Origin of the sequence: Vibrio sp. 99K-1 (genome assembly GCF_013114585.1) — a bacterium.
GTDB lineage: Bacteria > Pseudomonadota > Gammaproteobacteria > Enterobacterales > Vibrionaceae > Vibrio > Vibrio chagasii_B.
Map to the genome: position 1 here is coordinate 1 of NZ_VTXF01000037.1, position 44,681 is coordinate 44,681.

At 44.5% G+C, this 44,681-nt stretch carries 36 protein-coding genes and 1 other annotated feature; of the genes, 18 read left to right on the forward strand and 18 right to left on the reverse strand.

Annotated features, from left to right (window positions below):
* Positions 1-426: 426 nt before the first annotated feature.
* The 3 genes from clpB to rluD form a co-directional block, all read right to left on the reverse strand.
* Positions 427-3,000 carry an ATP-dependent chaperone ClpB gene (clpB, locus tag F0228_RS22725; RefSeq protein ID WP_171731846.1) on the reverse strand — a complete coding sequence of 858 codons (2,574 nt, stop codon included), beginning with the start codon at positions 2,998-3,000 and terminating at the stop codon, positions 427-429.
* 142 nt (positions 3,001-3,142) lie between these two features.
* Complete coding sequence (gene pgeF / locus F0228_RS22730) at positions 3,143-3,883, reverse strand: peptidoglycan editing factor PgeF (protein WP_171731847.1); 741 nt, start codon at positions 3,881-3,883, stop codon at positions 3,143-3,145.
* Between the two features lie 2 nt (positions 3,884-3,885).
* Positions 3,886-4,860 carry a 23S rRNA pseudouridine(1911/1915/1917) synthase RluD gene (rluD, locus tag F0228_RS22735; RefSeq protein WP_004739484.1) on the reverse strand — a complete coding sequence of 325 codons (975 nt, stop codon included), beginning with the start codon at positions 4,858-4,860 and terminating at the stop codon, positions 3,886-3,888.
* A gap of 137 nt (positions 4,861-4,997) precedes the next feature.
* Here rluD and F0228_RS22740 point away from each other — a divergent pair, with 137 nt between their 5' ends.
* The 6 genes from F0228_RS22740 to yjjX all read left to right on the forward strand — a co-directional run bounded on the left by F0228_RS22740 (position 4,998) and on the right by yjjX (position 12,636).
* Positions 4,998-5,726: an outer membrane protein assembly factor BamD gene (locus tag F0228_RS22740; RefSeq protein ID WP_008221648.1), complete on the forward strand. Its 729-nt coding sequence runs from the start codon at positions 4,998-5,000 to the stop codon at positions 5,724-5,726.
* Between the two features lie 137 nt (positions 5,727-5,863).
* Positions 5,864-7,288 carry a lytic transglycosylase F gene (locus F0228_RS22745; RefSeq protein ID WP_345775990.1) on the forward strand — a complete coding sequence of 475 codons (1,425 nt, stop codon included), beginning with the start codon at positions 5,864-5,866 and terminating at the stop codon, positions 7,286-7,288.
* A 408-nt stretch (positions 7,289-7,696) separates the two neighbouring features.
* Entirely contained in the window at positions 7,697-8,032 is a 336-nt protein-coding gene (raiA, locus tag F0228_RS22750) for a ribosome-associated translation inhibitor RaiA (protein WP_004735034.1), read from the forward strand.
* 110 nt (positions 8,033-8,142) lie between these two features.
* Positions 8,143-8,264: a sequence feature (Phe leader region), on the forward strand.
* Between the two features lie 12 nt (positions 8,265-8,276).
* A complete protein-coding gene (pheA, locus tag F0228_RS22755) occupies positions 8,277-9,452 on the forward strand; it encodes a prephenate dehydratase (RefSeq protein ID WP_061033321.1) in 1,176 nt (391 codons plus the stop codon).
* Positions 9,453-9,737: 285 nt separating this feature from the next.
* The gene (locus F0228_RS22760) at positions 9,738-12,074 is read left to right on the forward strand and encodes an EAL domain-containing protein (RefSeq protein ID WP_116870045.1); all 2,337 of its coding nucleotides are present in this window, start codon (positions 9,738-9,740) and stop codon (positions 12,072-12,074) included.
* A 40-nt stretch (positions 12,075-12,114) separates the two neighbouring features.
* Complete coding sequence (yjjX, locus tag F0228_RS22765) at positions 12,115-12,636, forward strand: inosine/xanthosine triphosphatase (protein ID WP_171762827.1); 522 nt, start codon at positions 12,115-12,117, stop codon at positions 12,634-12,636.
* Between the two features lie 127 nt (positions 12,637-12,763).
* On the opposite strand, the gene trpR is transcribed toward yjjX, so the two are convergent.
* Together trpR and sltY are read right to left on the reverse strand one after the other, a co-directional pair.
* Positions 12,764-13,057: a trp operon repressor gene (gene trpR, locus F0228_RS22770; protein ID WP_008221633.1), complete on the reverse strand. Its 294-nt coding sequence runs from the start codon at positions 13,055-13,057 to the stop codon at positions 12,764-12,766.
* A 170-nt stretch (positions 13,058-13,227) separates the two neighbouring features.
* Complete coding sequence (gene sltY, locus F0228_RS22775) at positions 13,228-15,177, reverse strand: murein transglycosylase (protein WP_171762828.1); 1,950 nt, start codon at positions 15,175-15,177, stop codon at positions 13,228-13,230.
* A gap of 263 nt (positions 15,178-15,440) precedes the next feature.
* Here sltY and ettA point away from each other — a divergent pair, with 263 nt between their 5' ends.
* The 3 genes from ettA (at position 15,441) to F0228_RS22790 (ending at position 18,648) form a co-directional block, all read left to right on the forward strand.
* Entirely contained in the window at positions 15,441-17,108 is a 1,668-nt protein-coding gene (ettA, locus tag F0228_RS22780) for an energy-dependent translational throttle protein EttA (protein ID WP_171750765.1), read from the forward strand.
* Between the two features lie 90 nt (positions 17,109-17,198).
* Positions 17,199-17,567 (forward strand): PilZ domain-containing protein, encoded by a 369-nt coding sequence (locus F0228_RS22785; RefSeq protein ID WP_116870042.1) that lies wholly within the window; start codon positions 17,199-17,201, stop codon positions 17,565-17,567.
* A gap of 49 nt (positions 17,568-17,616) precedes the next feature.
* The gene (locus tag F0228_RS22790) at positions 17,617-18,648 is read left to right on the forward strand and encodes a M23 family metallopeptidase (protein ID WP_171731849.1); all 1,032 of its coding nucleotides are present in this window, start codon (positions 17,617-17,619) and stop codon (positions 18,646-18,648) included.
* Positions 18,649-18,777: 129 nt separating this feature from the next.
* Here the strand turns inward: F0228_RS22790 and tyrA are convergent, their stop codons facing one another.
* The 4 genes from tyrA to F0228_RS22810 all read right to left on the reverse strand — a co-directional run bounded on the left by tyrA (position 18,778) and on the right by F0228_RS22810 (position 23,176).
* The gene (gene tyrA / locus F0228_RS22795) at positions 18,778-19,905 is read right to left on the reverse strand and encodes a bifunctional chorismate mutase/prephenate dehydrogenase (RefSeq protein ID WP_171731850.1); all 1,128 of its coding nucleotides are present in this window, start codon (positions 19,903-19,905) and stop codon (positions 18,778-18,780) included.
* Positions 19,906-20,006: 101 nt separating this feature from the next.
* Positions 20,007-21,080 (reverse strand): 3-deoxy-7-phosphoheptulonate synthase, encoded by a 1,074-nt coding sequence (locus F0228_RS22800; protein ID WP_171731851.1) that lies wholly within the window; start codon positions 21,078-21,080, stop codon positions 20,007-20,009.
* 246 nt (positions 21,081-21,326) lie between these two features.
* Complete coding sequence (nagZ, locus tag F0228_RS22805; RefSeq protein ID WP_171731852.1) at positions 21,327-22,316, reverse strand: beta-N-acetylhexosaminidase; 990 nt, start codon at positions 22,314-22,316, stop codon at positions 21,327-21,329.
* A gap of 11 nt (positions 22,317-22,327) precedes the next feature.
* Positions 22,328-23,176 (reverse strand): MurR/RpiR family transcriptional regulator, encoded by an 849-nt coding sequence (locus tag F0228_RS22810; protein ID WP_171731853.1) that lies wholly within the window; start codon positions 23,174-23,176, stop codon positions 22,328-22,330.
* A 239-nt stretch (positions 23,177-23,415) separates the two neighbouring features.
* On the opposite strand from F0228_RS22810, the gene F0228_RS22815 reads away from it, so the two are divergent.
* Genes F0228_RS22815 through murQ form a run of 4 tightly spaced genes read left to right on the forward strand, consistent with a single transcriptional unit; the run spans position 23,416 to position 27,955 of the window.
* On the forward strand, positions 23,416-25,014 hold the full coding sequence (locus F0228_RS22815; RefSeq protein ID WP_171731854.1) for a sodium:solute symporter: 1,599 nt from the start codon (positions 23,416-23,418) through the stop codon (positions 25,012-25,014).
* Complete coding sequence (locus F0228_RS22820; protein ID WP_171731855.1) at positions 25,011-25,880, forward strand: BadF/BadG/BcrA/BcrD ATPase family protein; 870 nt, start codon at positions 25,011-25,013, stop codon at positions 25,878-25,880. The genes F0228_RS22815 and F0228_RS22820 overlap by 4 nt, the downstream gene beginning before the upstream one ends.
* 10 nt (positions 25,881-25,890) lie before the next feature.
* Positions 25,891-27,003 carry an anhydro-N-acetylmuramic acid kinase gene (locus F0228_RS22825; protein ID WP_171731856.1) on the forward strand — a complete coding sequence of 371 codons (1,113 nt, stop codon included), beginning with the start codon at positions 25,891-25,893 and terminating at the stop codon, positions 27,001-27,003.
* Between the two features lie 31 nt (positions 27,004-27,034).
* The gene (gene murQ / locus F0228_RS22830; RefSeq protein WP_004739508.1) at positions 27,035-27,955 is read left to right on the forward strand and encodes an N-acetylmuramic acid 6-phosphate etherase; all 921 of its coding nucleotides are present in this window, start codon (positions 27,035-27,037) and stop codon (positions 27,953-27,955) included.
* A gap of 125 nt (positions 27,956-28,080) precedes the next feature.
* On the opposite strand, the gene F0228_RS22835 is transcribed toward murQ, so the two are convergent.
* Positions 28,081-28,431 carry a DUF2799 domain-containing protein gene (locus F0228_RS22835; RefSeq protein ID WP_061033334.1) on the reverse strand — a complete coding sequence of 117 codons (351 nt, stop codon included), beginning with the start codon at positions 28,429-28,431 and terminating at the stop codon, positions 28,081-28,083.
* A 333-nt stretch (positions 28,432-28,764) separates the two neighbouring features.
* Here F0228_RS22835 and F0228_RS22840 point away from each other — a divergent pair, with 333 nt between their 5' ends.
* From F0228_RS22840 to btsR, 3 genes are all read left to right on the forward strand, one after another.
* On the forward strand, positions 28,765-30,252 hold the full coding sequence (locus tag F0228_RS22840) for a carbon starvation protein A (RefSeq protein WP_061033335.1): 1,488 nt from the start codon (positions 28,765-28,767) through the stop codon (positions 30,250-30,252).
* A 264-nt stretch (positions 30,253-30,516) separates the two neighbouring features.
* Positions 30,517-32,187 (forward strand): sensor histidine kinase, encoded by a 1,671-nt coding sequence (locus F0228_RS22845; protein ID WP_171731857.1) that lies wholly within the window; start codon positions 30,517-30,519, stop codon positions 32,185-32,187.
* Between the two features lie 102 nt (positions 32,188-32,289).
* A complete protein-coding gene (gene btsR / locus F0228_RS22850) occupies positions 32,290-33,021 on the forward strand; it encodes a two-component system response regulator BtsR (RefSeq protein WP_116870034.1) in 732 nt (243 codons plus the stop codon).
* Positions 33,022-33,125: 104 nt separating this feature from the next.
* On the opposite strand, the gene ispH is transcribed toward btsR, so the two are convergent.
* From ispH to murJ, 6 genes are all read right to left on the reverse strand, one after another.
* Positions 33,126-34,082 carry a 4-hydroxy-3-methylbut-2-enyl diphosphate reductase gene (gene ispH / locus F0228_RS22855; protein WP_171731860.1) on the reverse strand — a complete coding sequence of 319 codons (957 nt, stop codon included), beginning with the start codon at positions 34,080-34,082 and terminating at the stop codon, positions 33,126-33,128.
* Positions 34,083-34,198: 116 nt separating this feature from the next.
* Positions 34,199-34,630, reverse strand: coding sequence for an FKBP-type peptidyl-prolyl cis-trans isomerase (gene fkpB, locus F0228_RS22860; RefSeq protein ID WP_004739519.1), 432 nt, complete (start codon positions 34,628-34,630; stop codon positions 34,199-34,201).
* A 159-nt stretch (positions 34,631-34,789) separates the two neighbouring features.
* Positions 34,790-35,290 carry a signal peptidase II gene (gene lspA / locus F0228_RS22865; RefSeq protein ID WP_004739521.1) on the reverse strand — a complete coding sequence of 167 codons (501 nt, stop codon included), beginning with the start codon at positions 35,288-35,290 and terminating at the stop codon, positions 34,790-34,792.
* A 160-nt stretch (positions 35,291-35,450) separates the two neighbouring features.
* Positions 35,451-38,291 (reverse strand): isoleucine--tRNA ligase, encoded by a 2,841-nt coding sequence (ileS, locus tag F0228_RS22870; RefSeq protein ID WP_061033338.1) that lies wholly within the window; start codon positions 38,289-38,291, stop codon positions 35,451-35,453.
* Positions 38,292-38,354: 63 nt separating this feature from the next.
* Positions 38,355-39,290, reverse strand: coding sequence for a bifunctional riboflavin kinase/FAD synthetase (gene ribF, locus F0228_RS22875; protein WP_171731858.1), 936 nt, complete (start codon positions 39,288-39,290; stop codon positions 38,355-38,357).
* 70 nt (positions 39,291-39,360) lie between these two features.
* Positions 39,361-40,923 (reverse strand): murein biosynthesis integral membrane protein MurJ, encoded by a 1,563-nt coding sequence (gene murJ / locus F0228_RS22880; RefSeq protein ID WP_061033403.1) that lies wholly within the window; start codon positions 40,921-40,923, stop codon positions 39,361-39,363.
* 251 nt (positions 40,924-41,174) lie between these two features.
* Between murJ and rpsT the strand changes: the two genes are divergently transcribed.
* A complete protein-coding gene (gene rpsT, locus F0228_RS22885) occupies positions 41,175-41,435 on the forward strand; it encodes a 30S ribosomal protein S20 (RefSeq protein WP_004739529.1) in 261 nt (86 codons plus the stop codon).
* A 279-nt stretch (positions 41,436-41,714) separates the two neighbouring features.
* Here rpsT and F0228_RS22890 read toward each other — a convergent pair whose 3' ends face one another.
* Both F0228_RS22890 and nhaR read right to left on the reverse strand, forming a co-directional pair.
* Positions 41,715-42,008 carry a metalloregulator ArsR/SmtB family transcription factor gene (locus F0228_RS22890; RefSeq protein ID WP_004739532.1) on the reverse strand — a complete coding sequence of 98 codons (294 nt, stop codon included), beginning with the start codon at positions 42,006-42,008 and terminating at the stop codon, positions 41,715-41,717.
* Between the two features lie 100 nt (positions 42,009-42,108).
* Entirely contained in the window at positions 42,109-42,999 is an 891-nt protein-coding gene (gene nhaR / locus F0228_RS22895) for a transcriptional activator NhaR (protein WP_004739533.1), read from the reverse strand.
* Between the two features lie 390 nt (positions 43,000-43,389).
* Between nhaR and F0228_RS22900 the strand changes: the two genes are divergently transcribed.
* On the forward strand, positions 43,390-44,535 hold the full coding sequence (locus F0228_RS22900) for a Na/Pi symporter (protein WP_061033341.1): 1,146 nt from the start codon (positions 43,390-43,392) through the stop codon (positions 44,533-44,535).
* The last annotated feature ends 146 nt before the right edge of the window (positions 44,536-44,681 follow it).

Genomic DNA, 44,681 nt, shown 5'->3' on the forward strand with positions numbered 1-44,681 from the left:
ATCATTTTGATTCCGAAGAATCTGTTTTATCTAACGATAAAACGTTTTGATATTCATCAACGAGTGCCCACACAGATTGATAGGTTTAAATTGTTAAAGAGCTTAACTTCTTAAGCGTTCCTTTTAACAAGGAGCCTCTCGAAGTGGACGGCCATTCTAGCGAATTGGGATTCAGTGTCAAACACTTTTTCCTGCTAATTTTTTGAAGCATCTTAAATGCTTATTTGCCGTTTCGCTGCTTAGTTCAAACCGCTTGGTTATCCCTGACAACGGAGGCGCATTATAGAGATAATAATCTTGCGCACAAGGCCAAAAACGAAAAAAAGCCGCCACTAGCGACTGTTCGAATAGTATTTATACAAAGCGTTCGAAATAGGTATGATTTAGACTAAATTTAGCGAATCGTACCTATTGTTTCTGCCCCAATTACTGGTGAGCAATAATTCTGTCGTTATTAACTAATAGCTGTACTTTCTTATCTGGGTTGATTTTTCCAGCAAGTATCGCTTTCGCCAATGGGTTCTCTACACTCTGTTGAATCGCTCTTTTCAACGGTCGTGCACCATATACAGGGTCGAAGCCAACTTGAGAAATTAGCTTCAGCGCTTTTTCTGATACCTCAAGTTCATAACCATTATCTTCCATACGCTTTTTCAGGTGCTCAAGCTGAATAGAAGCAATAGATTGAATGTGCTCTTGCCCTAATGGGTGGAACACAACGCTTTCATCCACTCGGTTCAAAAACTCAGGACGGAAATGTTTACCTACCACTTCCATCACCTCATTCTTTATTCCTTGGTAATCGAGCGTATTGAAGTTTTCTTGAATTCTCGAAGAGCCAAGGTTAGATGTCATGATCACGACCGTATTTCTGAAGTCGACTGTGCGGCCTTGTCCATCAGTCAAGCGTCCATCATCAAGAACCTGAAGTAAAATATTGAAAACATCTGGGTGTGCTTTCTCGATTTCATCTAACAAGATTACTGAATATGGTTTGCGGCGCACTGCTTCAGTTAAATAACCACCCTCTTCGTAACCGACATAGCCCGGAGGCGCGCCAACTAAACGAGCAACAGAGTGTTTCTCCATAAACTCAGACATGTCGATACGTACCATTGCATCGTCACTATCAAACATGAAGTTAGCAAGCGTTTTACAGAGCTCCGTTTTACCTACCCCTGTAGGGCCAAGGAATAGAAAAGAACCAATTGGCTTATTCGGATCAGATAAACCAGCACGGCTACGACGAATCGCATTCGAAACCACTTCTACTGCTTCGCCTTGGCCGATAACGCGCTTATGCAGAACACCCTCCATCTTTAGAAGCTTCTCTTTTTCTGCTTCTAACATCTTGGAAACCGGAATCCCCGTTTGCTTAGATAAGACATCTGCAATTTCTGCGTCAGTAACCTTATTGCGCAGTAAGGTCATCTCTTGCATTTCAGCTTGGGTAGCAAGGTCTAGTTGCTTCTCCAACTCTGGGATACGACCATATTGCAGTTCAGACATTCGATTTAGATCGCCAGCACGTCTTGCAAAGTCCATATCCATGCGAGCTTGTTCTAGCTCTGATTTGATATGTTGCGTGCCAGACAGTGCTGCTTTCTCAGCGTTCCACACTTCTTCAAGTTCAGCAAAGTCACGCTCTTTATCAGAAAGCTCCGCTTGTAAGGTGCGAAGACGCTTTTCACTTGCTTCATCGTTTTCATTAGTTAGCGCTTGCTGCTCGATCTTAAGCTGAATGATCTTACGCTCGAGTTTATCCAGAGATTCAGGTTTTGAATCGATCTGCATACGGATACTCGATGCGGCTTCATCAATCAGATCAATTGCCTTATCTGGCAGTTGACGATCAGAAACATATCGATGAGATAGTGTTGCTGCAGCCACGATCGCTGGGTCGGTAATTTCTACATGATGGTGAAGCTCATAACGCTCTTTCAAGCCACGAAGAATCGCCACCGTGTCTTCAACCGTTGGTTCATCGACCAGCACTTTTTGGAAACGGCGCTCTAACGCTGGGTCTTTCTCTATATATTGACGGTATTCATCAAGAGTCGTCGCGCCAACGCAATGAAGCTCACCACGAGCTAATGCTGGTTTCAGCATGTTACCCGCATCCATAGAGCCTTCACCTTTACCAGCGCCGACCATGGTATGAATTTCATCGATGAAAAGAATGATATTGCCCTCTTCTTTAGACAACTCATTGAGAACTGACTTCAAACGCTCTTCAAACTCACCACGGTATTTAGCACCAGCGACCAAAGCGCCCATGTCTAATGAAAGTACGCGTCGGCCTCTTAACCCTTCTGGCACTTCATTGTTAATAATGCGCTGAGCCAAACCTTCAACGATAGCTGTCTTACCAACACCAGGTTCACCGATAATGACTGGGTTGTTCTTAGTACGACGCTGAAGTACTTGGATGGTACGGCGGATTTCGTCATCTCGACCGATAACAGGGTCGAGCTTACCTTGCTCCGCTCTTTCAGTCAGATCGATGGTGAACTTCTCTAACGCTTGGCGTCGGTCTTCGGCATTTGGGTCATCAACTTTTTGACCGCCACGAACCTGCTCGATAGCTTGAGATAATTTTTGCTCAGTAAGACCTAGCTCTTTAAGCAGGTTACCTAAAGGACCTTTATCTTCAATTGCGGCAAGTAGGAAGACTTCCGAAGAAATGTATGTGTCTTGGCGCTTTTGTGCGACCTTGTCACATAGATTGAACAGAGTACCCATTGTATTCGAAAGCTGAACATCACCACCGATACCACTTACTTTCGGTACACGGTCTAATATTTCGCTTAACTTTGAACGCAACTGAACCACATCAATATTCAACATGGTAAGCAATGGACGAATCGCACTACCATCTTGATTTAATAGCGACACCATTAGGTGTACAGGCTCTATATATTGGTGATCACGACCTAATGCGAGCGACTGAGCATCAGATATCGCAATTTGAAATTTACTAGTGAATCGATCGAGACGCATGCCAACCTTCCTACTCTTAGATATGTTTATCTTATGGTTAGAAGATGGATACGGTAACGCGGATTTTCAAGGGATAGGAATGAAGAATAGAGTTTATATAAAAATATAATTGCGCTGGATAAAAGCGGACACTTACTAAACGTTACTCTAGCCAAATAAAGGTAGCCTGACGGCCAGTAACGCCATCTCGACGATAAGAATAGAAAGCATCAGAATCGGCAAAAGTACAAAGGTTCGAATCCGTTACTTGCGAAACTCCAACTTTAGCAAGTCGCTGTGTTGCAAGTTGAGACATGTTCGCTAACCATTTGCCCGGTTCAGTTTTCGCTTTGAATACAAGCTTCGCTTGAGGATCAAAACTAACGAAAGCTTCTAACACATCATCACCAACCTCAAAGGCCTGTTTGCCAATAGCAGGGCCAAGCCAAGCGATAATCTGGTTATCGGAGCCGAGATTAGAAAACTTTGCGACTGCATTTTCAAGAATACCACCAGCAAGACCACGCCATCCGGCATGAACCGCAGCAACTTGAGTACCTTTGGTATCCGTGAGGATCACTGGCAAACAATCTGCAGTCATCGCTGAACACACAACCCCAGTCGCTGGAGTAAATGCGCCATCCGCGTCGAGAACATTGGTTGTTGGCTCTAAAACCGTAACCACATCTGTAGAATGTGTTTGGTTTAGCCATACCGGTGCAGTTGGCATGTTAGCGTGTTGCGTAAGCCATATGCGGTTACGTTCAACCAATGAAGCATCATCCCCAACATGCATACCAAGGTTTAGCCCATGATATGCATCAGCAGAAAAACCACCAACACGCGTCGAAGCAAAAGCCTTCACGTTACTTGGTGCGTTCCAGTTGGGGATGATCATCGACATAATTAAATGTCTTCTTCTAGGTTATCGCGAGCATCAACACGCAATGCTTCAGCCATTACAACCATGTCATTTGGCACAGGTGCGTGGAACTCAACTTCTTCGCCCGTGATTGGGTGAACAAATTTAAGCATAACCGCGTGTAGTGCTTGGCGATCAAAAGCACGAATCATCTTCGTTAGTTCTTCTGATGCGCCTTTTGGAATACGAGCACGACCGCCGTATGCAATATCACCTAACAGTGGATGCTGAAGGTAAGACATGTGTACACGGATTTGGTGAGTACGACCCGTTTCTAGGCGTAGACGAATACGTGTATGTTCACGGAAGTGCTCAGCAACACGGTAGTGAGTTACCGCTGGCTTACCCGTTTCATTCACAGCCATCAAAGTACGCTTGGTTGCGTGGCGGCTAATGCCTTTTTCTACCATGCCACCAGCGGTCATTTTGCCGATTGCAATCGCTTCATATTCACGAGTAATACGACGCTTAGCCAATGCACGAACAAGGCGAGTCTGTGCTGGTACTGTTTTAGCAACAACCATAAGACCTGTTGTGTCTTTATCGAGACGGTGAACAATACCTGCACGAGGTACTTCAGCGATTTGTGGGTAGTGGTGCAGCAACGCGTTTAGCACGGTTCCATCCGGCGTACCTGCTCCTGGGTGAACAACAAAATCACGTGGCTTGTTGATCACCAGTAGATGTTCATCTTCAAAGACAATGTCTAGAGGAATGTCTTGTGCTTCCCAGCGCTCTTCATCTTCAAGTTCAGCTTGTAAGATGATCTCTTCTCCGCCCATAACCTTAACGCGTGGCTTGGTAATAACTTCGCCATCCACTTGGACTTTGCCGTCAAGAAGCCACTCTTTAATACGAGAGCGAGAAAAATCGGTAAATAGTTCAGCGACAGCTTGGTCTAAACGTTGACCTAACTGGCTGCTTTTTACTGTGTCTGTTAATGTGATCTGCTGAGCCATATCGAACTTTTTTAAAAACCGTGAGACTAATACCCATTAGTATGGATAAAATAGAATAATTGCATCATTGTATCTGTTACTGGTTAGAAAGTAACGGAAGCTTACGAAATATTTAATTCAAGGAATCGACGCCTGACATGAAACACCTTACTTTAGCGGGTCTATTAGCCGTATCACTCTTGGCTGGTTGTTCAAGTACCGAAGAGATAGTGCCAGATGTACCGCCATCGGTTCTCTACTCTGAGGCGCAAGAATCGCTGCAAAGTGGTAGCTGGCTTTCTGCCATTGAAAAGCTAGAAGCCCTAGACTCTCGTTACCCTTTCGGCGCCTATTCTGAACAAGTACAGCTAGACCTGATTTACGCTTACTACAAAAATGATGACCTAGCGCTTGGCCTAGCGACCATTTCACGTTTCTTGCGTTTAAACCCAACTCACGAAAAACAAGACTGGGTTCTTTACATGCGCGGCCTAACGCACATGGCACAAGACAGAAACTTTATGCACGATATTTTTAATATCGACCGTAGCGACCGAGATCCTGAGCCAGTAAAACTCGCTTTTGCTGATTTCAAACGACTACTAGAGCGCTTCCCAGCAAGCCCTTACGCAGAAGATGCACAAAAACGCATGTTCGCACTTAAAAACCGTTTGGCGGATTACGACCTAGCAACGGCAGATTTCTATCTACGTCGTGAAGCTTGGATCGCTGCAATCAATAGAACGCAAGAACTGCAAAAGACTTACCCAGATACTATCGCTGCGCGTAAGTCTCTAAAAATTCAGCTAGAGGCTTACAAACAGCTTGGCCTTGAGGACGCGATCCAAAGAACAGAAGCCTTGATTGAGCTGAACCCACTACCTTAGCCAACCATTCTGTTCCTGACTAAAAAAGCGCGCTAATTTACTAGCGCGCTTTTTTAAACCCATACCACGAACTTGATGAATCGAACAATACACGGTATCTTCAATAAATAACTTTTAACAAAACATCAACATGGAGTGTGGATGTGAGTAGGTTGTTATTATTTATTGGGATCGTGCTATTTAGCCAATTTTCCCACGCGTTAGAACTCTCGCCATTAAGCAATAAGCCTTACATGGGGGATCTCGATGTACTCAAAACCAAAGGAACGGTGAGAGTGCTTGTCTCTGCTGACCTCGGCTTTTACTACATAGAAGATGGCAAGCCCAAAGGCATCGTTGCCGAGATGCTTTACCATTTTGAAAAAAGCCTTCGTAAGAAACACCCTTACCTGAACGTTCAAATTATTCCTGTGCAGCGAGATGACCTGCTCCCTTCTTTACAGTCAGGCTATGGCGATGTTGCTGTTGCAAACCTGACCGTCACCGATAAGCGATTAAAGGTGATCGACTTTTCAGACCCTATGATTAAAGACGGTAAAGAGCTCATTATCACAGGCAAGAATTCAGAAGCGATCACCGAGATCAAGCAACTCAGTGGTAAGGAAGTATGGATTAGGGCAAGTTCTAGCTACTTCGAAAGCGTGCAAAGGGTCAATAAAGAACTCAACGAGCTAGGTTTACCGCCGCTGCATGTCCACTTCATCGAAGAGTCACTGCAAGACTATGAACTGATCGAACTCGTTAACCAAGGCTATATACAAGGTACGATTCTGGACAGTCACAAAGCGAAACTCTGGATCGATGTGATGGAAAACATCCAAGTTCATCACGACTTACCTTTACGCGAAAATGGTCAAATAGCATGGGCATTAAGAAAAGACAGCCCTCAACTAAAGAAAGAGATAAACAAATACGTTAAGACCGCTCGAACAGGCACCCTGCTTGGGAACGTGATCTATAAGAAATACATAGATAATACTCGTTGGTTAGGTCGCGCGCTCAACCCGAACAAAGTTGACCGCGTTGCTAAACTGGCGGATGTTTTTGAAAAGTATTCGAGTAAGTATGAATTCGATCCTTTGATGATGTCTGCACAAGGCTTCCAAGAATCTGGACTTGATCAAAGCAGAGTCTCCCACCGAGGTGCCATCGGAGTGATGCAGGTTCTCCCTAGCACTGCGAGAGACAAAAACGTCAACATCAAGAATATCCATATAGTCGATAACAACATTCATGCTGGCGTGAAGTACATGCGTTTTATTAAGGACAGATACTTTGACGACCCAGCCATTACGCCAGACAACCAGATTTACTTTACCTTGGCGTCCTATAACGCAGGCCCGGCTAAGATCAGAAAGATGAGAAACCTTGCGAAGAAAAAAGGCTACAACCCAAACGTTTGGTTCAAGAACGTAGAGATAATTACACGTAAATACGTCAGTAAAGAACCCGTCACCTATGTCGCCAACATCAACCGCTATTTCGTTATCTATAAACAGTTAGAAGCCATCAATACAATTAGAGAGAACGGCACAGCTAGATTACTGCAAACCAACGATTAATTGGTCATAACCTGAAAAACGACAGGAAAGACTAAAAACACAAAAGCCGCATAAGCAAAGTTATGCGGCTTTTGTTTATCGAATTCTGAAGAAGCTAACCTGATGCTTCATATCGTGTGCTCTATGTCACAAAGTACAATTGGATAAATATCCATCAAGCACTTTCTATAAGCTGTAAGACGCCCCTAAAAACTGATTTAATTTTTAGCGAAGCCTTGCCTCCAAGTTATCGTTTTTCATAAGGATAACAAGCATTTTTCGCCAAAAAGATATCAAGACTTGCGTAAGATCACATTTGATTTTAATGCTCATTCCACCCCATCAAAATAAGATCTAGATCACATTCTAAATTCCCAAAAGTCGTAATCTGAAGTTAACCCATGAGGGATACAACAGAGGAAAACTTCTATGAAAATGAACATCACTGGTAAAAACATCGACATTACCTCTGCAATCCGTGATCACATAGAAAGCAAATTTAAAAAGCTGGATAAATGGCAAGTAGACATCATTGGTTGCCAAGCGAGCTTTAGTGAAGAACCAAACAAGAAGAAGAAATTTGAAGCGGTACTAACCGTACCAAAAGGGCAACTTGTAGCTTCATCAATCCATGACGACCTCTACGTTGCTATCAACGAAGTAGAACAAAAACTAGAGCGTCAACTCAACAAGCTACGCCATAAACCAGAAGCGCGCCGCGCTGAAAAGCCTGAAATCGAAGAGCTAGAAGCTGAAGTAGAATAAGGAAAGATAACAGATTAAAAAATAGCGCCTCAGGGCGCTATTTTTTTGCTTGACGCTCGTAGCTCGCTTGCTTATTGTGTTTAAACATTCATAAAACAATCACTTTTTATGCAAACTCAATCTTTGTTTATTTTTGACTTCTTTTTTCTTCCGTAAATCGGAGGCTAAGTCGTTTTAGAAAAACAAGTCAAAAACGAACAAGAAGCCTCCCACACTAGGGAGGCTTTTTTATAAGGACACATTTATGACTGACCGCTCAATTTCACTGGATGATATCCGCCTTCGTCTCAATGATTTAGATGACGAACTACTGAAGCTACTTTCAGAACGTCGCAAGCTAAGCATCGAAGTTGCTAAAAGCAAGGTAGAAACATCAAAGCCAGTTCGTGACGCAGTAAGAGAACAACAACTGTTGGTTAAACTGATTAACAACGGTAAAGACAAATACGAATTAGATGCTCAGTACATTACCAAGCTGTTCCACACCATCATTGAAGATTCAGTCCTACTGCAACAGTCATACCTACAAAACCTTGCGAACCCGCAAAGCCGTAAACCATTGGCTCGCGTTGCATTCTTAGGCTCTAAAGGGTCCTACTCCCATCTTGCGAGCCGTGAGTATTTCAGCCGTAAGAATATGGAATTGATTGAGTTAAACTGTAATCACTTCAAAGAAGTAGCGTCGACGGTAGAATCGGGACATGCGGATTACGGTGTATTGCCAATTGAAAACACCAGTTCAGGTTCGATTAACGAAGTGTACGACCTACTTCAGCACACCACGCTTTATATCGTTGGTGAGCTATCTCAACCGATTGAACACTGCCTAGTCGCGAAAAGTGATATCCGTTTAGAAGACATCAAAACACTTTACTCGCATCCACAACCACACCAGCAGTGCAGTGAGTTCTTGAGCCGCCTGAAAGATGTAACTCTTGAATCATGTGCTAGCACAGCCGACGCAATGAAAAAGGTCAAAGAACTGGATGGTGATGATGTTGCTGCAATTGGTAATGCATCGAGCGGCAAGCTTTACGGACTTCAGCCTATCCAAGGCAACATTGCGAACCAGACAGAAAACCACACACGTTTCATCGTAGTAGCTCGTAAACCTGTTGAAGTCTCGACTCAGATCCCTGCGAAGACGACACTGATTATGTCAACTTCACAAGAAGCAGGTTCATTGGTAGAGACGCTACTGATTCTGCAGCGCTTAGGTATCAACATGACTAAGCTAGAGTCTCGTCCGATTATGGGTAACCCTTGGGAAGAGATGTTCTATGTAGACTTAGAAGCACACCTAGATTCGGATAGTATGCAGCAAGCGATCACAGAGTTGACGGCCATTACTCGCCACTTAAAAGTCCTTGGTTGCTACCCAAGTGAAAACATCAAAGCGACTCAAGTTAAGTTGTCATAAGTTAGAATAAGTAACCGCTTTTTACTAATAGAAGTATTTGGCCTATAGTAGGCCAAATACTTAAGCCCCCAATTTTTACAATACTCTTAGAGCCCCTAGGCCCTCCCTATCTACTACTGCTTTATGCCTTCCTAATAGAAAACTCATTAGTAGCCTTTTTATCAATAAAGACAAAACCTTACCGCCTTCACAGGAAAGCACCGTACAACGTGTAATTAATAGCGAGCTCACCGCAAGTGACATAAACTTACGCGCTCAAATTTATAAACCATGTTGTGAATAGCCATGAAGCTAAGTACGAAAATATTACTTCTGATTGCCCCCGTAATACTGATCAGTACTGCGGCTTCCAGCTATATCATTTACTCGACTCAAAAAAACAGTTTCATCAAACGCGAAGATAATGCTCTGCAATTGAGTATGGAAAAGCTCGCCGGACACTTTCGTCAATCGCGATCTTTTTTGAACAGCTATTCTTATGCGCTGACTAAAAGTGACATGATTAAACGCTTCTTCTTGGCCGAAGAGAACCCTAGCCAAGAGCTCGCACTCATCGATGATCTACACGAGACGATAAAGTTATTACAAGATGGCGACGATAGCTTTACTGGCCTTGCTCTTCTCGACGGCGATGGTACCGTGAGCTACTACGCCGAAAATAGCCGTGACCCCTTTGCAGAGATGGACCCGAAGGTCTTAGAGTTTGTTGATCGTCAGTATCAAGAAAAACACGTAACCTCACGTACTGACTACATCCAAAACTCGCAGGGCGAAGGGATGCTTGTTCACTATGAAGTACTTGATAAAAAGAGCGTTTCGGCCCCGATAAGCGAACAGATCAATGATGTATTTTTTCTAGTCGTTTCGGTCTCTCTCGATAAGTTTAATTCACTGCGAAAACAGATAGAGTTTGACTACCAAACCAGTCTTTTCTTTACCGATGAACCGATAACTCTTGGGCATGGTTTAACTCAGTCTGTGAAGCTGGGACCTGAACTTTACGCAACCCTCGACCCGGCTCAATTTTTGTTGGACAACAAGCTAAAATCAATCTGGAATGAGCTCAGCTTGTCGTTTGCTCTGTCTGCCTTTGTCAGTGTGGGCTTATTGCTCATGCTTTTATCCCGCTGTGTGATTAATCCAATCACGCGCTTGGATAAGCAGCTGCAACAGGTCGAAAAAAAGCAAAGAAAGAACATTGAGCGCTTAGGTACTAATGATGAATTAGGCCGCTTGTCACAACGTTTTTATGACATGTACCAAGAGCTCGATAATACCTACCAACAGACCAAAGTGTTGGCAGAAAATGACCAGCTAACGCAAATCCCCAATCGACTTCAATTTCAGTCGTTTGTGCAACAATCTCTGCCAGCCCCTGACTCGAAAACCAATACCTGGGTACTCTATCTCGATTTAGACAACTTTAAGTTTGTGAACGACAAATACGGACACCAGATTGGGGATTCAATACTGGTTTCTTTTGCAGAGCGCATCACTGCTTTATGTGACTTTTTTCAACAAAGCGACAGCGCTAACTGCATGCCTGCACGCTTGTCGGGCGATGAATTCGTTGTCTACATCAATGCCCCCACGAACGCCGATAATATTGCGCATCAGTTTTCAGAAAAATTACTGACCCCGCTACAAAAAGGCTTTATCACCGACTCAGGAAGCTTTCCGATTACCGTGAGCATTGGGATCGCGACCTACCCAAGTGATGGGCATACCATAGAGAAACTACTCTCAAACGCTGATACTGCGATGTATCAGGCAAAACATGCTGGCAAGAATCAGTTCGCGGATTACTCGTTAGATTTGGATAAAACTATTCAGCGTCAAGCCAATATTGAGCGTGCCCTCAGAGATAAAAACTTCGATGAAGAGTTTAAACTCGTTTATATGCCTTACATGGATGCCGCAGGGAACCACGTGATTGGGGTTGAGGTTCTATTGCGTTGGGAGTCCGAACAACTTGGTACGGTTGCACCCAATGAATTTATTCCTATTGCCGAGCAAACAGGGCTATTTGAGCTTGTCGACCGCTGGGTTATCGAGAATGCCTTCGCTTCTTTCCATCAGCTTCAGGGTCAATTTGATCACTCGATTCAGCTGTCCATCAACCTATCTTCCGCAGGGATAGAGACTACGCACCTAGCGGATTTCATTGAACAACACGCAAAGATTAATGGCATTCCACCAAGCTTAATTGATTTTGAGATCACCGAGACCTTCTATTCAAATTCACACGGTTTCCCGCTACTCAACGAACTCGCTCGAATGGGCTACCGATTAGCTATCGATGATTTTGGTTCGGGCTACACATCCATCACTCAATTGGTTGAGTACCCAACGCAAAAAATTAAATTAGACAAAGGTTTTTTAGAAGCCTTGATCGAAACAGATAATCAGAACATAGTTAAACCCGTGATCGGACTGTGTCACGCGCAAGGTAAAACCGTGACTGCTGAAGGTATCGAAACCAAAGAGATGCACCAATGGCTACAAGACGCGCATTGCGACATGCTGCAAGGCTTCTACTTTGGCAAGCCAATGCCTCTCAATGAACTAAGCGACTGGTATCACGAACACCAACAGCGATTTAAGCACCAGCAGAACGATTAACACGCACCAACTGAATCAACCGACTAGAAGAATCGAACACATGAAATCTGTCATCATCGCCTCGCTAAATCCCGCTAAGATCAATGCTGTCAAAAGTGCTTTTGTCTCTGCGTTTCCCAACACCGAGTTTGAGTTCACGGGGGCAAGTGTGCCAAGTAGTGTTGCCGATCAGCCGATGAGTAATGATGAAACCTATCAAGGTGCGGTGAACCGTGTACACAATGCGACACAACAGCAACCTAATGCGGATTTCTATGTTGGGTTAGAAGCGGGAATCGAAGGCGGGGTTACCTTTGCTTGGATGGTGATTGAATCAAATGGCCAACGTGGAGAATCTCGCTCGGCAAGCCTGATGTTGCCACCAGCCGTTCTTGAGAAGCTAGAACACGCTAACGAACTCGGGGATGTGATGGATGAAGTATTTGGTACTGACAATATCAAACAAAAAGGTGGAGCGATTGGTTTACTGACACATAACCAGCTTTCACGTAGCTCGGTCTATCACCAAGCGTTAATCTTAGCGCTGATCCCATTTGTGAACCCTGAGCATTTCTCGGCTTAACCAATGAATGCTTCTCAAGCTTTCTAGCAGCTCGATTGCAAGCTCTAGAAACTAAAAAACGCTAACCCTCAGTTAGCGTTTTTTTTCAATTCGCACTCTCGCTATTCAGTGATAGCTTAAGCCATCATTACTTGAGCAGCAGATCGGCAATAATCGCTTTCTCTTGTTCTGATTTTGCCTTGAGCTCATTCGAGCCTCTGGTGATGGTTGCCACACCGACTCCCAGCATTTGGCTTACTTGTCTTTGAGACATTTCACCTTTCATTAGCTCACAAAAAATATTAATTCGAGCAACCAGAGCATCTCGCTCATCGGGCGTCATCATCATGGTCAACAACAGTTCATGCTGATCTTTCTCAACCGCTGTCTTAACTAAATCCATGAGTTGTTGCCAGTTATCATATTCAGGTTGTGATGCCATATCTCTACACTTACTTTTAAATTCAGACTTTAAAGAGTCGCTTATCGATTGAAAGCGTCTACCACTTTATACCGAAATACTGGATGTGATCCAATGTAAAAAGGCAGTAAGCGGAAATGGTTCGCACTCACTGCCTTCAATTGTCACTCAGTTTCAGGCCTTATCGACCACTAGTATTTAGCTTTCACCTCATGGGGAGCCAAAAACTCGCCCTGCTCACCCAAGATGTCTCGATAGTAAGTCTCAAACATTAAGATGTTCTGAACGTAACCGCGTGTCTCTTTGAATGGAATCATCTCAATAAAAGCGAAGGCATCAAGCTTTTCGTCACTGCGAGAACGCCACTGCTTAACACGGCTTGGACCTGCATTGTAGGCAGCAAAAGCAAAGATACGGTTGTTGTCATATTGAGAGAGCAAACCATCTAAGTAGTGGCTGCCAATTTCGATATTCTTGCCGACATCGTAAAGATCATCGCTACCCTTGTACTTAATCTTGTGTTTGTTCGCGGTGTATTGCGCTGTCTTTGGCATAATTTGCATGACACCACGTGCACCAACTGGAGAACGAGCTTCTGAATCCATCGCGCTCTCTTGTCTTGCTAGAGACATCAAGGTGATTGGATCAATATCATGCTTCTCCGCGTAGAAGTTAAACCACCACTTATGAGCAACCGGAAAACGCAGCGCAATGTTATCCCACATTTTCGCTGAAATACTCGCAATCACAGTGAAGTGATTCCAACGCTGTGTCGCAGCGTAAGCGGCAAGCATCTCTTTTTGCTCTTTATCTGCATTGGTCAGTAGCCAGCGCCATTCACTTTTAGCGGCGGCAATTTTATCGCGAGTAATCAGTTCATCGATACGAATCAGCGAAGTACTAAAAGGCTTCACTGTTTCAGCATTATACTTGAGCGTTGATGTAGGGTACTGAATAGGCTTACCTAACTGCTTAGCCGCCGCAACACTGTAGAAATTACGCTTGCCTAAAATATCAGACAGACGTTGGTTGCCCTTTTCGGTATCTCCAGTTGCTATTTCAGCCCTGCCTAACCAGTATTGCCAACGCAATGAAGCTTGGTGCTTGTCGTCTAAGAGGGCAATCCACTCTTTCAATCCAGCCCAATCGGCATGCTGAATAGCCAAACGGGCACGACGTTCCAATAAGACTTGTTTCGACGAACTCGCCAACATCTCGTCTCGCCACTCCATCAACTCTTCAGAATCGGTATTGATTAAACGGAAAGTCAGGTAATCAGCGAGCTCTTGAGATTTCTCTTTAGAAAACTTCTGGGCCTTGATGACATCATCAAATATTTCCTGGGCACTGCTAGCCGATTTTCTTGCGAGCTTCTTAAAAGCAAACTCCGTTTGAGCTTGATAAAACTCATTGGCTGGATACTTCTTCGCGAATGTGAGCACGTTTTCAGGCTTGTTGTATAACGCCTTCATCTGCTTAGCTTGAGCAATTGACTCATCATGATCCAATTGCTTGATCAGATAGTTCATCAGCTTACCGTTACGCCCATCAAACGCTAACAGCATACGCTCTAAAATCAGCTCATCAGTTCTTAAGCCAGCTTGATCCCAACTCTTAAATAGCGGGTCGCAAGCGTCATCAACACCATCGCCGCTCAACCAAAGCTGCTTCGCCCCTTTAAAAGCCAGTTCTTGATTACCTTGCTCATAATTCGCTCGGTAATAAATGCATTGGTACTTTTCGCCCACTGGCTCTTTAGTTTGAAACTCAAGGATGGTTTGCCACTGTTTTCTAGAAGCCAGCATATCTAAATATGGTGCTCGCATACGATTAGAAAATGGCAAGGCTTTGTTCTCTTCAATAAACGCATCCACTTCAGCCGGAGTACGATCACCAAGACCGATAAGAAAAGCACGATAATCGGTGTAAGGCGTGAGAGGGTATGTTTGAATTTTGCTGCGCAGTTCTGAGTAAGCTTTTAGATCACGGTTGTCTAAAACCTCTTGCGCTCTATCATAAACATCACGCTGCATTTCTAGCTCTGAGGCATTGCTAGCCATAGCCACTGGAGCTAGTGAAAATGAAGACAAGATTGCCGATGCAGCCACAGCAACCTTCGTATTACCAATTCGGAAAAACATTCGCTCTTTCCTTAGTGCGTGTATGAATACGTGAAATCTATTTACGCCCGACATCACATAAAATGTAAAGGAATTGAGTGTAAATATTATTAATATTTAACACTTCATCTAAGAAGCATATTAAATATAGTTTTAATAACCAATGTGACAATAGTAAGTAAGGATTCGTTCAAGAATGGCTTTTCTTTCCAAGGAGTAACATCTTTAGGGATATTGGTATAAAATAGCTAACAATTTTGAACAATAATTAGGATCGATCGGCAATGGCTGAATACGTATATACCATGTCTCGGGTGAGCAAAACTGTTCCACCTAAGCGTCAAATTCTTAAAGACATTTCTCTTAGCTTTTTTCCTGGCGCTAAAATCGGTGTTTTGGGTCTAAATGGTTCAGGTAAATCTACCCTACTACGTATCATGGCTGGTATTGATACTGATATCGATGGCGAAGCTCGTGCACAACAAGGCCTGAACGTAGGTTACCTACCTCAAGAGCCGATACTTGACGAATCAAAAACGGTTCGCGAAATCGTAGAAGAAGCGGTTTCTGATGTTGCTGACGCACTGAAACGTATCGACGCAGTTTACGCGGCTTACGCTGAACCAGATGCAGATTTCGATGCACTAGCAAAAGAGCAAGGCGAACTAGAAGCGCTTATCCAAGCAAAAGACGGTCACAACCTAGAAGCTGCTCTAGAGCGCGCTGCAGACGCACTTCGTCTTCCTGAGTGGGACGCTAAGATTGAACACCTTTCTGGTGGTGAGCGTCGTCGTGTTGCTATCTGTCGTCTACTTCTAGAGAAGCCAGACATGCTGCTTCTTGACGAACCAACGAACCACCTGGATGCAGAATCAGTTGCATGGCTTGAGCACTTCCTAGTGGACTACAGCGGTACTGTTGTGGCGATTACCCACGACCGTTACTTCCTAGATAACGCTGCTGGTTGGATTCTAGAGCTTGACCGTGGTGAAGGTATCCCATGGCAAGGTAACTACACGTCTTGGCTAGAGCAAAAAGATGAGCGTCTGAAGCAAGAGAAAGCTGGTGAAAGCGCACGTCAAAAGACCATCGAGAAAGAACTTGAGTGGGTTCGTCAAAACCCTAAAGGTCGTCAAGCTAAGTCTAAAGCTCGTATGGCTCGTTTTGAAGAACTGACGACTGGCCAATACCAGAAGCGTAACGAAACCAACGAACTGTTCATCCCGCCAGGTGAGCGCCTAGGTGACAAAGTTCTTGAAGTTAAGAACCTAACTAAGTCATACGGTGACCGCGTTCTTATCGATGACCTATCGTTCAGCATGCCTAAGGGTGCAATCGTGGGTATCGTAGGTGCCAACGGTGCGGGTAAATCAACACTATTCAAGATGCTAAGCGGCGCAGAGCAACCAGACTCAGGTACGGTTGAACTGGGTGAAACAGTTAAGCTTGCTTCTGTTGATCAGTTCCGTGACAGCATGGACGACACTAAGACAGTATTCCAAGAGATCTCTGAAGGCGCTGATATCATCAAGATCAACAACTTCGAAATCCCAGCACGTGCATACTGCTCTCGTTTCAACTTCAAAGGCAACGACCAACAGAAGATCATCGGTGAGCTTTCTGGTGGTGAACGTAACCGTGTTCACTTAGCTAAGCTACTAAAAGCGGGCGGTAACGTACTGCTACTCGATGAGCCGACCAACGACCTAGACGTTGAAACGCTACGTGCTCTTGAAGAAGCACTGCTTGAGTTCCCTGGCTGTGCAATGGTTATCTCGCACGACCGTTGGTTCCTAGACCGTATTGCGACCCATATCTTAGACTACCGTGATGAAGGTCAAGTTAACTTCTACGAAGGTAACTATACTGAGTACACAGAGTGGCTGAAGAAGACTCTGGGCGCACAAGCGGCAGAACCACACCGCATCAAGTACAAACGTATTGCTAAGTAAATAAGCTTGTATTTTGAACAAAGGCCGCGATAATAGCGGCCTTTGATATATCTGGCTTACGTATTACGTATCGATATAGAGAGAATACTTATGATTGAAAGACGTCAATTTTCACGAGTTGTTTATCAAGTTCCGACTGAAATCTCACAAGAACACATAAATGCATCAGGCTCAGTGCAAGACTTGTCTCTCCATGGTTTACTCATTCAGTGCGATGAATTACAACGATTCAGCCAAGATACCCCTGTTCACGTTAGCTTTAAGCTGGCCAACAGCGATATCAATATTCAATTAGAAGCAACGATAGTCTCTACCATCAATACCTCAATGCGTTTACGCATAGAGCATTTAGATATTGATAGTATCAGCCACCTTAAGCGCCTTGTTGAGCTTAACGTTGGTGACGATGAACTGCTTTATAGAGAGATTGAACACCTTACCGACTTAGGTAAGGAATAGTGTCTCCATTACCCTTTTTCTATTAGAAGCATTTAGTTAATACAGAACCATGTCTAAAAAAGTTTCCATTACTATTCCCTCAAGTCAGGGGGAACAGACGTTTTACTTCGGTCGAAAAGCCGTACTCTTATGCATGACGTCCCTGCTCTCAGTACCAATATTGATTGGTGGCGCTACCTACATGCACCTTGAGAGTAAAAACAAGCTGGCTACACAAGCCGGTGATGCACAACAGTTAATTGAAACTCTGATTGTTGAAAAAGAACAGACCGAGTTTTTATATGCGGAACAGGTTGAAACCAACCATAACCTATCTCAAGCATTGACTGAGAAAGAAGGCACGATTCAGTTACTGGGTAAGCGTGTATTCGATGTGGAGTCCGTTCTTGGCCTGGCTGATGAAGAATTACACACCGATGAGGTTTCATTAGAAGACCGTATTGATGCTGCGGCAGTCGATTCCGCGGTAAGAGCTACCATGTTCCGCTTAATTCCTAATGATAGCCCGATGGCATATCAACGTATCTCGTCTTCTTACGGTCGCCGTACAAACCCAATTACAGGCAAACGTCACAACCATACTGGTATCGACCTTACTTGTAAGCGCGGCGAAGATATCTTAGCGCCAGCGGACGGTGTGATTGAAACGGTTCGTCCAAGCAAGAAAGGCTTCGGTAACTTTATCACTATGCGCCACTCTTTCGGCTTCATGAGCTCTTACGCGCATCTGCAAAAATTCAAAGTTCGCAGCGGTCAGTTTGTCAGTAAAGGTGATGTGATTGCGAGCTGTGGGAACTCAGGTAACTCAACTGGGCCACATCTACATTATGAAGTACGCTTCCTTGGTCGCTCATTGAATCCTCAATACTTGATGGATTGGACACCAGAAAACTTCAATTACGTGTTTGAGAAAGAGAAAAAGGTGAAATGGGGCCCACTCGTTCAGCTGATTGATAACGTGGTTCGCTTGCAGATCAACCTAACTAACGTACCTTACATCAGTTCAACTATCGACACGGTATCCAGCGATGATAACCGAGTATCGAACGAGAATAACAAAGAGCCTATCGTGACTAACTAGGTTTGTTCGTTTGGCCCATGATGATCAAAATGCATTTCGCCTACTATAGGCCAGATGCAATATCGGCATTTAACACAAACAAAAAGAGCGACCAAATGGTCGCTCTTTTTTATTTTTCAAACCACACTATTAACCGCGATGAATCGAGTCATGTGCTTGTTTTAACAGGCTTTGACTCTCTTGCAAGAATTGCTGTGAGTAGTCACCAAACCAATCACTCACCTGGTTAAAGCTCTCAACGAACTTGGCTTTGTCTTTTCCGTCTAAGATCTCGAGTGCTTCACCAAAACAACGGTGGAAGCGTCGAATCATCTCAATGTTTTCATCTGAAGATAGGATGATGTCACCGTACAAGTTCGGGTCTTGAGCAAATAGACGACCAACCATCGCAATCTCTAGACGGTAGATTGGAGAGCTAAGCTTCAGAAGTTGGTCGATATTCGGGTTCTCTTTGCTTAGGTGTAGACCGTAAGCAAAAGAGGTAAAGTGGCGAAGCGCTTGAATCAGAGTCATGCCGTGGTCATGCTCAGCAGCATCCATCTGACATAGGCTCGCACCCCAGATACTAAATTGCTCCAGTAGCCATTGGTAGCTTTCAGAACCGCGCCCATCACTGTAAACAATCACCTGTTTCGCTAGGCTTGGTACATCAGGACCAAACATAGGGTGAAGACCAACAACAGGGCCTTGGTGCATGTTCATCATTGCTTGCAGCGGCTTTGATTTAATCGATGTTAAATCACAAAGAATACAATCACTTGGCAGGTTACCAAGTTTCGCAATCACACCTTCCGTTAAGTGAATTGGAACGGTTACAACCACAAGACCAACGTTATCTAGGATTTCATCGGCTTTATCCCAATCTTGACTACCAAGGACTTTCACTTCGTAGCCAGAAAGCTTAAACATACGGCCAAATAAGCCACCCAGCTGACCATTACCACCAACGATAACCACTGAACGTAATTCTGGGTTAAGACACTTAAAACCAGAGTCTTTTTCGCTGGCATAAGATTCACGCATAGTTCGACGCAAAATATCTTCGATGAGCTGTGGTGGAACCCCTATTTTTTCTGCTTCTTGACGACGAGACGCCAACATTGCCGCTTCACGCTCCGGCACATAAATAGGTAATCCATGTTCACTTTTCACTTCACCAACTTTCTCAACAAGAGCAAGTCGCTGAGCCAGTAAATCCAGCATCTGTTTATCGACAGCATCAATTTGGTCGCGTAATTCGTTCAGTTCAACGGCCATTTTATTCCTTACTAATCTATAAGCCCGTACCAACGCCGATTTCGTTAGCAACAGATCTTAAAATGCCCCATTAGATGAGGCACTAAACTTTTAAACTCTGACTAACCTTTCAAACGGTTCTCTAAGAACGGGACTAGTTCCGTATGTGCATGTTTCAATAGTGCCTCAGTTGTGTCCCAATTGATACACGCGTCGGTAATTGAAACGCCGTATTTCATCTCATTGAGAGGTATATCAGAAGATTGATTTCCTTCGTTGATATGGCTTTCAATCATAAGGCCGATGATCGACTTGTTACCTTCACGGATTTGGTGAATCGCATCTTCGGCAACCAGAGGCTGGCGACGGAAATCTTTGCGAGAGTTAGCATGGCTACAGTCAATCATCAGTGCTGCTTCTAAACCTGATTTACCAAGCTCTTGCTCACATTCGTGTACGGATACTGAATCGTAGTTTGTTTGCTTACCGCCACGTAAAATAACATGACCGTTTGGGTTACCTTGAGTAGTTAATAGTGCAACTTGACCTTCACGGCTGATACCCATGAAACGGTGACTAGAAGAAGCTGCCTGCATCGCATTGATTGCTGTGCCTAGGTTGCCATCTGTACCGTTTTTGAAACCAATAGGCATTGAAAGACCACTTGCCATTTCACGGTGCGTTTGTGATTCCGTTGTACGTGCGCCGATCGCCGCCCAGCTGAATGTATCTGCTAGGTATTGCGGGCTGATTGGGTCTAGTGCTTCTGTTGCCAGTGGAATTTCCATCTCAGCAAGTTCAACCAATAGTTCACGACCTACATGCAAACCATGCTCAATATCGAAAGTACCATCTAGATGAGGGTCGTTGATTAAACCTTTCCAGCCCACCGTAGTACGAGGCTTTTCAAAGTAAACACGCATAACAATATACAGTTGATCACTAAGTTGCGCAGATAAAGCTTTTAGGCGTTTCGCGTACTCTTTTGCCGCTTCAACATCATGGATAGAACACGGGCCACATACAACCAGCATGCGGTGATCTTTCTTATGGATGATGTTTGCGATAGTTTGACGAGACTCTTGAATGAAACGACGAGCATTATCACTCAAAGGCAGTTTTGCTTTTAACTCCTCAGGAGTAATCAGTACCTGTTCGTCGATAATATTGACATTGCTTAATTCACTTTTCTGCATAACTCAACCTGTATATTTATTTTTACACCCAACATTTCCATTTGGGTTAACAATCTTTAAAAACACAATAACAGCTACAAAAACGATTGCAAGCGTAAACAATAAAAAACATTTAGTGTAAATATTAATTTACACGTGAGTTTTGAGTCGTTTTAATTAGATTACTAGCTTAAACCACAGTCAATACAAACAAAAAAGGCGATATTTCTCATATCGCCTTCTTTAAATTTGTAGAGTGTTTATTTATCACTCATCGTTTAGCATTCGCTTAATCTGCTCTGAAGCCTCTTTCCATCGGGTATCAGAGTGAAGAGTCGGCAAATCAAAGCTGTGTTTTTTAAGCAATGAGTTGGCTAAAGGCACCTCTTGAATCGCTAAGTGATCAAGAGCCTCAATTTGTGCATCTCGTTTATTACACATCAACACCATGTCACAGCCCGCACTCAAGGCTGCTTTTGCTCTGTCGGCTGGTCCGCCCATGATCGCAGCGCCTTCCATCGTTAAATCATCAGAGAAGATCAGACCTTTAAAGCCCAGTTTTTGTCTCAATACTTTCTGTAACCAATATTGAGAGCCACTTGCTGGTTGGTCATCATAATGAGAGAAAACCACGTGTGCAGGCATCATCGCATCTAATAATCCCGCTTCAATTTGCGCCTTAAAGGTCGCCATATCGGTTTCAAAGATATCGTCTCGAGGGTCGTAAGGCGTTTCTAGATGCGAATCGGCTATCACACCACCATGACCAGGGAAGTGCTTTCCAGTTGTCGCCATACCAACCGACTTCATGCCTTTGATGAATGCACTACTGTGACGAACGATGGTATCGATATCTTCACCAAATGCTCGGTTGCCAATCGCTTTGCATTGATGACCTTTATCTAATACTGGTGCAAAACTTAGATCGATATCGTGAGCAATCAGCTCCGCTGCCATCAACCAACCAGCTTGTTCAGCTAATTGTTCACCATTCTTTTGAGTCGCGAACTCTTGAGCAGCAGGGATAATAGAAAAGCCATCGCGGAAACGCTGTACTCGTCCTCCTTCTTGGTCAACACCAATTAAAATAGGACGCTTAGCCGCTTTGCGAATCTCTTTATTTAAAGCCGATAGCTGCTTGCTATCGTGGTAGTTTCTAGCAAATAAAATGAGACCACCAACGGTTGGGTGCTCTAAAATTTCTTTGTCTTCCGCAGTCAGTTCGTAGCCTGCAACATCAACCCACAACGGTCCCATAATATGTCCTTCTATTGCTTAAATTCCGCTACCGCAGATTTACTTTGTTCGATTAATTGGTCGGCTTGCTCTTCTTGCTGAGTTAACGCAATGAACAACAAGTCAGTAATATAAAGTTGGCTATCACGTGCTGTGATAGAGGAACTACGAATATGATTCTCGTCAGCCGCCGAAATGAGTTTGATGTCAGCATATTTGTCCAAAGCCGAGGGAGATAACTGGCTAATCACAATCACTTTGGCCTTCTTCGATCTCGCTAGCTGAGCCACCTTTACGACTTCTCTGGTTTTTCCTGAATAGGAAATCGCTACCAACACATCATTTTCAGTAAGCGATGCCGCGTTGGCAATCTGAATATGAGCATCTGGCTCAGCATGAACCGCATGACCGATTTTCATCAGCTTATAAGCGAAATCTTTCGCAACTAGAGATGATGCTCCGACACCTGAAATTTGGATTCTATTAGCAAGGTGCAGTAAGTCAGCGGCATTACTCAGCTGTTCGCCCTCATTTAATAACACGGTACGTTCAAGCGATTGTGTTTTGCTTGCAAGAAGTTTTTCCATCACGGTATCTGGCGAATCTTTTCTAGTGATGGTGCCGTGTATCCCTCGCTGGGAAACGGGCTGATAACTCATATCACTCTGATAGAGTTTCACCTTCATTTCAGAAAAGCCTTTATAACCGATCTTCTGACTAAACTTGACGATCGTTGACTGGCTCACACCTACCGCTTTCGCTAATTCAGGGGAAGAGAGCTGCTTGACCTGCTGCGGGTGATCCAATACATATCGTGCCACCAGCGAATCCGATGGAGAGAGCTTTGGTAATAACGCTTTTACTTTAGCAATGCCTTTCACTCTAATCCTCTCCTCTTTCAACTGTCATCATCATAACGAGTTTTGCCTTTCCATTGGAATAATTATTCCTTTCCACCTTCTCATTTGGAATAGCTCACACCACCTTATGGGAGCATCATCAAAGAAAACCTCTGGTCACTATTCCACCAAGGAATAGGTTTTGAAACTCATTATTCAAACTGTCATTCTGAAAAAATAATAATAAACACCTTCTTATCTATTCATGCTATGGAGCTGCTATGAATTCACTATTTACTTCGCTGGATTGGGCGGTATTTGCGATTTACTTCGTTGTTATCGCCTTCACAGGTTGGCATTTCAGCCGAACCAAAATCACGAGTACCAAGGACTATTTTTTAGGCGGTAACTCAATGCCAATGTGGGTGGTGGCTATCTCAGTACTCGCAACCTCACAGTCAGCAGCGACGTTTTTAGGTGGACCAGAATCGAGCTACCGTGGCGACCTCACTTACCTAGCGACTAATATTGGCGGTATTCTGGGCGCTATTTTTGTCGCTCTAATTCTGATTCCTCGCTTCTATCAAAACAAAGTTTCAACAGTATATGAGCTACTGAAAGTGCGTTTTGGCGAGAAAACTAAGCAGCGTGCTGGTGTGATGTATTTGGTTGGTCGTGTGTTTGCTTCTGGTGCTCGTCTATATATGGCGGCTATCGCAGTATCTATGATTCTATTTACCAATATTGACCCAAGCAGCGTTATCACTTCCGTGGTGATTTTGGTCACCGTTGGCCTCGCTTACACCTACATGGGCGGTATCCGCTCGGTTATCTGGAGTGACCTGATCCAACTTGTGGTGTACGTCGGTGCAGCTATTGCAGTCATTATCTACTTACTAGGTCAGATCCCGGCAGATTTCAGCCAAATAGCACAAGTGCTTGCCAACCCTGGTGAAGGTCAATCTTCGAAGCTGACCTTGCTCGATTTCACTCTTGATTTAACACCTGCTGGTACTTTCAGCTTCTGGGCATGTATTACTGGTTTTGTACTGCTGAACATTGGTGCGTTTGGTCTTGATCAAGACATGACCCAGCGAGTTCTAACCTGCAAAGATGCCAAGCAAGGTTCTAAGGCGATGATCAACTCAATCATCTTCTCTATCCCTGTTGTGTTGGTTTTCATGTCGATTGGCCTGCTTCTGTATGTTTTCTATCAACGACCTGACCTGATGGGCGTCGAAGGTAAAGATGTCGTGCAGAGCTTTAATGGTGAGAACGTGACGATTTTCATGTACTACGTGCTCAATGAAATGCCAGCAGGCCTTCGAGGCTTAGTGACCGTTGGTGTGGTTGCCGCTGCGCTTTCAACCCTAAACTCAGGCTTGAATTCAATGTCTTCTGTTGCGATTCAAGATATCTACAAACCATGGTTAGAAGCTCGTAAAGGCGAACAAGATGACTTCCATTATGTAAAAGCGGGTCGCTTCGGTATGGCCGCTGCTGCGCTGGCCTTAGGTAGCATGGGTATCTTGTGTTACTACTGGCAGCAATACACCGACATGCCATTATTGTCGTTCGCTTTGAGTGTAATGGTGTTTGCTTACACTGGGTTATTGGGGGTCTACTTCACAGCGATTTTCACCGAACGTGGCAATGAAACATCAGTAGCTTTAGCGCTTGTCGCCGGCTTCTTAACTACGTTACTGATGCAAGCTTATGTTTGGGATAGCGTAATGGGTATGATTAATACTGATTGGGTGGGTGTTCGATTGGCCTTCCCGTATCAACTGTGTGTAGGTACCTTTGTGTCATTGATCGTCTGTCTATCAGGCAAGAAGCAGCCTCAAGAAGCAAACAAACTACAAACAGTTAGCCAATGATTACTCATACTCTAGCCGTCGATGGTGGCGGCACAAAAACCGCAATGAGACTCAAGCGAATTTCGCCGACACCGAGCGTAATTAAAGAGCGTACTTTGGCCGCAACGTCATTGACCTTATACGGTGAAACAGCTATCACTCAACTGACTCATTACATTGAAGAAATGCTGAGTGTGAATCAGATAAGTCCGAAACAGTGTTATATTGTGGTCGGTGTTGCTGGCGCAGGTAATGCTCAACTAAAAGCGAAATTACAACTGGCACTGTCCCATTTCCCAAACCTGTATGTGACGAGCGATGCTGAAGCCTCGGTCGTTGGTGCAAATAGAGGGGAAGGCGTAAACTGTATTGCCATTGGCACTGGTTCTGTTGCGATTCAATTAGACAACCAATACGTGACCCATCAATTTGGCGGTTGGGGTTTCCCCATTGGCGATCAGGGTGGTGGCGCTTGGCTTGGTTTTAAAGCGGTTCAGCAAACACTTGTCGAGTTTGACGCTCAACGTTGCTCGTTAACGAGTCAACTAGTCATGAAGAAAACAGGCAATGTCCGCAGTGCGATTCTAAAATGGACTCGCTCAGCCAACGCAACCGATTATGCTCAACTTGCAAAAGAGCTTGTCGAGTTAGAACCGTGTTGTCCGACGGCAAAAAACATCGTTGAGCAAGGTATTCAAGAAATTGATCTGCTTGCACGAACATGCTCAGACAACAACTCACTACCGATCATGTTCTTAGGCAGCTTAGGCGCTTTCTATCGTGACAAACTGCCACAAGCGCTACAAGATCGCAGCTTAGAGGTTCAAGGTAATGCTTTAGATGGCGCAGAAATCATCGCACATCAAAAGCTTCGCCCGCTTAATTAAGGAAATGACCATGAAGTCAGAGTTATACATTGGCGTGATGTCAGGCACCAGCATGGACGGCGTTGATACGGCACTGGTGTCGATAGAAGACAACCGGATCACACTGCTTGCTCATGATGAGTTTCCAATGCCAAAGGAACTCAAAACACGCTTGCTTAATGTATGTATCGGTCAGCAAACTGACTTGATTGCCATTGGTGAGCTCGACCACCAGCTTGGCCACCTATTTGCTGATGCCGTTCTACAGCTTCTCGCCAAGTCAGAGACTCCAGCATCAACTGTCACCGCAATTGGCAATCATGGTCAAACGGTATTCCACCAACCAACAGGCGACTCTCCCTTTACCATGCAGTTAGGCGATGCCAACATTATTGCTGCTAAAACCGAGATTCAAACCGTCGCAGATTTCAGACGTAAAGACATGGCGCTTGGTGGACAAGGTGCACCACTGGTCCCCGCTTTTCACCATACTATTTTTCAACCGCAAGAAAGCTCAGTTGTTGTGCTGAACATTGGTGGCATATCGAATATTTCAGTACTGCGCCCGAATCAACCAACACTTGGTTATGATACTGGCCCAGGCAATATGTTAATGGACGCTTGGGTAGATAAACACACGGGTGAAAAATTTGACCGCGACGCTCAGTTCGCACTTCAAGGTCAAGTTAATCAAGCCTTATTAAAACAACTGCTGGAAGCGTCTTATTTATCTCAAACACCGCCGAAAAGTACCGGTAGAGAGCTATTCAATCTGCCTTGGTTAGAGCAACAATTAACAGAATTTAATGACATCTCAGCACAAGATGTCCAACGCACACTTTGCGAATACACGGCTTTGACGATAGCCAATGAAGTCGAGGCTTACCGCTTAGGTAACGCTCCAGCATTGTATGTATGTGGTGGTGGGGTTAGAAACCCATTATTGATGAAGAGGCTTTCTGAGCTTCTACCAAGCTGGGAGGTTGCCTCAACCACCAGCAAAGGTGTAGACGCTGACTATATGGAAGCGATGGCTTTTGCTTGGCTTGCTCAACGTCATGTCCATCAACTACCGAGTAATTTACCAGAAGTGACTGGTGCAAGTAGATCTGCCTCTCTAGGCGTTCTATACAGTGCTAACTAAACCATTTTAGAACCATCATTTAAGGATCATTATGAGTAACGACGCTCTCATATCAGCGCTCTCGCACCTCGTTTCGGAGGGGAGAAACCCTGACACTATGGATATTGATCTACTCACTTCTCTTGAAGTGGTCGAAAAGATTAACCAACAAGACAAACAAGTCCCACTGGCGATCGAAGCTGAACTGCCGCAAATAGCTAAGGCCGTTGATAAAATCGCTCACGCCTTTCAAAACGGAGGGCGACTGATTTACATGGGTGCTGGCACCAGTGGTCGATTGGGCGTTTTAGATGCCTCAGAGTGCCCGCCCACATTTGGCGTTTCAGACAAAATGGTTATCGGCCTTATCGCCGGCGGACCAGAAGCCATTTTGAAAGCCAAAGAAGGGGCTGAAGATTCGCTAACGTTAGGTATTGATGATCTGAAAGCGATTCAATTTTCAGAAAAGGATGTTGTGGTTGGCATTGCGGCAAGCGGGCGTACGCCTTACGTGATTGGCGCACTCAACTACGCCAATCAAATCGGTGCGGTGACGGTTGCTCTGTCTTGTAATCCAGATTCGCCAATTGCTGATATTGCTCAGATCGCGATAAGCCCAGTGGTTGGCCCAGAGGCACTAACGGGGTCAACAAGGCTGAAATCCGGTACAGCGCAAAAACTGGTTCTTAATATGCTGACCACAGCGAGCATGATTCGTATTGGTAAGAGCTACCAGAACCTGATGGTCGACGTAAAAGCGACTAACGAAAAGCTAGTAGCCCGGGCCGCTCGTATCGTTATTCAAGCAACCGAATGTGATAAAGCGTTGGCAGTGTCGACACTTAAAACTACCGATTATGACGTTAAGCTAGCGATTTTAATGATTCTGACCGGGCTTGATTTGCAGGCGGCGAAGGCTCAGCTTGACCAGCAGAACGGCTTTTTAAGAAAAGCGGTCGAGAATAATCAGTAAATGTCGGATTAATCTTCAATACTGACGAAAGCGTGATACAAAAAACCAGTACACATAAGGTACTGGTTTTTTTCAATTTAAGCTTAATGATTCCGTTTAAGAGGTGTGAGTAATCACGAGCGAAGTTAGTGGTCGTTTGAAAACTCATCCCAGCCACGTTGCCACTCCATACGGAAACGCTGGGCATCTTCGGTACCAGAACAAACACCTTCATACACCTGACCAGATAGACCAATCTGGTATGCGTGGTTAGGGTTACAATATTCAGTCACACCAATTTGGTAACCTTCGTTGTAACTTGCTTGGTCAACCGCGCCCAATTTTGCCATCTCTGAATAGGAACGTTGAGTGTTGCCTTTAATACCATCGCGGTAGCCAATCTCTTGCCAGTTGCCTTCTGCCGCTAAATCTTGAACATTGGCGCTGCATCCTGCAAGGCTAAATGCTACGGCGAATAGTGCTATTATCTTTTTCATTTCAATCCTTTATATTTCCCTAGCCACTTCTAAATGAAGCTTTGCCTCTGTTGGTGATTCTCCGCTGAACGGGAGCTGATGTCCACTCATCTCTGTTATCTGCCGTTGATCTTTATTACGCGCCGTTTAATGCTCACTATCGACCACTTAACAGAAGCACGATACTTCTCAACACTTCTACCCCACCACTCAACAAAGGTCACAAACCACTAAACCGGTTATAACACCACTTAATTAGCTATTCGACCACTCACTCCAGTAGCGGAAGTTTCTTTCCATACACTCCTCTAATATACACCCTGACTTAATTAATACATTCAGGGATAACAAATTATGATGTGGTTTCTTACCTGTGTCGCAGCACTCATTGGTGGCTACTTTATTTACGGTACCTTTATCGAGAAGATTTTTGGTATCAATGAAAAGCGTCAAACACCTGCTCACACTAAGCAAGACGGCGTGGACTACGTTCCAATGTCGACTCCAAAGGTTTACCTAGTTCAACTGCTAAACATTGCAGGTGTAGGTCCAATCTTCGGCCCTATCATGGGTGCCCTATACGGCCCAGCAGCAATGCTATGGATCGTACTAGGTTGTATCTTCGCAGGTGCAGTACACGACTACTTCTCAGGTATGTTATCTATCCGTAATGGCGGTGCTTCGGTTCCAACCATCACTGGACGTTACCTAGGCAATGGCGCAAAACACTTTATGAATATCTTTGCCATTGTTCTACTGCTTCTAGTTGGTGTGGTATTCGTTTCTGCTCCAGCAGGCATGATCACTAACCTAGTGAACGACCAAACTGATTTCGCGATGTCTGCAACAACTATGGTTGTTGTTATCTTTGCTTACTACATCATCGCAACGATTGTCCCTGTCGATAAAATCATTGGTCGCTTCTACCCACTGTTCGGTGCTCTGCTTATCTTCATGTCAGTTGGCCTTATCACTGCGATTGGCTTCTCTGATGAACACCAAATCATGGGTGGTTTTGAAATCAGCGACATGTTCACCAACATGAACCCGAACGACCTACCACTATGGCCTGCTCTATTCATCACTATCGCTTGTGGTGCAATCTCTGGCTTCCACGCAACTCAGTCACCTCTGATGGCGCGTTGTATGGAAAACGAGAAGAACGGTCGCTTCGTATTCTACGGTGCAATGATTGGTGAAGGCATCATCGCTCTTATCTGGTGTGCACTTGCACTATCGTTCTTCGGTTCAGTTGAGTCTCTATCTGAAGCGGTAGCAAACGGCGGTCCAGGTAACGTTGTATACAGCGCTTCATTTGGCCTACTAGGTGTATTCGGCGGTATCCTTGCTTTCCTAGGCGTGGTTATCCTACCAATCACATCTGGTGACACTGCATTCCGCTCAAGCCGTCTTATCCTTGCTGAATACTTCAACATGGAACAGAAGACACTGCGTAACCGCCTACTGATGGCTCTACCACTGTTCGTTATCGGTGGCATCCTGACTCAAGTAGACTTCGGTATCATTTGGCGCTACTTCGGTTTCGCTAACCAATCAACAGCAGTAATGATGTTGTGGACAGCTTCAGCTTACCTACTACGTCACAACAAACTGCACTGGGTAACGACGGTTCCAGCTATCTTCATGACGTCTGTGTGTATCACATTCATCCTGAACAACAGCCAACTTGGTTTCGGCCTACCAATGCAAATCTCAACTATCGTTGGTGTGATTAGTGCGCTGGGTGTTGCGGCTTACGTAATCAAGATTTCTAAAGGCAAAGGCGAAACAGACCTTGCTGATGAAGAAAAAGAAGCAAAAGGTGAAACTAAAACAGCCTAGTTCTTTAAACTCTTTGTAAAAGACCAGTCTTCATAGAAAGACAAGAACAGCCAAACACAACTTCGCTTGTTCCGGCAATCACTCAGTGATTCATGGATATTAAGACTAAAGCCCATCCCCTGTGATGGGCTTTATTGTCTGTACTGGTTAGCAACAAGACAGTGTGAGCGCTAATCGCTCGATATAAGCCTAACAAACACAAGCAAAACTACCCTTACCACACAATGAGCTTTACACTTAACAAGCGTCTCAATAGGTGAAAATATGGAACTCATTCTCTCTCTGCTTCAACAAACCTGTGTCTACTTAGTGATCGCTTACATGCTAAGTAAAACCCCACTGATTCTCCCTTTGTTGAGCATCTCTTCACGCTTGAGCCACAAGATCAGCTGTTACGTTCTGTTCTCTCTGTTCTGTATTATGGGCACCTATTTCGGCCTACAGATCAATGATGCGATCGCCAACACACGTGCGATGGGCGCAGTCATGGGCGGTTTGTTTGGTGGTCCTGTAGTTGGCTTTGCGGTGGGCTTTACTGGCGGGATACATCGCTATTCATTAGGTGGTTTTACGGACTTAGCTTGTGCTATCTCAACGACAGCAGAGGGCCTGATTGGTGGCTTGCTGCATGTGTACTTAGTCAGAAAAAACAAAGCCAGCCAATTGTTTAATCCGATGGTAGTGTTTTCTGTGACGTTATTTGCAGAGATCATTCAGATGTTGATTCTGCTTGCGGTCGCCAAACCGTTTGAACAATCTTATGCGCTGGTTTCCGACATTGCAGCACCGATGATCATTGCCAACTCCGTGGGTGCAGCACTGTTCATGAGTATCATCCAAGACCGTAAAACCATCTTTGAGAAATACTCAGCGACCTTCTCGCGCCGCGCATTGACCATTGCTGAGCGTTCGGTGGGTATTCTTCATGGTGGTTTCACGTCTGATAACGCGCAGAAAATCGTGCGTATTATCTACGAAGAGACCAACGTAGGCGCTGTGGCAATCACTGACCGAGAAAAAATTCTCGCTTTCGTTGGCATTGGCGATGAGCACCATATCCCTAACACTCCTATTTCATCGCAAAGCACACTGACTTCGATGGAACAGAACGACATCATCTACCTGGATGGTAAAGAGAACCCATACCAATGCTCTCTCTCACAGGATTGTAAGCTGGGGTCAGCGTTGATTATCCCACTGCGTGCTGGTAACGAAGTCGTCGGCACCATTAAACTGTATGAGCCCAAACTGAAGCTGTTTTCAACCATCAACATGTCGATGGCTGAAGGTATTGCTCAGCTGTTATCGAGTCAAATCCTGTTCAGCAACTATCAGCAACAGCAAACCCTGCTCACTCAAGCTGAAATCAAACTGCTGCACGCACAGGTCAACCCGCACTTCTTGTTTAATGCACTCAATACCATCAGTGCCGTAACACGTCGTGATCCAGATAAAGCACGTGAGCTCATTCAGCATCTGTCTCACTTCTTCAGAAGCAACCTCAAACAGAATATTAATACCGTTAAGCTTAAAGACGAGCTCGCGCACGTTAATGCGTACCTGACGATCGAAAAGGCGCGCTTTACTGACCGCTTAGAAATTGAATGGGATATAGACCCACAATTGTTTGAATCACAATTGCCAAGCTTTACCCTGCAACCTCTGGTTGAAAATGCCATTAAACATGGGATTTCAAATATGCTGGAAGGCGGCAAAGTGAAGATCTATAGCGAAGCTTTCCAAGGTGGATTTAGACTGATCGTCGAAGACAATGCTGGTAACTACCAGAAGCCATCTCAAGATCATGTAGGATTAGGGATGGAAATTGTTGATAAACGACTCACTAATTTCTTTGGACAAGATTCAGCACTAAAAATAGAATCTCAACCACAGCAATTTACTCGAATGAGCTTTATCATACCTATACTAAAATAATGGTGTTTCGTAGGTAATCGCTTCTCATTAGCGACATTTAGAAGCAGGCATAAAAAAGATAAGCGGAATAAGCAGGGACAGAACAAAAATGAAGATTGCAGGATGTTAAAAGCACTCGTTATCGATGATGAGCTTTTTGCTCGCGAAGAGCTGATTGAGTTACTGACTGAAACGGGAGAAGTGGAAGTCATCGGTCAAGCAAGCAACGCGATCGAAGGACTTAAGCAGATCAACCTTCTTAAACCCGACGTGGTGTATCTGGATATTCAGATGCCTCAAGTTACAGGTATTGAGCTGTTGAGTATGCTTGACCCAGAGACAATGCCTTACGTGGTGTTTGTGACCGCTTACGATCAATATGCGATTCAAGCCTTTGAAGACAACGCCTTTGATTACCTGCTTAAGCCTGTTGAGCCCTGCCGACTCAATAAAAGTGTTTCTCGACTGAATAAAGTCGTCAAGCAGAACCAAAAAGCACCAGAGCAAGATGTCGCTTCAATTGCTCCTTCACGCTTAGAACAGATTCCGTGTATTGGTCACAACCGTATTGTGATCATGGCGAGCCAAAGTGTCGAGTGCGCCTATTCTGATATCAGCGGCGTGCATGTTCGCTGTTCATCGCAAACGGCCACTTCACAGCTGACGCTAAAGATCTTGGAAGAGAAGACCGATTTGATCCGCTGTCACCGACAATACTTGATCAACATAAAATCGATCCAAGAGATCAAATTGCTAGAGAATGGATTAGCGGAGATCGTCACGCTTACTGGCTTTGAAGTGCCTGTGAGTCGTCGCTATCTCAAGACACTAAAAGAACAACTCGGTATCCAATAGCTTATCAAAGCGCACGATCAAAAAAGCCAACGTATCAACGTTGGCTTTTTACTGCTTGCGAATCGACGGTATGACGAATCGTTAATGTCACAAATCGATAGAGATTAATCGACTTGTTTAATCTGTAGCTCTTTTGGTACTTCGAAGAACATATTCTCTTCACGACCTTGAATCTCTTCAACGTCAGTAGCACCAAGCTCGCGAATTCGATCTAAGATTTGATTTACTAGCTCTTCAGGAGCAGATGCACCAGCCGTTACACCGATTTTCTTCTTGCCTTCAACCCATTCTGTTTGAATGTCTTCAGGGCAATCCGTTAGGTAACCAGGTGTGCCTAGTTTTTCAGCCAGCTCTTTCAAGCGTGTTGAGTTCGATGAGTTCTTAGAACCAACCACAATCACAACGTCAACGTCGTTTGCCATCTCACGAACAGCGTCTTGACGGTTTTGAGTCGCGTAACAGATGTCGTCTTTACGAGGGCCTTGAATCTCAGGGAATACACGACGTAGCTCTTCGATTACATCAGCGGTTTCATCAACAGAGAGCGTCGTTTGGCTCACGTAGTGCAGGTTAGTTGGATCGTTCACCACTAGGTTTTGCACGTCCTCTGGTCTCTCAACCAAGTACATGCCACCCGTTTGGCTCGCGTATTGACCCATAGTACCTTCAACTTCAGGGTGACCTGCGTGACCAATCAGTACCACTTCCATATGTTTACGGCTCGCACGAGCAACCTCCATATGTACTTTAGTTACCAAAGGACACGTTGCATCGAATACCGTTAGCTCGCGCTCTTTCGCTTCTTTACGAACCGCTTGAGACACGCCGTGAGCAGAGAAGATCACGATGTTATCGTCTGGCACTTCGCTAAGTTCTTCGACAAAAATAGCACCGCGTTGTTTTAGCCCCTCAACAACAAAGCGGTTGTGTACCACTTCATGACGAACGTAGATCGGTGGCTGATACATTTCGAGTGCGCGCTCGACAATGCTGATCGCACGATCAACACCGGCACAAAAGCCACGAGGGTTAGCTAACATTATTTTCATTTCATTGCTCATCATTTACCGCGGTACTAAGGTTGTTTCTATAGAGTTCGCCGTCGGCGAGGCTCGCATTCTACAGTGAAGCGCCTAGACAGTGAAGCTCTGGGTGACATCACAGCTGTAAGGTGATGTTAGTCGACAGCTAAGATATTGACGTCAAACGTAACATCTTGGCCTGCAAGTGGGTGATTAAAATCAACCGTCACTGAATCGCCAGCGATCTCAGTGATAATACCTGGGATTTCCATGCCGTCTGGACCAGAAAATGCCATGATAGTGCCCACTTCAACCTCAGAGTCGCCAACAAATTTAGCACGGTCCATGTGATGGATATGATCTGGATTCGGCATACCAAATGCATCTTCCGCTTTCAGGTCGATAGACTTTTCAGTACCGGCTTCAAGCCCAAGTAAGCACGCTTCAAAGTTCTCGCTTAGGCTACCATCGCCCATCACGAACTTCGCCGGTTTGCCCATATTTTCGGTGCTATCGGCAACTGAACCATCCTTCATTTTAATCGTAAAATGTAGGGTTACTGCTGAATCATTTTTAATTGCTGCCACGTTACTTTCCTTAGACTTCTTTATTATTTGAGGATGCATTTTGCTTTGCTCCCTTGTTGACTGAAGCATAAAAAAAAGCGCCACCGGAATCAACCGACAGCGCTTAGGGCTATTCTATTCTGTGAGTCATAGACTGACTTTAGAGCATCTATTTAAAAGCTATTTGCTTTCGTCTTTCTTGCGGAAACCATCTAGGATGATCATCGCGGCACCAATACAAATACCCATATCGGCTAAGTTGAATGCTGGCCAGTGGTAAGTGCCCCAGTAGAAATCTAAGTAATCGACAACAAAGCCGTGTACAACACGGTCAAATACATTACCGACTGCACCACCTATGATGATGGCATAAGCGATGTTGTTCCACTTTTCTGTCGCTGGTAGCTTGCTCATCCAGTATGTCAGCATGCCCGTTACAGCAAAGGCAATACCTGTAAATAACCAACGCTGCCAACCACTTTGATCACTCAAGAAGCTGAATGCAGCACCGTAGTTATGAACGTACAAAAAGTTAAAGAACGGCAACACCTCAATACGGTTTGCCCAGCCATAACCCATGTTGTCCATGACAAAGAGTTTGATGCCGATGTCTGCAAGAAAAACCAGCAGAGCTAACCATAACCAACGTACACCAGATTGTTTTAACGAAACTTCACTCATTTCTATTCCTAGTATTTACGAAGCGATTCCTCATTCACACACTCGGTTTGAGTCGCCATGAAGAATCAGCTTGGTTAAACACATTTCCTATAACTAAAAATAACCCCAGTTGATACTGGGGCTATGATTTTTACAAAAAGTTCAGTCTTTCTCTGAGTCGTTATGCGAACTTACGCACTTCGCCTTCACCATCAACGTTTGATACACAACGGCCACAGATCTTCTCGTGTCCTTCAATAGTGCCTACGTCTGGTGTGTGGTGCCAACAACGGTCACACTTCTCAGCTTCTGTTGCTGCAACTTCAACGAATAGACCTTCAACGTCTGTCGCTTGAGCCGCATCAGACTTCTCGCTCAGTGGCTTAACAACCGCTGCAGAAGTGATAAGTACGAAACGTAGCTCATCTTCTAGCTTGTTGATCTTAGCCGCTAGTGCGTCATCAGCGTATAGAGTGACTTCAGCTTGTAGTGCACCACCGATTGTTTTCTCTTTACGAGCGTCTTCAAGAAGCTTGTTCACAGCGCCACGAACCGTTTGGATTTCAGCCCAGAATTCGTTGCTTAGCTCTTCGCCTTCAGCAAGACCGAACAGACCTTCGAACCATTCGCCAGTAAATACGAACTTGTCACGTTGACCAGGCATCTCGTTCCAGATTTCATCTGCAGTGAACGACATGATAGGTGCCATCCAACGAACTAGAGCTTCTACGATGTAGTAAAGCGCAGTCTGACAGCTACGTTGAGCATGGCTGCCCTGTTTTGCTGTGTACTGACGGTCTTTGATTACGTCTAGGTAGAAAGAACCCATTTCGATAGAACAGAACTGCATTAGACGCTGAGTTACACCGTGAGTGTTGTACTCGCCGTATGCTTTCACGATCTCTTCTTGTGCAGCTTGTGCACGGCCAACAGCCCAGCGATCAAGTGCAACCATCTCTTCAGCAGGCACTAGGTCAGTTTCAGGGTTGAAACCGCTTAGGTTCGCTAGGAAGAAACGCGCTGTGTTACGAATACGACGGTAAGCATCAGCAGAACGCTTCAGGATTTCATCAGAAACCGCTACTTCACCCGTGTAGTCTGTAGAAGCAACCCATAGACGTAGGATATCTGCGCCTAGTTTGTTGGTTACATCTTTAGGAGCAACAACGTTACCGATAGATTTAGACATCTTACGGCCGTTACCATCTACTACGAAGCCGTGTGTTAGCACTTGCTTGTATGGTGCTTCGTCTTTCATCGCGATAGATGAAATTAGAGAAGACTGGAACCAACCACGGTGTTGGTCAGAACCTTCAAGGTAAAGATCTGCACTGTTACCGTTGTACTCTTCACGAGAATCAACAACAGAGAAGTGTGTAACGCCTGAATCGAACCATACGTCTAGCGTATCTAGCACTTTTTCGTACTTGTCTGCGTCTTCAGCGCCCATTAGGTCAGCTGCGTCTACATCCCACCAAGCTTGAATGCCTTTCTCTTCAACTAGCTTCGCTACTTTTTCGATTAGCTCAGAGCTATCTGGGTGAAGTTCTGACGTTTCTTTATGAACGAAGAGAGCAATTGGCACACCCCAAGTACGTTGACGAGAGATACACCACTCAGGACGACCTTCGATCATACCTTCGATACGGCTTTGACCCCACTCAGGCATCCACTCAACATTCTTCGTTGACTCTAGTGCTTTTGCACGTAGGCCAGCTTGATCCATAGAGATGAACCACTGTGGTGTTGCACGGAAGATGATTGGAGTTTTGTGTCTCCAACAGTGTGGGTAGCTGTGCTCGTAAGCGTGGTGATGCAGAAGTGCACCTTTCTCTTTTAGAACGTCTAAAACAGAGTCGTTCGCTTTGAATACATGCTGACCAGCAAATAGCTCAGTATCAGGCAGGTAAACGCCGTTAGAGCCTACTGGGTTAGCGATTTCTAGGTTGTACTTCTTACCAACCACGAAATCCTCTTGACCGTGACCAGGAGCAGTGTGAACCACACCAGTACCTGAATCCGTCGTAACGTGATCACCTAGGATCGCAGGAACAGTGAAGTCGTAGAACGGGTGGTTGAACTGAGAAAGCTCAAGATCAGCACCAGTTGCAAAGCCTAGGTTATGGAAATGCTCGATGCCTGCACGATCCATTACGTCTTTTGCTAGTTCAGAAGCAACAACGATACGTTGAGCTGGCTGGTCGCCATTCGCTTCAACTTGGATAAGCACGTATTCAAGATCATCACGTAGACATACCGCTCGGTTAGCAGGCAGAGTCCATGGTGTTGTTGTCCAGATAACGATAGAGATTTCGCCTTGACCAGCGTGGCCGTCAGCTAGAGAGAATTTCTCTAGAAGCGCCGCTTCGTCAGCTGCAGTAAATTTCACATCGATAGATGGAGATACTTTATCTTTGTATTCAACTTCAGCTTCAGCCAGAGCAGAACCACAGTCAGTACACCAGTGAACAGGTTTGAAACCTTTCAGTAGGTGACCTTTGTCTGCGATTTTGCCTAGAGAACGAATGATGTTCGCTTCTGTACCGAAATCCATAGTGCGGTAAGGTTTGTCCCACTCGCCCATGATACCAAGACGTTTGAAGCTCTCTTTTTGACCTTCAACCTGGCCCGCAGCGTACTTACGACACTCTTCGCGGAATTCAGCAGCCGAAATCTTCTGACCTGGCTTACCTTTCTTCTTCTCAACCATTAGTTCGATTGGAAGACCGTGACAGTCCCAACCAGGGATGTACGGTGCATCAAAACCAGAAAGGGTCTTAGATTTAATAATAATGTCTTTAAGAATCTTATTCAGCGCGTGGCCAATGTGAATGTCGCCGTTCGCGTATGGAGGGCCATCATGCAGTACGAAAGATTTTTTACCTTTCTTTGCCTTACGGATTTCGCCGTAAAGATCTTCTTTGTACCAACGCTTAAGCATTTCTGGCTCACGATTTGCCAGATTGCCGCGCATTGGGAACCCTGTTTCTGGTAAGTTCAGGGTATCTTTATAATCACTCATCGATTCTTAATTCCGTTATATTGGGCGAAGTTAGACATTATGTTAATCGGTGGAATCATCCGATTAATTCTTTAGCTGAAGCAGCCACACCCTTGCGGCTTCAGCATCCAATTCTATTTGATTCTTTAATGCGTCGAACGATTCAAATTTTATCTCGTCGCGCAGTTTGTGCAAAAGTCGTACTTCTAACTGTTTACCATACAAATTGGCTTTAAAGTCAAAAAAGTGCACTTCTAATTGCTGCCTTACACCATTCACCGTTGGTCGTTGTCCAATATTAGCAACGCCACCGACAGGAACCCCATCGATATCCAATGCTTCGACAACGTACACTCCCGACACAGGAGATACACAACGCTTTAATGGAATGTTAGCGGTAGGGAAACCTATGGTTCTCCCCAGTTTTCGACCATGGGACACACGACCACTAATGCTGTAATCACGTCCTAACATGGTAGCACTTGCAGCCAAGTCATCGACCGCTAATGCATTTCGTATCTCAGTACTGCTGACACGTAATTGATTTAAGCAATAACTTTGTGTGCTTACCACCTCAAAGCCATACTTTTCACCCGCTTCTTTAAGCATAGCGAAATTGCCAGTGCGGCCTTTGCCAAAACAAAAGTCATCACCAACCACCAAAAACTTCACGCCAAGCTTATCAACCAAAAGATCTTTAATGAATGCTTCCGCCGATAAACTTGCAAAGTACTGATTAAAATTGACACACAATAAACGACTGATCTCTAGCTTTCTCAGTTGAACGTACTTATCGCGTAAGCGAGTCAAACGTGCTGGCGCTCTATCTCGGGCAAACAGCTCCATAGGCTGCGGTTCAAACGTCATAACAACAGAAGGTAAACCTAATGCTGCCGCTTGTTCAGAAACCTGGCTAAGAACCTCTTGATGTCCTAGATGAACACCATCGAAGTTACCTATGGTCAATACACAGCCGTGATGCTGCGCTTTAATATTGTGTATACCTCGGATCAGTTCCATTATGATCAGCTAAAACCTGTTATTTGCATCATTCATTGTGTGAAACCGACGGATTATATACTAATCAGTATTAATCTGTCGCTGCTTTTAAATGTTTTACTCGGATACCTAAAACCAGTACCGAAACAATATAAACAAAGCCACCAAGTCCAATCAAGCCTGTTAGCATCAGCGCTCTCTGACTAAAGCTCCATTCAAGCCATTGTTGCATATTATCTAACTGCCACAGAATTGCCGCGACCATCACGCCGCCTGAGACAACAAGCTTCGCGCAGAACAGTAAAGTGGTCTTTGTCAGCTTATAGACACCAGCAAGATGTAAACCGCGATATAACAAGGCCATATTCACAAAGGCTGACAGAGCGGTTGCAATTGCCAAACCTATATAGCCATAGAAATAAGCAAAGATAGCGTTGAATACCATGTTCGTGACCATTGCGATAATGCCGTACTTCACTGGGGTTTTCGTATCTTGACGAGAGTAATAACCCGGAGCTAACACTTTAATCAACATGAAGTTAAGCAAGCCAGATGCGTACGCCACTAAAGACATCGATGCTTGTTGCACGTCGTGTGGAGAGAACTCACCACGCATGAATAGCACCATCAGCATTGGTTTCGCTAAAACAATAAGCCCCAGCATGGCAGGAATGCCAAGCAGTAGCACCATACGCACGCCCCAGTCCATGGTATGTGCAAACCCTTCTCCTTGAGCATCAACGTGCTTACGAGACAAAGCAGGAAGAATCACAGTCGCAATCGCAATACCAAATAGACCCAGTGGGAATTCAAGCAATCGATCTGAGTAGTACAACCAACTAATAGAGCCTGTCGCTAGGAAGCTGGCAATGAAGGTATCAAACAGTAGGTTGATTTGGCTAACTGACACACCAAACAGAGCTGGAATCATTAATGTGCGAATCTTAACGACGCCCGGATCTCTCCAGCCCCACTTCGGCTTAACCAACACACCTGCTTTAATAAGGAAAGGCATCTGGAAAAGGAACTGAACTAAGCCACCAAGAAACACACCGATCGCCAAGCCGATTTCTGGCTGTTCTAAGTTCGGAGAGATAAACCACGCTGCACCGATGATCATGACATTCAAAAACACAGGGGTAAAAGAGGAGACCGCAAACTTACCCAGTGTATTGAGAATGGCACCAGATAACGCGACAAAAGTGATGAACCATAAATAAGGGAAGGTAATCTTGAGCATAAAGCTCGCGAGTTCGAACTTAGGCGCCGCTGGGCCATCATTTAGCCAGTCGATAAACCAACCCGCACCAAACAGCGCGGTAATTGCTCCAGAGCCCAGCACACCGATAACGGTAACAATAGACACTAATACCCCGAGCGTACCTGACACCTTAGCGATTAAATCTCGGGTTTTCTCTTTATCACCAGCCGCGTGATATTCCGTTAATACTGGAACAAACGCTTGAGAAAAGGCACCTTCTGCAAACAGTCGACGTAAGAAATTCGGGATTTTATTAGCGAAGAAAAATACGTCGGCACTCGCTCCTGCTCCCATCAAATTTGCTACTACTACATCACGTACTAGCCCCAATACACGGGAAACAAAAGTCATTGCACTGACAATCAGGCCTGACTTTAATAGTCGTTTACTCACAGAAACCTCTGACACTGGTTGATTACTTTCAAGGGAGGATAAATACTATCCTGTCCTAAGAAGCATATTTATTAGCATTGGTCTAAAAATGCTGTTAGAATCCCCGCCATCTTAACCGCGATGACCTTTCCATACCAAAGTTTGTTTGGCTACGATTGGTTTTTGCACAAATCATTTGACAATTAAGCGCTAATGAGGGATAGTCCTCGCCCTTAAATTGTCACCGAACTAAGTTTTTGGGAGTTAGACCCTTGGCAAACAGTAAATCTGCTAAGAAGCGCGCTATCCAAGCTGAGAAACGTCGCCAGCACAACGCTAGCCGTCGTTCTATGATGCGCACTTACATGAAAAAGACTATCGCAGCTATCGCAGCTGGTGATAAAGAAGCTGCAACTGCTGCTCTTGTAGAAGTTACACCACTTCTTGACCGTATGGCGACTAAAGGCCTTATTCATAAGAATAAAGCTGCACGTCATAAGTCTCGTTTCGCTGCTGCAATCAAAGCTCTTTAATAGAAATTTGATTACAACGCAAAACGAAAAAAACCGGCTTAGGCCGGTTTTTTTATATCTAAATTTTGAGCAGCCCAATTAAACGACTGACAGGCAGTAGTTAAAGGTGACTAACAAACCAAGTTACGAATAGTAAATAAAACAGATAGGAGTTAAATAGATAGGTTGTAGATAAATAGATAGTGAATAGACAGCGATAAACGTTCGACGTGAAATACTGACACTTCCTTGTGTCGACCTTATTCCTGATAAGAAACTACTTTTCTTACCAACAATAAACTACTTGCAATATAGACCATGCAGTAGATTAATCATTGCTTTTACTTCTTCACTGCTCAATGTGTAATACACGGTTTGAGCTTCTTTGCGAGTATCGACCAAACCATCTCTTCTCAACCAAGCAAGGTGTTGAGATAAAGCCGATTGACTCAGTTCCAACTTGCCACACAACTCCCCAACCGACAGCTCAGTACCATGTAAAAGGCACAAAATCTGTAAGCGACGTTCGTTGGCCATGGCTTTGAGTAGAATCACAGCTTGTGCTGAGTTCTTCTCCATCTCTTTTAAGTTCATAGTTTGGCTCCCTACAACCTTTACGCCAACTACGGGCTATCAGTATTTACGGCATATTGCGGAGTTATCATAGTCGATATCAATTCATTAACAAACTACCTCATTCGAACAATTTGCTAAAATCTGCGTCACATACATTTTTTACTGCTGGATGCTGGATCATCCTCTCAGCAAAAATGACGTAGTACTCCTCTTTTAACTCTTCAATACCACCTAATAGCTGCAATGAAGTGTCTTGTTCTACTTCTGACATATAAAGCGTTGGCGCTAAGAAAATCGCGTCATGGTGATAGCGAGCGAACGCTTTCATCAATGCCGCGTCATCAAACTCTCCCAAAATATCTGGTTTAAGACCTTGGCGGTCAAACCATTGCAGTATCTTGCGCCCCATTGAGGTTCGACTGCCCGGGATCAGCAACTTCCTTTGTTCTAGTACAGCAGGGAAATTAACCCCTTTCACTTCACCCGAGCTGAAAAAGCTCATACCGCTCTCACCCAACTTCTTGCTGAATAAGCCTGGGCTTTGGCTAGAGTCCACAGGGCAGTCAGACAAGATCATATCGAGCTTATGTTGAGAGAGCTGTTCAAGCAGCATTTCGTGAGTCGATTCAAAACAGCGAAGGTGGATACTGTTGTCTTCTGGAATTGTCGACATCAGGATCTTGCTAACGAGCCTTTTTGACAGCGCATCCGCAACACCGACATCAAACAGAATATTTGAGTGCTGACTGTAGTTCACGATGTCGAGCATTTCGTAGCTCAAACCAAACATACGATCCGCGTATTTGAACACCAACTGCCCAAGCTCTGTTGGTTCAACACTGCGACCATTACGCTTAGTCAGCTTGCCGTCCATTCGCTCTTCTAATGCTTTTATCTGGCCAGTTACCGTTTGAGGTGTGAGAAATAGAGCTTCTGCTGCTTTAGTAACAGAGCCTTGCTTACAGACCATCCAGAAGTAATAAAGATGGTTATAGTTGAGGTGCGACATAGGTGTGCCGTAAATAAGAGAGTCGATTCCTTTTTATATCAAATATGACACCTCCGCTCAACAAACTCGGAAAAACCAATCACAAAACCATTTAACCACTAATTTTTTCGAAGTGTTTGATTTCATAATGTAATATTAGGACGAATTTTCTCAATTTTTTTCTAACTTTTAAGATCTATATCACCCATCAAAACCAGCAATAAAAACATTCAAAAACAATAACTTAAAACAACCACATTTACTGTCAGAATATTTAAACAGTAAATCATCACAAAAAAGTCTCGCCTCAATCAAAATGTAATATTACTGAAATATTTCACCTCTAACATCACGCTCAGATTAAACAAACAGACCAAACACAGACTTAAACGGTCCTATGGAGAAAACATTATGAACCAAGCTACTACTGCAGCAGCGCCTATTTCGAGCACAACTCGTTGGCTACGCTGGGCTAACTTGGCATTCATGCTTTACCTACTATTACTTTCAGTTTCAATGGTTGGTACAGGCTTCAAATGGGCAACAGGCGAACAAGCAAAAGTTCTTTTTGAATTTGCTTCACACCCAGTTGCAGGCTTAATGATTGGTTTAGTTGCAACCGCACTTATTCAATCATCAAGTACAGTTACTTCAATTATCGTTGGCCTTGTGGCAGGTGGTTTACCTGTTGAGCTAGCAATCCCTATGATCATGGGTGCAAACATTGGTACTACGGTAACCAATACGCTAGTTAGCCTTGGTCACGTTCGTTGTAAAGAAGAGTTCAAACGCGCATTCGCAAGTGCGACGATTCACGACTTCTTTAACCTATTGGCTGTAGCTATCTTCCTACCGCTAGAGATGGCGTTTGGTATTCTAGAGAAGATTTCTCACTGGTTGGTATCTCCGATGCTAGCAACAGGTGATATGAGCATGAAGGGTCTTAACTTCATCAAACCAATCACTAAACCAGTAGTGAGCGCAATTAAAGAGCCTCTATCAACATTTGGCGACACGGTTGGCGGCATCATGCTTATCGCTCTAGGTATCGCAACTATCTTCGTAGCTATCACAGTTATGGGTAAGCTGATGAAGAGCCTAATGGTTGGTCGTGCTCGTGAGATTCTGAAGAACGCAATCGGTCGTGGTCCAATCCACGGTATCGCTTCTGGCTCTATCGTTACTATCCTTGTTCAGTCTTCTTCAACGACGACAAGCTTGATGGTTCCACTAGTAGGCTCAGGTGTTCTTAAAGTACGTGATGTTTACCCATTCACTCTAGGCGCAAACATCGGTACATGTATTACCGCTCTGCTAGCAGCAACAGCAGTATCTGGTGAGTTCGCAGTATTCGCACTACAGATTGCTCTAGTACACTTGGTGTTCAACATCATGGCAACGGTATTCATCTTCGGTATCCCGTTCCTACGTGAGCTACCAGTTAAAGCAGCAGACATGATTTCAGACATGGCTGTGAAGAACAAAGCTGTTGTTGCCGGTTACCTTGTTGCGGTATTCCTTGTACTGCCAGGCACAATCTTGTCTCTGACTGCTTAATAGCAAAATACACATCGCTTATAGCAAAGCCCGCAACCTAGGTTGAAGTGACCCCGTAAAGTTGGACATTTCTGTTAAGCGGCTTTCAAGGCCTGAGTTCGATATTCTATCGGAGTCAGGCCTTTTAGTTTCACTTTTATACGTTT

What these genes read in the sequence shown, in the direction of transcription:
- clpB (WP_171731846.1), bottom strand. Translation starts at nt 3,000, where the DNA reads ATGCGTCTCGATCGATTCACTAGTAAATTTCAAATTGCGATATCTGAT.
- pgeF (WP_171731847.1), bottom strand. Translation starts at nt 3,883, where the DNA reads ATGTCGATGATCATCCCCAACTGGAACGCACCAAGTAACGTGAAGGCT.
- rluD (WP_004739484.1), bottom strand. Translation starts at nt 4,860, where the DNA reads ATGGCTCAGCAGATCACATTAACAGACACAGTAAAAAGCAGCCAGTTA.
- F0228_RS22740 (WP_008221648.1), top strand. Translation starts at nt 4,998, where the DNA reads ATGAAACACCTTACTTTAGCGGGTCTATTAGCCGTATCACTCTTGGCT.
- raiA (WP_004735034.1), top strand. Translation starts at nt 7,697, where the DNA reads ATGAAAATGAACATCACTGGTAAAAACATCGACATTACCTCTGCAATC.
- pheA (WP_061033321.1), top strand. Translation starts at nt 8,277, where the DNA reads ATGACTGACCGCTCAATTTCACTGGATGATATCCGCCTTCGTCTCAAT.
- F0228_RS22760 (WP_116870045.1), top strand. Translation starts at nt 9,738, where the DNA reads ATGAAGCTAAGTACGAAAATATTACTTCTGATTGCCCCCGTAATACTG.
- yjjX (WP_171762827.1), top strand. Translation starts at nt 12,115, where the DNA reads ATGAAATCTGTCATCATCGCCTCGCTAAATCCCGCTAAGATCAATGCT.
- trpR (WP_008221633.1), bottom strand. Translation starts at nt 13,057, where the DNA reads ATGGCATCACAACCTGAATATGATAACTGGCAACAACTCATGGATTTA.
- sltY (WP_171762828.1), bottom strand. Translation starts at nt 15,177, where the DNA reads ATGTTTTTCCGAATTGGTAATACGAAGGTTGCTGTGGCTGCATCGGCA.
- ettA (WP_171750765.1), top strand. Translation starts at nt 15,441, where the DNA reads ATGGCTGAATACGTATATACCATGTCTCGGGTGAGCAAAACTGTTCCA.
- F0228_RS22785 (WP_116870042.1), top strand. Translation starts at nt 17,199, where the DNA reads ATGATTGAAAGACGTCAATTTTCACGAGTTGTTTATCAAGTTCCGACT.
- F0228_RS22790 (WP_171731849.1), top strand. Translation starts at nt 17,617, where the DNA reads ATGTCTAAAAAAGTTTCCATTACTATTCCCTCAAGTCAGGGGGAACAG.
- tyrA (WP_171731850.1), bottom strand. Translation starts at nt 19,905, where the DNA reads ATGGCCGTTGAACTGAACGAATTACGCGACCAAATTGATGCTGTCGAT.
- F0228_RS22800 (WP_171731851.1), bottom strand. Translation starts at nt 21,080, where the DNA reads ATGCAGAAAAGTGAATTAAGCAATGTCAATATTATCGACGAACAGGTA.
- nagZ (WP_171731852.1), bottom strand. Translation starts at nt 22,316, where the DNA reads ATGGGACCGTTGTGGGTTGATGTTGCAGGCTACGAACTGACTGCGGAA.
- F0228_RS22815 (WP_171731854.1), top strand. Translation starts at nt 23,416, where the DNA reads ATGAATTCACTATTTACTTCGCTGGATTGGGCGGTATTTGCGATTTAC.
- F0228_RS22820 (WP_171731855.1), top strand. Translation starts at nt 25,011, where the DNA reads ATGATTACTCATACTCTAGCCGTCGATGGTGGCGGCACAAAAACCGCA.
- F0228_RS22825 (WP_171731856.1), top strand. Translation starts at nt 25,891, where the DNA reads ATGAAGTCAGAGTTATACATTGGCGTGATGTCAGGCACCAGCATGGAC.
- murQ (WP_004739508.1), top strand. Translation starts at nt 27,035, where the DNA reads ATGAGTAACGACGCTCTCATATCAGCGCTCTCGCACCTCGTTTCGGAG.
- F0228_RS22835 (WP_061033334.1), bottom strand. Translation starts at nt 28,431, where the DNA reads ATGAAAAAGATAATAGCACTATTCGCCGTAGCATTTAGCCTTGCAGGA.
- F0228_RS22840 (WP_061033335.1), top strand. Translation starts at nt 28,765, where the DNA reads ATGATGTGGTTTCTTACCTGTGTCGCAGCACTCATTGGTGGCTACTTT.
- F0228_RS22845 (WP_171731857.1), top strand. Translation starts at nt 30,517, where the DNA reads ATGGAACTCATTCTCTCTCTGCTTCAACAAACCTGTGTCTACTTAGTG.
- btsR (WP_116870034.1), top strand. Translation starts at nt 32,290, where the DNA reads ATGTTAAAAGCACTCGTTATCGATGATGAGCTTTTTGCTCGCGAAGAG.
- ispH (WP_171731860.1), bottom strand. Translation starts at nt 34,082, where the DNA reads ATGAGCAATGAAATGAAAATAATGTTAGCTAACCCTCGTGGCTTTTGT.
- lspA (WP_004739521.1), bottom strand. Translation starts at nt 35,290, where the DNA reads ATGAGTGAAGTTTCGTTAAAACAATCTGGTGTACGTTGGTTATGGTTA.
- ileS (WP_061033338.1), bottom strand. Translation starts at nt 38,291, where the DNA reads ATGAGTGATTATAAAGATACCCTGAACTTACCAGAAACAGGGTTCCCA.
- ribF (WP_171731858.1), bottom strand. Translation starts at nt 39,290, where the DNA reads ATGGAACTGATCCGAGGTATACACAATATTAAAGCGCAGCATCACGGC.
- F0228_RS22890 (WP_004739532.1), bottom strand. Translation starts at nt 42,008, where the DNA reads ATGAACTTAAAAGAGATGGAGAAGAACTCAGCACAAGCTGTGATTCTA.
- nhaR (WP_004739533.1), bottom strand. Translation starts at nt 42,999, where the DNA reads ATGTCGCACCTCAACTATAACCATCTTTATTACTTCTGGATGGTCTGT.
- F0228_RS22900 (WP_061033341.1), top strand. Translation starts at nt 43,390, where the DNA reads ATGAACCAAGCTACTACTGCAGCAGCGCCTATTTCGAGCACAACTCGT.